Below are 56,200 nucleotides of genomic sequence, written 5' to 3'. Positions count from 1 at the left end.
GTGCACCGACAGGGGCGTGGAGGCGCGCGGGCCCACGACCGACCTACGATCGCGCCATGGAGAGCAGCGGTGACCTCGACGCCGACCGTCCCCGCGCCCTCAGGGCGACGGTGACCGTCCGGGGCCGGGTGCAGGGGGTGGGGTTCCGGTGGTGGGCCCGGGCCCGCGCGCTCGAGCTGGGTCTCGTCGGCCACGCCCGCAACACGAGCGACGGGCGCGTCGAGGTGGTCGTCCAGGGCCCGCGGGACGCGGTCGACCGGATGGTCGCCCTGCTCCGCGAGGAGCCGAGCACGACGGAGCGTCCCGGCCGGGTCACCGCGGTGTCGACCCCGATCGAGAGCGCCCCGCGCGCGGACGTCACCTCCTTCGTCGAGAGGTGACGGCACGGCGCGCGCGCACGGCGCACGGCGCGAGGCGGGCGGCGGGCGCACGGCATACCGGGTCGTGGGACGCGTCGCCCGAGGCCGGATGGCGTTCCTACGATGGGACGATGAGCGACGTCCCCCCCGAGCTGGCCCGGCTGCGGTCGAGCATCGACAACATCGACGCGGCCCTCGTGCACCTGCTCGCCGAACGGTTCAAGTGCACCCAGCAGGTCGGCGAGCTCAAGGCCGTCGAGGGCATGCCCCCGGCCGACCCGGCCCGCGAGGAGCGGCAGATCGGCCGGCTGCGGGCGCTGGCCGACGAGAGCGGCCTCGACCCCGAGTTCGCCGAGAAGTTCATCAACTTCGTCATCGCCGAGGTCATCCACCACCACGAGTCGATCGCCAAGGGCTGAGCCGCCCGCGCGCCGGCACGACAGTCACTCCGGCCCCACCCGGCCCACCCGTCACAGGCAACGCAGGGCCTCCCGCAGGTCCGGGGCCCGGCTGCGACCCGCCGGTACAGTGAGCGCTCAGCCCGCCGCCCCCGAGGAACCGAGAGCCACCGCGTGTACGTCAAGAGCCTGACCCTCAAGGGGTTCAAGTCCTTCGCCTCGGCGACGACGCTGCGCCTCGAGCCGGGCATCACGTGCATCGTCGGTCCCAACGGGTCGGGCAAGTCCAACGTCGTCGACGCCCTCGCCTGGGTCATGGGCGAGCAGGGGGCCAAGAGCCTGCGCGGCGGCAAGATGGAGGACGTCATCTTCGCCGGCACCGCCGGGCGCCCCCCGCTGGGTCGCGCCGAGGTCAGCCTGACGATCGACAACACCGACGGCGCCCTGCCGATCGACTACACCGAGGTGACGATCACCCGGACGATGTTCCGCAACGGCGGCTCCGAGTACGCCATCAATGGGACCGCCTCCCGATTACTTGATATCCAGGAGCTCCTGTCCGACAGCGGGATCGGCCGCGAGATGCACGTCATCGTCGGCCAGGGCCAGCTCGACGCCGTGCTCCGCGCGACCCCGGAGGAGCGCCGCGGCTTCATCGAGGAGGCGGCCGGCGTCCTCAAGCACCGCAAGCGCAAGGAGCGCGCGCTGCGCAAGCTCGACGCGATGGAGCTCAACCTCACGCGCGTCCACGACCTCACCGGTGAGATCCGCCGCCAGCTCGGTCCGCTGGGTCGCCAGGCCGAGGCGGCGCGCAAGGCCGCCACGATCCAGGCCGACGTCCGCGACGCGCGGCTGCGCCTCGTCGCGGACGACCTCGTGCAGCTGACCTCGACTCTCGAGCAGGAGGTCGCCGACGAGACCGCGCTCATCGCGCGTCGCACCGCGGTCGAGAACGCCCTCGAGGGCGTGCGCTCGCGGCTCACCGAGGTGGAGCGCCAGGCCGCCGACGCCGCGCCCGAGCTCGGCCGCGCCCAGGACCGCTTCGTCCGGCTGCAGTCCCTGCGCGACCGGCTCGAGTCGACCGCCTCCGTCGCGCGCGAGCGGGTCCGCCTCCTCGGCCAGGACGACGTCGACGAGACCACGTCGGGCCGTGACCCCGAGGAGCTGCGCGCGCAGGCCGTGCAGGCCCGCGAGGCCGAGCAGAAGCTGCTCGCCGAGGTCGCGACGGCCGCCGACGAGCTCGCCGCCGCCGTGGGCGCCCGCGAGGACGCGGAGAAGGCGTATGCCGTGGAGCAGGACCGGCTCGCGCGTCTCGCCCGTGCCGCGGCCGACCGCCGCGAGGGGCTCGCCAAGCTCGCCGGCCAGGTCGGCGCCCGGCGCAGTCGCATCGAGGCCGGCGAGGCCGAGATCGGCCGCCTCCGCGGGATCATCGAGGCCTCCCTGGCGCGCGCCACCGACGCCGAGCGCGACTTCTCCCGCCTCGAGGGCACCGTCGCCAACGACGAGGAGGGCGAGCAGGGTCTCGACAGCGCCTACGAGACCGCAGCCGAGGAGCTCGCCGATGTCGAGGCCCGGATCGCCGCGCTGGAGGCCACCGAGCGCGAGGCCGAGCGGGCCCGCTCCGCCGCAGCCGCCCGGGTCGAGGCGCTCGGGCTCAGCCTGCGGCGCAAGGACGGCGCGGCCGCCCTGCTCGCCGCCTCCGACGACCGCCACGGCATCGTCGGCACCGTCGCCTCCCTGCTCCAGGTCAGCGGCGGCCACGAGGCCGCCGTCGCGGCCGCCCTCGGCTGGGCGTCCGAGGCCCTCGCCGTCGGCACCGCCGACCAGGCTGCCCGCGCCGTCGACGCGCTGCGCGACGACGACCACGGCCGCGCCACGCTCCTCGTCGGCGACACCGCCGCGCCATCCGACCGCGCCTCGTGGCCGAGCATCGACGGGCCTGCCGTCTGGGCGCGCGACGTCGTGTCGGCGCCTGCCGCCGTCCTTCCGGCCGTCGAGCAGCTCCTCGACCGGGTCGCCCTCGTCCCCAACGCCGAGCACGCGCTCGCCCTCGTCGCCCGCGGGGAGGGCATCACTGCGGTCACCGAGCACGGCGACGTCTACGCGCCCGGGTGGGTGCGCGGGGGGTCGAGCAGCGGAGAGTCGCTCCTCGAGATCCAGTCCGCCCTCGACGAGGCGCAGGCCGAGGCCGCCGCGGCGACGACGTCGGGGGAGCGGACCCGCTTCGCCCTCGCCGCCCAGCGCGAGCAGCACGCCGCGGTGTCGGAGCGCGTCGAGGCCGCCCTCGACGCCCTGCACGACAGCGACGCCCGCATGGCGGCGGTCGCCGAGCAGCTCGGCGGCCTGCAGTCGACGATCCGCTCGAGCCGCGCCGAGGTCGAGCGCACCGAGCGCACCATCACCGTCGCCGAGGCCGCCCTCGAGTCGGACCGCGTGGAAGAGGCAGCGCTCACAGCACGCCTGGAAGAGGCCGGCGCCGAGCCGACCGAGTCCGAGGACCCCTCGACCGACGAGCGCGACGGGCTCGAGCTCGCCGCCAGCCGGGCTCGCACCGCCGAGACCGAGCTGCGGCTCACCCTGCGCACCCGTGAGGAGCGGGCGCGCTCGCTCAAGGGCCGGGCCGACTCCCTCGAGGGCGCGGCCCGCAACGAGATCCAGGCCCGTGAGCGCCTCCGCCAACGGCAGGAACGCCGCCGCCGCGAGGCGACGGTCGCCGACGCGGTGAGCCGTGCCGCGGCATACGCCACGGACCGGATGGCGACCGCGCTGGCACGCGCCGCCCGGCTGCGCGAGGACGGCGAACGCCAGCGCGCCGAGCGCGACGCGGCGGCGCAGGCGCTGCGCGCCGAGATGGCCACGCACCAGGACGAGCTGCGCGAGCTCACCGACTCCGCGCACCGCGACGAGGTCGCGCGCGCCCGGCAGGTCGCCCGCATCGAGCAGCTGCAGGCCCGGGCCGTCGAGGAGCTCGGCATCGACCCCGACGTCCTCATGGAGGACTACGGACCGCACCAGCCGATCCCGTTCGTCGCCGGGCCCGACCACGAGGGCGAGCTGCCGGCGCCCGCACCGTTCGTGCGCGACGAGCAGGAGAAGCGACTGCGCAAGGCCGAGCGCGGACTGTCCGCCCTGGGCCGGGTCAACCCGCTCGCGCTCGAGGAGTTCGCGGCCCTCGAGGAGCGGCACGCGTTCCTCACCGAGCAGCTCGAGGACCTCAAGAAGTCCAAGCGCGACCTCCTCGACATCGTCCGGTCCGTCGACGAGCGCGTCGAGCAGGTCTTCACCGAGGCCTTCCACGACACCGCCGAGCAGTTCGAGCACGTCTTCCAGCGGCTCTTCCCCGGTGGCGCGGGCCAGCTCGTGCTCACCGACCCGAGCAACATGCTCACCACCGGCATCGAGGTCGAGGCCCGTCCGCCCGGCAAGAAGGTCAAGCGGCTCTCGTTGCTCTCCGGCGGGGAGCGCTCGCTCGTCGCCGTGGCCATCCTCGTCGCGATCTTCAAGGCGCGGCCGAGCCCGTTCTACATCATGGACGAGGTCGAGGCAGCCCTCGACGACACCAACCTCGGCCGCCTCATCACGCTCTTCGACGAGCTCCGCAGCTCGAGCCAGCTCATCGTCATCACCCACCAGAAGAAGACGATGGAGATCGCCGACGCCCTCTACGGCGTGAGCATGCGGGGCGACGGCATCACGACCGTCGTGTCGCAGCGCATCCGCGACGTCGCCGCGACCGCCTGACGCCGGTCAGTCGGAGGGGATGCGCCCGAACGTCCCGAGCGGCCAGATCCGCAGCACGACCGGGCCGACGACGCGGTTCACGGGCACGAACCGGGCGCAGCCCGAGGCGTCGACGCCGCCGCGGCAGTTGACGACCGAGTCGGCCGACTGCGAGCGGTGGTCCCCGAGGACGAGGAGCCGGTCGGTGGGCACCCGGATCTCCGGGAAGCAGCGGGACGACCGGGGCGTCGAGGAGCAGGTCAGCTCCGGGGCGCGGAAGGTGTGGTCCTCGAAGACGTAGGGCTCGTCGAGCGGGTCGCCCTCGACGACGACCCGGCCCTGCTCGTCGCAGCACTCGACGCGGTCGCCGGGCATGCCGATGACGCGCTTGACGGTGTATGCCGTGTTGGACGGCCCGATGCCCGTGACGTCACCGACCCGCTTCGCGGCGGCGAGCAGCGAGTTCCCCGAGCGGGGAAGCGTGGAGTCCTGCCAGGTCGCGCCGTGGGAGAAGACGACGATGTCGCCGCGCTCCACGGTCGTGTCGGTCCGGTTGACGAGGATCCGGTCGCCGATCCGCAGCGTCTGCTCCATCGACTGCGACGGCACCCCGAACGGCTTGACGAGGAAGGCCTGCACGAGGGCGACGGCGACGACGGCGAGGACGATCTCGAAGCCCACCGGGAGCCTGCGACGCTGCCGCTGGCCCTCCCGGGGTGGGGTCGTCGCACTCACGCGGTGGAGCCTACGCGGACCGACGCGTTCGCAGCGCGCCATGGGGCGGCGGGGTGTCGCTTTGTGTGCGCGGCCGCCGATAGGACACCCTTGGGGCATGGTCGCCCTCATCATCGGCATGCTCATCTGCGTCGGACTCGCCCTGGTCGTGGTCGCGCTCGTCGCCGTCCCGGCGCGTCGCGACGGCCGAGGCATCCTCACGCCCAAGGGTGAGGAGGTCGTCAGCGCGCTCAAGGAGCGCCAGCAGTCGGCCCGCGACCGGCTCGGCCGCGGCACGGGCGACGCCGACGCCGCCGCCACCGACGCCGCCGATGCCGCCGCGCCCATCGCCGGCCCGCCGCTGACGGCCGAGCCCGCCGACACGTCCGCCCGCGCCTGATGCGCTCGGGGATCGACCACTCCGCCGGCGACCCCTCGGTCCGGCCGCAGGACGACCTCTTCGGCCACGTCAACGGCGGCTGGGTCGCGCGCACCGAGATCCCGTCGGACCGCGGCCGCTACGGCAGCTTCGACATCCTGCGCGAGAACGCCGAGGCGCAGGTGCGCGACATCATCACCTCCGTCGCCGAGGGCGAGCCGGCCGACGGCACCGTGGCGCGCAAGGTCGGCGACCTCTACAGCTCCTTCATGGGCGAGGCCCGCATCGAGCAGCGCGGGGTCGAGCCGCTCGCGCCGTTCCTCGACGCCATTGCCGGCGCCTCGTCACCGCAGGACGTCGTGTCGCTGCTCGGCCGCTTCCTGCGCGCGGGGGTCGACGGGCTCGTCCACCCCATCGTCAACACCGACGACCGCGACTCCACCCGCTACGTCGTCTACCTCGAGCAGGCCGGCATCGGCCTGCCCGACGAGGCGTACTACCGCGAGGCGCGGCACGAGGCGATCCGGACGGCATACCCGCCGCACGTCGCGCGGATGCTCACCCTCGCCGGCCTGTATGCCGGTGACGAGGCGACCGCTGCCGCCGACCGGATCATGGGGCTCGAGACGCGCATCGCGGCCTCGCACTGGGACCAGGTCGCTAACCGCGACGCCGTGAAGACCTACACGCTGCTCGAGCGGGCCGGGCTGGTCGAGCTCACGCCGGGAGTCGACTGGGACGCCTACCTCGCGGGGGCACAGGCACCGGGGACGGCGTTCGACCAGGTCGTCGCGCGCCAGCCCGACCACCTCCGCGCGATCAGCGAGGCGCTGTCGGACGTCGACCTCGCCACGTGGCAGGACTGGCTGCGCTGGCGCGTCGTGCACGCCCTCGCGCCGTACCTGACCGAGGCGATCGTCGCCGAGAACTTCGACTTCTTCGGTCGCACCCTGTCGGGGGTGCCGGAGAACCGCGAGCGGTGGAAGCGCGGCGTCGGCCTCGTCGAGGAGGCGCTCGGCGAGGCGGTCGGCCAGCTCTACGTCGAGCGGCACTTCCCGCCGCGGGCCAAGGAGCGGATGGTCGAGCTCGTCGACAACCTCGTGGAGGCCTTCCGGCGCGACTTCGACGGCCTCGAGTGGATGGGTGAGCAGACCCGTCGCGAGGCGCTGGCCAAGCTCGAGGCGTTCACCCCCAAGATCGGCTACCCCGAGCGGTGGCGCGACTACTCCTCCCTCGCGGTGGACCCGGCCGACCTGCTCGGCAACGTCGCCCGGGCCTCGGCCTTCGAGGTCGACCGCAACCTCGCCAAGCTCGGTGGCCCCGTGGACCGCGACGAGTGGTTCATGACGCCGCAGACCGTCAACGCGTACTACAACCCCGGGCTCAACGAGATCGTCTTCCCGGCCGCGATCCTGCAGCCGCCGTTCTTCGACGTCGAGGCCGACGACGCGGTCAACTACGGCGGGATCGGCGCCGTCATCGGGCACGAGGTCGGCCACGGGTTCGACGACCAGGGCTCGCAGTACGACGGCGACGGCAACCTGCGCAACTGGTGGACCGAGAGCGACCGCGCCAACTTCGACGGTCGCGCGAAACGGCTCATCTCGCAGTTCGACGACCTCGAGTCGCGCGACGCCCCCGGCCACAGGGTCAACGGGGCGCTCACCGTCGGCGAGAACATCGGAGACCTCGGCGGGCTCACCATCGGGCACGCGGCATACCGGATCTCCACCGAGGGCGGGGAAGCCCCGGTCATCGACGACCTCACCGGTGACCAGCGCTTCTTCATCGGTTGGGCCCGCGTGTGGTGCGGCACGGCACGTGAGGCGGAGGCGGTCCGGCTGCTCGCCATCGACCCGCACGCCCCCATGGACCTGCGCGCCAACGCGGTGCGCAACCTCACCGAGTTCCACGAGGCCTTCGACGTCGCCGACGGCGACGGCATGTGGGTCCCGGAGGGCGAGCGGGTCCGCATCTTCTGAGGCGCTGGTGCGAGGATGAGTCGGTGAGTGCCATCGACACCTTCTGGGAATTCTTCGCCGTCGCCGTGGGCCTGCTCGTGGTCCTCGGCGGGCTCGCCGCCACGCTGCTCCGAGGGCGGGGTGGCGCGACCAAGGAGCTGCCCCGCGAGCAGCCCAGCCGTCCGGCGCCGAGGGCGCCGGACGGCGGTGGCGACACCGACGCCGACCGCGGGGACCAAGACGACCGGGGCTCGTCGGTCGACACCCTGCCCGCGCCGACCGACGACACGACCGTCGAGGAGACCCTCCCGCCGGTCACCGTCCCCGAGGTCGAGCGCCCCGAGGCGCCGCAGACCCGGCTGCAGCGGCTGCGGGCCCGCCTCGCCCGCTCCAACACGGCCCTCGGCCAGGGGCTGCTCGCCCTGCTCTCCCGCGGCGACCTCGACGAGCAGGCGTGGGAGGACGTCGAGGACACCCTCCTCACGGCCGACCTCGGGGTCGAGGCCACCACCCAGCTCGTCGACTCCCTGCGCACGCGGGTCCGGGTCCACGGCAACGCCGACGAGGCGACGGTGCGGGGCTGGCTGCGCGAGGAGCTCGTCGCCCTCGTCGACCCCGCCATGGATCGCACCATCGTCTCGTCTCGCGTCGACGGCCGGCCCGCGGTGATCCTCGTCGTCGGCGTCAACGGCACGGGCAAGACCACGACCGTCGGCAAGCTCGCCCGCGTGCTCGTCGCCGAGGACAAGGACGTCGTGCTCGGCGCCGCCGACACCTTCCGCGCCGCCGCGGCCGACCAGCTGCAGACGTGGGGCGCGCGGGTCGGCGTGCCCACGGTCCGCTCCGACCGTGAGGGCGCGGACCCCGCCGCCGTCGCGTTCGACGCGGTCAAGGCCGCGGCCGAGATGGAGGCCGACGTCGTCATCATCGACACCGCCGGTCGCCTCCACAACAAGGTCGGCCTCATGGACGAGCTCGGCAAGGTCAAGCGCGTCATCGAGAAGCAGAGCCCCATCGACGAGGTCCTCCTCGTCCTCGACGCCACGACCGGGCAGAACGGCCTGCGCCAGGCCGAGGTGTTCAGTGAGGTCGTCGGCATCACCGGCATCGTCCTCACCAAGCTCGACGGCACCGCCAAGGGCGGCATCGTCGTCGCGGTCCAGCGCAAGCTCGGTGTCCCGGTCAAGCTCATCGGGCTGGGGGAAGGGCCGGACGACCTCGCCCCGTTCGACCCCGAGGGCTTCGTCGACGCCATCATCGACTGATGGGTGCCGGGGACGCGCCGCGCCGGGCGGAGCTCGCCGCCGCATTGGAGTCCTGCACCGCCGCCGTCCTCGACCTCGCCGAGCGCGCCGAGGTGCGGGAGGCGTGGGTGCGCGAGAGCGCGTGCGTGGGGATGACCGTCGGCGGCCTCACCCACCACCTGCTCGCCCAGGCCGCGCACGTGGCCGCCGGTCTGCGGGCCCCGGCCCCGGCGGACGCGCCGGTCATCGGCCTGCTCGACCACTACGCCCGGGCGCCGTGGGTCGCGGCCTCCCGCAGCGGTGAGACGGACCCCAGTCAGGACGCCAGGGACAACGCGGCGGCGGGCGTCGGCCACGCGGCCGTGGTGGGGCGGGCCCGGCAGGTGCTCGCCGACCTGCCCGCGCTGGTCGCTGAGCCCCGCGACCCGGACGTCATCCACATCCCCTGGCAGGGCTGGTCGCTCCCGACGCCGGACTTCGTCACGACCCGGCTCATGGAGATGGTCGTCCACGGCGACGACCTCGCCGTGAGCGTCGGGCTGGCGCCACCCGAGCACGAGCCGGCGGTGGTGTCCCCGGTGCTGGCGCTGCTCACAGAGGTGTCGCTGAGGCGGCACGGCCAGGTGGCGCTCGTGCGGGCGCTGAGCCGTCCGCAACGCTCGACCGGCGACGTCTCCGCGTTCTGAGCCGATACCCTCCTGCCATGGGTCAGGGGGATCGGCGTCCGGGAGATCCCGTCGCGCAGCCGCTGCGGATGGGCACCGCGGCCAGGGCGTGGCGCGCAGCGCTGGTCGTGGCGCTGACCCTGCTGTTCTGCGCCGGGTCGGTCGTCGGTGACGACCACTGGTGGCCGTTCAGCCCGTGGCGGATGTTCTCGACCTCGCAGGCGGCCACCGGCTCCGTCTGGTCGACCGGCATCGAGGTCCGCACCGCCGACGCACCGGACGCGTGGGTCCACGCGTCCCTGACGCCCGAGAACGTCGGCGTCAACCGGGCCGAGGTCGAGGGCCACATCCCCCAGATCGAGGCCGACCCCGCGCGGCTCGGGACTCTCGCCCGCAGCCACGCCCGGCTCCGACCCGACGCCCCCGCCTGGGTGGGGCTGCGCGTCGTGAGGCACAAGATCGTCGTCGTCGACCGGGTGCCCACCGGCGAGGTCGAGACCGACGTGCTCGCCGAGTGGGCGCAGCCATGACCGCGGTCTCCCGCCTCGCCGGCTGGCTCTTCGAGCCGATGCCACTGGCGCGGGTCGCGGTGCTGCGCGTCCTCGTCTTCGCGTTCGTCATCGTCGACGTCCTGCTCCTCCACACCTCCGGCTGGTACCACGGCCACGCCGACCCGGTCTGGTACGAACCCCTCGTCATGGGGGAGGTGCTCCACCTCCCGCCCGCCTCGGTGCTCCTCGTCGAGGTCCTCAAGTGGGGCTGCGTCGTCGCCGCGGCCCTCGCCCTGAGCGGCCGCGCACCCCGGCTGCTGGGCTGGACGGTGGCGGTGTGCTGGGTCTGGTACCAGTACGTCGCCTTCAGCTACGGCAAGGTCGACCACGACCGGGCCGACTTCGTCGTCGCCCTCGCCCTCCTGCCGACGGTCGGCCTCGCCCACCTGTCCGACCGCCGCCGCTCGGAGGCAGCCGGGTTCGCGCTGCGGGCGGTGCAGCTCGCGGCGATCGCGACCTACTTCCTGTCTGCGTGGGCCAAGATCCGCTTCGGCGGGTTCGAGTGGGTCAACTCGGCGACGATGGTGCGCGCCGTCGTCCGGCGCGGCACGCCGTGGGCCGAGTGGCTCCTCGAGGTCCCGTGGACGCTGCACTCGTTCCAGTGGGTGCTCATGACGGCCGAGCTCACCGCACCGGTGATCTTCCTGCTGTCGGAGAGGTGGCGCCGTCGCGCCGTCGGCGCCTGGTTCGTCTTCCACGCGATGACGTATGCCGCGATCACGATCGCGTTCTGGCCGCACCTCGTGATGATGCTGGCGTTCCTGCCGCTCGAGGAGTACGCCGACCGGCTGCGCGCCCGCACCCGGTCGTTCGTGCAGCGACGGGTCAGGTCGGGCGCTGCGCCGCCGGGAGCGAGCACGCCGGCGTCCCGCCCGGGAGCCGGTGTCGGTTGAGCGCCACCCACCGGTAGACGACACCGGCGAGGGCGTTGACCCCCGGGGCGAGGATGAGGGCGCCGACCGGCCTGAACGGCAGCCTGCCCGCGAGCAGCACCCGGGCCACGGCGTCCTGGGCGGAGCTGACCCGTCCCGCCGCCGACACCCACTGGAGGGCCTCGTCGCACGCCTGAGCGGTCAGCCCGAGCGCCTCGAGGTCGTCGACGTCCTGGTAGGCGGTCACGACGAAGTCGTCCCGACGCGCCCTCACCGTCGTCGTCACCGTGCGCGACAGGCGGGTGCAGATGCCGCAGTCACCGTCGTAGAGGAGCGTGGCAGCAGGCATGGCCCCAGTCTCGCACCCGGCGCGAGGGCCGCGGACGGGGGCGCGGGTCCCACGCTCTGCGTGGGCCGGCATACGCCGGGAGGGGGTGGGCGGCATACGCCGAAAGGGGGCGGAAGGCCTGCGTGAGGGACGGCGAAACACACTTCTTACCGGCAGCGGGAACGTGCAACGTGCCCGTAACACGACGTGCCGCGGCGTGAAACCGACGCCTCACAGACTTTCTCGCCATGAGCCCAACTCTTCTCCCTCTCGCGGCCGAGCCCGCAATCGACACGTCGGCGACCGCCTTCGTCATCATCTGCGCCTCCCTGGTGCTGCTGATGACGCCGGGCCTCGCCCTCTTCTACGGCGGCATGACGCGCGCCAAGTCCGTCCTCAACATGATGATGATGTCGTTCGGCGCGATGGGCGTCGTCGGTGTCGTCTACGTGCTGTGGGGATACTCGATGTCCTTCGGTGGCAGCAACATCGGCGGCATCATCGGCAACCCGTTCGACAAGTTCGGCCTCAAGGGCGTCGTCGGTGAGGCCGCCGCGGGCTCGACCGTCGACGCCGACGGGGTCGCGATCGTCGACGTCTTCGGCGCCGACGTGTGGATCCCCGAGGTCCTCTTCGTCGGCTTCCAGCTCACCTTCGCCATCATCACCGTCGCGCTCATCAGCGGTGCCATCGCCGACCGCGCGAAGTTCTCGACCTGGCTGCTCTTCACCGGGCTGTGGGTCACGCTCGTCTACTTCCCGGTCGCCCACATGGTGTGGGGCGGCGGTCTCCTCAGCGGCTCCGAGGACGGCATCTCCGCGAAGATCTTCGGTGCGACCGACGGTGTGGCCAACGTGCTGCCGATCGACTTCGCCGGTGGCACGGTCGTCCACATCAACGCCGGCATCGCCGGGCTCGTCCTGGCGCTCATCGTCGGCAAGCGGCTCGGCTTCGGCACGACGGCCATGCGTCCGCACAACGTGCCGCTCGTCATGCTCGGCGCGGGCCTGCTGTGGTTCGGCTGGTTCGGCTTCAACGCCGGCTCCGAGCTCGCGGCCGACGGCCTGTCCAGCCTCGTCTGGGTCAACACCACCGTCGCCACCTGCGCCGCGATCCTCGGCTGGCTGCTCGTGGAGAAGCTGCGTGACGGGCACGCGACCTCGGTCGGCGCCGCCTCCGGTGTCGTCGCCGGTCTCGTCGCCATCACCCCGGCCTGTGGCGCCCTGTCGCCCGTGGGCTCGATCGTCCTCGGCGCCGTCGCCGGTGCCCTCGCCGCCCTCGCGGTCGGCCTGAAGTTCCGCTTCGGCTACGACGACTCGCTCGACGTCGTCGGCGTCCACCTCGTCGCCGGCCTCTGGGGCACCCTCGGCGCCGGCCTCCTCGCCACCGAGGGCGGGCTGTTCTACGGTGACGGCATCGACCAGCTCGTCATCCAGGTCGTCATCGCCCTGGCCTCGCTCGTCTTCTCGGCGGTCGTCACCGCGATCATCGGTCTGGGCCTGCGGGCCACCATCGGATGGCGCGTCACCGACGACGACGAGACGGCCGGCATCGACCAGGCCGAGCACGCCGAGTCCGGCTACGACCTCGTGGCCCGCGGCGGACGCATCGGCGTCAGCTCCACCGGTCCACAGACTGACGCCCGTCACCACGACGAGCTCACCTCCGAAGGAGTCAAGGCATGAAGCTCATCACCGCCATCATCAAGCCCCACCAGCTGGACGCGGTGAAGGAGGCCCTCGAGGCCTACGGCATCTCCGGCATGACCATCAGCGAGGCCTCCGGCTACGGGCGCCAGCGCGGGCACAGCGAGGTCTACCGCGGCGCCGAGTACACCGTGGACTTCGTCCCGAAGCTCCGGCTCGAGGTGCTCGTCGACGACATGGACGCGAGCAGCGTCGCCGACGTCATCCTCAAGTCGGCCCAGACCGGGCGCATCGGCGACGGGAAGATCTGGACCCAGCAGGTCGAGGACGTCATCCGGGTCCGCACGGGTGAGCGCGGCTCCGAAGCCATCTGAGGCTTCCTCCACCCAGCCGTGTGTGTCCCAGCGCGAGTCCTGGCTCGCGCTGGGACACACACGGCACGCCCATGGCACCACCGAGGGGACTGATTCCATTGACCGACGTCGTCGACGTCGCCGCCCGCCGGCTCGACCTGGCCGGCACCCGGGCCTTCGGGACGGCCGGGTCCGGACGGGATCGCCGAGTCCGCCTGGCCGACTTCAACCGCAAATGGTTGCAGGGCCTCTGGGAGGAGGCCACGCGGGGCCAGCGCCTCGAGGGGGTCGCCCTCGCCGCGGTCGGCAGCGTCGGGCGGGGCGACGCCGGCCCCCTCTCGGACTACGACCTCGTCCTCCTGCACTACGGCCGGACCCTGGACACCGGCGAGATCACGCGGCTCGCCGACCGCATGTGGTACCCGATCTGGGACGCCGGGGTGCGCCTCGACCACAGCGTGCGCACGGTCAACCAGTGCCGCACCGTGGCGGCCGACGACCTCACCGCGGCCGTGGGACTGCTCGACATCTCCCCGGTCGCCGGCGACGCCGAGGTCGTGGCCGCAGCCCGGGCCACGGTCAGCCACGACTGGCGGGCCAACGCCCGCAAGCGACTGCCCCAGCTCACCGAGGCGATGGCGCAGCGGCACCACCGCCACGGCGACCTCGCGCAGTCGATCGAGCCCGAGCTCAAGGAGGCCCACGGCGGACTCCGGGACATGACCGTCCTCAGCGCGCTCGCCGAGGCCTGGCTCGCGGACCGCCCGCGCGGTGAGGTCGACGCGGCATACGCCGTGCTCCTCGACGTCCGCGACGCGGTGCACGTCGTCACGGGGCGCGGTCGTGACCGCCTCTCGCGCGACGACCACGACGCCGTCGCGGCCCTGCTCGGTCACGACGACGCCGACGACCTCCTCGCCGAGGTGTCGAACGCCGGCCGGGCGATCGCCTACGCCCTCGACGGCACCGTGCGGCGCGCCGGCCAGTCCCAGCGCGCCCGGGTCCTGCGGGTAGGCCCCCGCCGTCCGCAGATGTCGCCGCTTGGCTACGGCCTGTTCGAGAGCGACGGCGAGGTCGTGCTCGGCGCGGGACGCCTCGTCGACAGCGACCCGCACCTGCCGCTGCGCGCGGCCGTCCTCGCCGCCAGGGCGAACCTGCCGATCGCGCCGACGACGCTCGAGAACCTCGCGACCCGGTGCGCCGACCTGCCGACGCCGTGGTCGCCGCTCGCCCGCGGGCTGTTCAGCGACCTGCTCGCCGCCGGTCCCGGCCTCGTGACCGTGTGGGAGGGCCTCGACCAGCAGGGCATCATCGAGCGCTGGCTGCCCGAGTGGGCGGCCGTCCGGTCCCGCCCGCAGCGCAACGCCGTGCACCGCCACACCGTGGACCGCCACCTCATCGAGACCGTCGTCCACGCCACCGGACTCCTGCGCGGCGTCGGTCGCGCCGACTTGCTCCTCCTCGCCGCGCTGCTGCACGACATCGGCAAGATCCCCGGGGCCCGGGACCACTCCGTCACCGGGGCCCCGATCGCCGAGGCCGTGATGAGGCGCCTCGGCCACCACGACGCGGACGTCCGGGTCGTCACGTCGCTGGTGCGCGAGCACCTCACCCTCATCGAGCTGGCGACCCGACGCGACCACGCCGACCCCCGGACCGTCGACGCGGCCAGCGCCGCCGTCGGTGGGGACCGGGAGCAGTTCGAGCTGCTCCTCGCGCTCACCGAGGCCGACGCCGTCGCCGCCGGACCCAAGGCCTGGACCGACTGGCGGGCCGCGCTCCTCACCCAGCTCGCCACCGCGGTACGCGCCCGGCTCGACCCCGCGGCGCCCGCGGCCGGGGAGGCCGAGCCCGCGGTCGTGCCGCACGAGCTCGTCCTCGAGCTCGCCAGCGGTGAGCCGCACGTCGTCGTCGTCTCGAGCGGCGGGTCGTACCGCATCGACATCGCCGACCGCGACCGTCTCGGGCTCTTCGCCGACACGGCGGGCCTGCTCGCCGCCGAGGGTCTCGTCGTCCGGACCGCCGTGCTGCGCACCGTCGACGGCGTCGCGGTCAACGAGTGGCACGTCGAGTCGCCGAGCGGCGCCGAACCGGAGCAGGAACGCCTCGCCCGCGGGCTGACCCGGCTCGCCTCCGGGGACCGGGGGCCGCTGGGGCTGCTGGAGCGTCGGCGACAGTTCGCGGCGCGCCCGAGCGGGACCTCGACCATCGGGACGCCGGGCCAGCCGCGGGCGCTCGTCGTGCCCGGGGCCAGCACCGAGGCCACCGTGCTCGAGGTCCGCGCCCAGGACCGCCCGGGGCTGCTCCACGAGCTCGGCATGACCTTCGCCAAGGCGGGGGTGTCGGTGCGCTCCGCGCACATCGCGACGTATGCCGGCCAGACCCTCGACACGTTCTACGTCACCGACTTCTCGGGTCGCCTCCTCGACCCGTCGAAGGTGGCGCAGGTCGTGGCGGCGATCATCGACACCTGCGACGGGGCACCCCCGCGCCCCTGACCGCCTCCCGTCACTGCTTGCGTCCGCAACCCTGGTCGCGATCCCGGCCACTGTTGCGGACGCACGCCCCGGCCCGCCTCCGGCGTCCGCAACCCTGGTCGCGATCCCGACCACTGTTGCGGACGCAAGGGGCGTGGGGGTGGGCACGGGTCCACGGCAGGGGACGGCGGCGGTTAGCCTTGTGCGGTGTTCACGAGCCTCTCCGACCGCCTGACAGCGACCTTCAAGAACCTCCGCACGAAGGGGCGCCTGTCCGAGTCCGACGTCAACAAGACCGTCCGCGACATCCGGATGGCGCTCCTCGACGCCGACGTCGCCCTGCCGGTCGTCAAGGAGTTCACGCACGCCGTCCGTGAGCGCGCGCTCGGCGCCGAGGTCTCCCAGGCGCTCAACCCGGCCCAGCAGGTCGTCAAGATCGTCAACGAGGAGCTCGTCGCGATCCTCGGCGGCTCGACGCGCACGATCCGCTTCGCCAAGTCCGGCCCCACCGTCATCATGCTCGCGGGCCTCCAGGGTGCGGGCAAGACGACCCTCGCCGGCAAGCTCGCCAAGTGGCTCAAGGACCAGGGTCACACCCCGATCCTCGTCGCCGCCGACCTCCAGCGCCCCAACGCCGTGACCCAGCTCCAGGTCGTCGGCGAGCGCGCCGGCGTCCCGGTCTACGCGCCCGAGCAGGGCAACGTGGGCGGCCACGACGCCGTCGGGCCGACGGGTGAGGGCACCAAGAGCTTCGGCGACCCGGTCACCGTGTCCCGGGACGGCATCCGCGAGGCCGTGAACCGCCAGCACGACGTCGTCATCGTCGACACCGCCGGCCGTCTCGCCGTCGACGAGAACCTCATGAAGCAGGCCGGGGACATCCGCGCGGCGATCAACCCGCACGAGGTCCTCTTCGTCATCGACGCGATGATCGGCCAAGCCGCGGTCGAGACCGCCGAGGCCTTCCTCGAGGGCGTCGACTTCACCGGTGTCGTCCTGTCCAAGCTCGACGGCGACGCCCGCGGTGGCGCCGCCCTGTCGGTCGCCGGTGTCACGGGCCGCCCGATCATGTTCGCCAGCACCGGCGAGGGCGTCAAGGACTTCGAGGTCTTCCACCCCGACCGCATGGCCTCGCGCATCCTCGACATGGGTGACGTCCTCACCCTCATCGAGCAGGCCGAGAAGGCGTTCGACCGCGCCGACGCCGCCGAGATGGAGCGCAAGTTCCTCGCGGCCGAGGACTTCACGTTCGACGACTTCCTCCAGCAGATGGCCGCGATCAAGAAGATGGGCTCGCTCAAGTCGATGCTCAAGATGATGCCGGGCATGGGGCAGATGTCGGCCCAGCTCGACAACCTCGACGAGCGCGAGTTCGACCGGGTCGAGGCGATGGTCCGCTCGATGACGCCGTTCGAGCGCAACCACCCCAAACAGATCAACGGCTCGCGCCGAGCCCGCATCGCCGGCGGCTCGGGTGTCACCGTCTCCGAGGTCAACCAGCTGCTCGAGCGCTTCGGCGAGGCCCAGAAGATGATGAAGCAGCTCGCCCGCGGCGGCGGCATCCCGGGGATGCCCGGAATGCCCGGCATGGGTGGCGGCGGCCGCAAGAAGCAGCAGCAGGTCCCGCAGCGCAGGAAGTCCAGGTCGGGCAACCCGGCCAAGCGGGCCGCCGACGCCCGGGCCGAGGCGCAGCGGCCGACCGCCACGCCGGCCGGTGGGGCCTTCGGTGGCGGCGCGGACGCTCCCGCCCTCGACCCGGCGACCCTCGACCCCACCCAGCTGCCCAAGGGCTTCGAGAAGTTCCTGGGCAGGTGAGCCCCGCGGGCCCGCTCAACACGCTGTCGGTCGGCACGGCGGGTCCGCGCGTCGCGTTCCTCCACGGCCTCTTCGGTCAGGGCCGCAACTGGTCGACGATCGCCAAGGGCCTCGCCGGTCCCGACGGCGACCGGGCGCGCTGCACGCTGGTGGACCTGCCCGACCACGGCCGCTCCCCGTGGAGCGAGGAGTTCTCCTACGAGGCGTATGCCGGCTCCGTCGCCTCCACGCTGCGGGCCATCGACCCGGGGCCGTGGGTCGTCGTCGGGCACTCGCTCGGCGGGAAGACCGCCATGGTCCTGGCGCTGCGCGAGCCCGACCTCGTGCCCCGCCTCGTCGTCGTCGACATCGCCCCCAGGTCGTACGGTTCGCTCGAACGGTTCGGGGGCTACATCCGCGAGATGCAGGCGCTCCCGCTCGCGGAGCTCACCGATCGGACCGACGCCGAGGCCCGGTTCGCCGAGCCCGACCCGGGCATCAAGTCCTTCCTCCTGCAGAACCTCCGCCGCGAGGGTGCCGGGTGGCGGTGGCAGGCCAACGTCGAGCTGTTCGCGGCCGACGCCGCGCGGGGGACGGACTCGGTCATCGCCGCCTTCCCGGTCGCACCCGGTGACGTCGAGCCGTATGCCGGTCCCGTCCTCTGGGTCGCCGGCGGCGAGTCGGGCTACATCCGGCCGGAGGACGCCGAGGGCATGCGCGCCCTCTTCCCCCGGGTCCGCCTGGTCACCGTCAAGGGCGCCTCGCACTGGGTGCACACCGACTCGCCCGAGATCGTCGTCGAGGCGCTGCGCCGCGTCATCACCGCCGCTCCGCCCGCCTGACCGGGCCCCTCACGCGGACCCCACCGTTGCGTCAGCGCAAGTGGTGGTTCTAGCAACCACTGGCGCTGACGCAGCGCATAGGGTCGGGCAGCATGACGCCACCGGTGCTGCATTTGTCGGGAGAGGTCCTCGTCGGCCACGAGGAGGTGCGGCCCGAGGCCTGGGTGGTCGGGGGCCGGATCACCTTCGAGCGACCGACCGGACCCGGCCACGACGTCGAGACCCTGCGCGGCTGGTTCGTCCCCGGCATGGTCGACGCCCACTGCCACGTGGGGCTGGACCGGCACGGCGCCGTCGACGACGCCACGACCGAGGCGCAGGCGGTCACCGACCGCGACCACGGCACCCTGCTCGTCCGTGACGCCGGCTCGCCCGCCGACACCCGCTGGATCGACGAGCGCGACGACCTCCCCAAGGTCATCCGCGCGGGTCGCCACATCGCGAGGACCAGGCGCTACATCCGCAACTACGCCCACGAGGTCGAGCCCGAGCAGCTCGTCGAGCGGGTCCGCATCGAGGCCCGAGCCGGGGACGGCTGGGTCAAGCTCGTCGGCGACTGGATCGACCGCGACACGGGGGACCTCGAGCCGTGCTGGCCCGCCGACGTCCTGGCGGAGGCGGTCGCCGCCGCGCACGAGGAGGGGGCGCGCACCACCGCCCACTGCTTCGGTCCCGAATCGCTGCGCGACTTCGCCGCGGCCGGCACCGACTGCATCGAGCACGCCACCGGTCTGGAGCCGGACACGATCGACTCCTTTGCGGCACAAGGGATTGCGATCGTCCCGACGCTCGTCAACATCGCGACCTTCCCGCAGATCGCCGAGTCCGCGAAGGACAAGTTCCCCGACTACCACCGCCGGATGCTCGACCTGCACGCACGCCGCTACGAGACGTTCGGCGCGGCGCGCGAGGCCGGCATACCGATCTATCTCGGGACCGACGCGGGAGGCTCCATCGAGCACGGGCTGGCAGCGCAGGAGGCCGTCGAGCTGACCCGGGTGGGCATGTCGCACCACGAGGCCCTCGGCGCCGCCACGTGGGGAGCCCGAGCCTGGCTGCGGCGCCCCGGGCTCGAGGAGGGCGCCGACGCCGACCTGCTCGCGCTCGACCGCGACCCGCGCGAGGACGTCACCGCACTGGGGGAGCCGACGGCGATCGTGCTGCGGGGCGTCACCTTCTGACGCGCATCCACGATGCGAGACATAATCTAATGTTGTTTGACGGATAACTTCGGCTTATCCAAACTTCGAGGTGTCCGACAGGAACTGCGGCCGCGTGGCCAGCTCTGTCGGACCGTGATCGAAGGAGTTCCCCCATGAGCCGTCATCCCCGCCTCGCCCTGGCCGCCGCCGCGACCGCTGGTGCGATGGTGATGACGGCCTGTGCCGGTGGCGGAGCGAGCGACACCGCCGGGGCGGCGGCCGCCGCGGATGCCGCGCCCGCGTCGACGAGCACCCTCAACCTCTTCGCGTACGCCGTCCCCAAGGTCGGCTTCGACAAGGTCGTCCCGGCGTTCAACGCCACCGACGAGGGCAGGGGCGTGACCTTCCAGCAGTCCTACGGCGCCTCCGGGGACCAGTCGCGCAAGGTCGCGGCTGGTGCCGCTGCTGATTTCGTCAACTTCTCGGTCGAGCCGGACATCACCCGGCTCGTCGAGGCCGGCCTCGTCGCGGCGGACTGGAACGCCGGTGAGCACCGGGGCATCCCGTTCGGCTCGGTCGTGACGATCGTGACCCGCAAGGGCAACCCCGAGGCCATCAACGACTGGGACGACCTGCTCAAGCCGGGCGTCGAGGTCGTCACGCCCAACCCGTTCAGCTCCGGCTCGGCGAAGTGGAACCTCCTCGCGCCGTACGCCGCCAAGAGCGAGGGCGGGAAGAACCCGGCGGCCGGGCTCGCCTTCATCGAGCAGCTCGTCACGGGCCACGTCAAGGTCCAGCCGAAGTCGGGACGCGAGGCCACCGAGACCTTCCTCCAGGGGACGGGCGACGTGCTCCTCAGCTACGAGAACGAGGCGCTGTTCGCCGAGCGCAAGGGCGACCCGGTCGAGCACGTCACGCCACCGACGACGTTCAAGATCGAGAACCCCGTCGCCGTCCTCAGCAAGGGCGAGAACGTCGAGAAGGCCACCGCCTTCCGCGACTACCTCTTCACCCCCGAGGCCCAGAAGCTGTGGGCGCAGGCCGGTTTCCGTCCGGTGGACGAGGCCGTCGCGAAGGACTTCGCCAAGGACTTCCCGGAGCCCGCGAAGCTCTGGACGATCGACGACCTCGGTGGCTGGAAGACCGTCGACGGCACGCTGTTCAAGAAGGACACCGGCTCCATCGCCGTCATCTATGACAAGGCGACGTCCTGACATGACGACGACCGTGACCGGCGGCAGGGGCGGCACGGACGTGTCGGCCCTGCCGCCGTCCGCGCAGCCACCGGACGCGAGCCCGGCGGCCACGCCCGAGGGCGAGCCGCCACGCCCGGCCGGCCGGTCCGGGCTCGGCCGGGTCGGGCGCCCGCTCGGCGTCGGCGTCGTCGGGCTCTGGCTGAGCGTCATGGTGCTGCTGCCCCTGGCGGCCCTCACCGAGACGTCCTTCGAGGACGGGTGGGGCGGCTTCTGGGAGGCGGTCACCGCGCCGGTCGCGCTCGCCTCGCTGCGCGTGACGATCGTCGCCGCCGTCGTCGTGGCCCTGGTCAACGCGGTCATGGGCACCCTCATCGCCTGGGTGCTGGTGCGCGACGACTTCCCGGGCAAGCGCATCGTCAACGCGCTCATCGACCTGCCGTTCGCGCTGCCGACGATCGTCGCGAGCATCGTCCTGCTCTCGCTCTACGGCCCCAACAGCCCCGTCGGCATCCACCTCAACGCGACGCAGCCCGGCCTCGTCGTCGCCCTCGCGTTCGTCACCCTGCCGTTCGTCGTCCGCTCGGTGCAGCCGGTGCTCATCGAGGCCGACCGCGAGGTCGAGGAGGCGTCGGCCTCGCTGGGTGCGTCGAGCTGGACGACCTTCCGCCGGGTCGTGCTCCCCACGCTCACCCCCGCGATCATCAGCGGCACCGGACTGGCCTTCGCCCGGGCCATCGGCGAGTACGGCTCCGTCGTCCTCATCGGCGGCAACATCCCGCGCGAGACGCAGGTCGCGTCCCAGTACATCCAGCAGCAGATCGAGATCGACCGCCCGGTCAACGCCGCCGCGGTCTCGGTCGCGCTGCTCGCGATCGCCTTCGCGACCCTCGCCGTCCTGCGCTGGTATGCCGGCCGCGGCCTGCGCCGTGAGGAGGACTCCGCATGACGACCACCACCCCCGCGCGGCTGGGTCTGCGGACCGTCGCCCTGGGCTACCTCGTGCTCCTCGTCGCGGTGCCGATCGCCCTCATCCTGTGGCGGACCTTCGAGCCGGGCGTCGGCGCGTTCGTCGAGTCGGTCCGCACGCCGGCGGCGCTCGCCGCGCTCAACCTCTCGCTGCTCATCGTCGCGATCCTCGTCCCGCTCAACGTCGTCTTCGGCGTCGGGACGGCGCTCGCCCTCGTCCGCGGCCGCTTCCCCGGCAAGGGCCTGCTCCAGGCCGTCGTCGACCTGCCGTTCGCGGTCTCGCCGATCGTCGTCGGCGTCGCGCTCATCCTCCTGTGGGGGTCCGGCGGCTGGTTCGGCGGCGTCGAGGGCCTCGGCTTCCAGGTGATCTTCGGACTGCCCGGCATGGTCGTCGCCACGCTCTTCGTCACGCTCCCGTTCGTCGTGCGCGAGGTCGAGCCGGTGCTGCACGAGATCGGCACCGAGCAGGAGCAGGCCGCGTCGACGCTCGGCGCGAGCTCGTGGCAGACCTTCTGGCGGATCACCCTCCCGGCGATCCGCTGGGGACTCACCTACGGCGTGGTGCTGACGATCGCCCGCGCGCTCGGCGAGTTCGGCGCCGTCATCATGGTGAGCTCCGGCTTCCCCGGCGTCTCCCAGACCCTCACCCTTCTCGTCCACTCCCGCTACATCGACGACCACAACACCTACGGCGCCTATGCCGCCGCGACCCTCCTCATGGGTCTCGCGGTCGCGACGTTGCTGGGGATGACCCTGCTCGACCGCAAGAGGAGCACCCGATGATCACCGTGACCGGCGCCAGGAAGAGCTACGGCGACTTCACCGCACTCGACGACGTGTCGCTCGAGATCCCGGCGGGCACGCTCACCGCACTGCTGGGTCCGAGCGGCTCGGGCAAGTCGACCCTGCTGCGCGCCATCGCCGGGCTCGAGGGCCTCGACGGGGGACAGGTCGTCATCGGCGGCCGCGACGTCACCGGGGTGCCGCCCCAGAAGCGGGGGATCGGCTTCGTCTTCCAGCACTACGCGGCCTTCAAGCACATGACGGTGCGCGACAACGTCGCGTTCGGGCTGACGATCCGCAAGCGCCCGAAGGCCGAGATCGCGCGCAAGGTCGACGACCTGCTCCAGATCGTCGGGCTCGACGGGTTCCAGCACCGCTACCCGGCCCAGCTCTCCGGTGGTCAGCGCCAGCGGATGGCCCTGGCCCGGGCGCTCGCCGTCGACCCCGAGGTGCTGCTCCTCGACGAGCCGTTCGGCGCCCTCGACGCCAAGGTGCGCGCGGACCTGCGCCAGTGGCTGCGTCGCCTCCACGACGAGGTGCACGTGACGACGGTCCTCGTCACGCACGACCAGGAGGAGGCGCTTGACGTCGCCGACCGGATCGCCGTCCTCAACAAGGGCCGCATCGAGCAGGTCGGGGACCCGGTGGCGCTCTACGACCGCCCCGCCAACGACTTCGTCATGTCGTTCCTCGGCTCGGTCGCGCGGCTGGGCGGCCAGCTCGTGCGGCCCCACGACATCGCGCTCCACCGCACCCGGGAGCGCGCCCTGCAGCTCGACGCCCGGGTGGGTGGCTCGCCCGGCGTCATCGAGGCGGTCGTCGAACGCGTGGTCCGGCTCGGGTTCGAGGTCCGGGTCGACCTGCGTGCCGACACGGGGGAGCGGTTCGCCGCCCAGCTCACGCGCGCCGAGGCCGACGCGCTCGCGCTGCAGCCCGGCGACACGGTCTTCGCGCACACGGTGCAGGTCGTCAACCCGGCCGAGGTCGAACCCGCCCTCGCCATCTGACGCGCTCCCGCGGATTCGGAGAGGACCCGCGGGGTGGGACACAATGCGGCTGTGGACCCTGTGCAGACCGCGACGAGCGAGGGAGCCGGCCCCGAGGTCGGGCCCGGCGTCGACCCCGATGACCTCGCCACCCTGCTCCGCGTCCTCGACCAGCTGCCCGCGCTCGACGCCGACCACCCCGACATCCAGACGGTGAAGCGCGCCACCGGCCGGATGTACAAGCAGGTCCGCAAGGCCCGCCGGCGCGAGGCCAAGCAGCCGCAGATCGACCACGACGAGGCGATCCTCGCCCGAACCGCCACGGGCTCGCCGATGCGCATCGACGACGAGACCAAGGGCATCCTGCTCGACGTGCCGCCGCCCGGCGCGACGGTCGGGGAGCTCATCAACCCGCGCGGCTGCTACATCTGCAAGGCCGACTACACGCTCATCGACGCGTTCTACCACTGGCTCTGCCCGACCTGCGCCGCCAAGAGCCACGCGAAGCGGGAGCAGCGAGCCGACCTCACCGGCAAGCGCGCCCTGCTCACCGGGGGCCGCGCCAAGATCGGCATGTACATCGCGCTCATGCTCCTGCGCGACGGCGCCCACCTGACGATCACCACCCGCTTCCCCCACGACGCGGCGAGGAGGTTTGCGGCACAGCCGGACTCGCACGAGTGGATCGACCGGCTCAAGGTCGTCGGCATCGACCTGCGCGACCCCACCCAGGTCGTCGCGCTCGCGGACGAGGTCGCCGCCGCCGGTCCGCTCGACATCCTCATCAACAATGCGGCGCAGACCGTGCGCCGCTCCCCGGGCTCCTACTCGCCCCTCGTCGACGGGGAGCAGGTGCCGCTCGAGAGCACCGTGCGCTACCCCGAGCTCGTGACCTTCGACCGGATCAGCGACGCCCACCCCGCCAACCTCCTCGGCACCCTGACCGCCAACAAGGTCGCCCACCACGAGGGAGAGAGCGAGGAGGAGGCGGCCCGCTCGCTGGCCCAGCGCACCGCGGCCTCGATGACCGAGATGGCGCTCACCGCCGGGCACGCGAGCCTCGAGGCGCACCTCGAGGGGACCGCCGTCGACGCCGGCGGCCTCCTGCCCGACACCCAGCGCAACAACAGCTGGACCCAGGTCGTCGACGAGGTCGACCCGCTCGAGCTGCTCGAGGTCCAGCTCTGCAACTCGACGGCCCCCTTCATCCTCATCTCCCGGCTGCGCCCGTCGCTGCGCGCTGCGGTCGCCGCGGGCGCCCGACGCGCGTACGTCGTCAACGTCTCGGCGATGGAGGGCCAGTTCTCCCGCCGCTACAAGGGCCCCGGCCACCCGCACACCAACATGGCCAAGGCCGCCCTCAACATGCTCACCCGGACGAGCTCGGGTGAGATGTTCGAGACCGACCGCATCCTCATGACCGCCGTCGACACCGGCTGGATCACCGACGAGCGCCCCCACCACGAGAAGCTGCGCATCGCCGCCGAGGGCTGGCACGCCCCGCTCGACCTCGTCGACGGCGCCGCCCGCGTCTACGACCCGATCGTGCGCGGCGAGGCCGGCGAGGACCTCTACGGCTCCTTCGTCAAGGACTTCGAGCCCAGTCCCTGGTGACGGGCCGAGAGCGTGTGCCGTGACCTCCCTGGGCGAATGGGCGCGCGACGCCTTCGGGCTGGGTGAGGGAGCCGTCACCCTCACCGTGGCCGCCCGCGGCGCGCAGGGCCGGATCTCGCTGCTCGACGTGGGCGGGCGGCGGTACGCGCTGAAGCAGCCGTTCGGGACCGTCGACGAGGACGACCTCCGTCGTGAGGCCGCCCACCTCGACCACTTCGTCCGGGCGGGCATCGAGGTGCCGGCCCACGTCAGCGACCCGACCGGTCGGTATGCCGTCCCGGTCCCGGAGGCGTTCGGTGGGGGACAGGCACGCGTCACGCGGTGGGTCGAGGGGCGAGCCGTCGGGACGGCCACGGACGGCCTCGCCACCCGGCTCGGCATCCTGCTCGGCTCGCTGCACGGCGCGGCCCCGGGCAGTGACGAGGCTCCCGGCGGGTGGTACCGCACGATGCCCTCCGCGGACGTCTGGCACGACCTCCTCACTCGCAGCGCGGGACGGCCGTGGGCCGGCGCCCTGGCCCGGCGCCTGCCCGACCTCGAGGACCACGTCCGTCGCGTCGAGCGGGCCGGTCCACCTCGAGGGCGTCTCGTCGTCGGGCACCGCGACCTCCACCCCGACAACGTCCTCATCGCCTTGGACGGCTCGCTGCGGGCCATCGACTGGGAGGACGCCGGCCCGACCGACACCCATCGCGAGCTCGCCAAGGTCCTCGTCCAGTGGCACGTCGACGGCGACGACGTCGACGAGGGTGCGGTCACCGCGACCGTCGAGGCCTACCGCAGGGCAGGAGGGCCGGGGCGGGTCGAGTCGCTCGACGACTTCACCATGGTGCTGTGCAGCGACGCGAACTTCCTCGCCGGGCAGATCCGCTCCGCGCTGGACCCGGGTCTCGCGCAGGAGCACCGGGCGGCGGTGCTCGCCGAGATCGAGCAGGGCCTCGCGACCTACGTCCCCACCCCGGACGCCTTGACCCGGGTGCTCGCCGCGACCCATGCGGCGACCGCGAGCACGGCCACGACGGCGGCGGCGCCCAGCCACGGGGCGGCGACCGCGGCGTCGAAGGAGCCCGGCACCACGGCCTGACCGTCGGACGAGCACGTCACCACGCCGTCGGCGGAGGCGGAGCAGGACCCCGAGGACGGGTCGGCCCGGCCGAGGACGACGCCGAGCCAGCCGATGCCCGCGGCGAGCGCGAGACCCAGCCCCGCCACCGACGGCCACCGGTCCGGCCGACGCGCCGTGAGCACCACCGACACCGCAAGCAGCGCGAGCGCCAGGGGCGCGACGAAGATCCCGATCGTGAGCATCCCGAGGACGCTGACGACCCCAGCCAGCCCGGTGAGCGCCCAGAGCGCGAACATCAGCCCCGGTCGCGGGGTGCGGGTCACCCCACCACGGTAGGACCGCAGCCGACCCCGGGACAGGGGCGGACGGCATACGGCGGGGTGTGGATGCGCTGCCGGTGGTCCGGACCACCCGGGGCGGTCTGGCAGAATGGTCGGCTGTACACCTTCTGTCCGGCACCGATGTCGGCTGGATGCCTACCCCGGGCATCGGTACCCCGCGTGTGTTCCGCCGCGGTCTGACCGTGCCCACAACTGGAAACGGAGACCACCAACGTGGCCGTCAAGATTCGTCTCAAGCGCATGGGCAAGATCCGTGCACCGTTCTACCGCGTCGTCGTCATGGACTCGCGCACCAAGCGCGATGGCCGGGCCATCGAGGAGATCGGCAAGTACCACCCCACCGAGGAGCCGTCGGTCATCGACATCGACGGTGAGCGCGCCCAGTACTGGCTCAGCCAGGGTGCGCAGCCGACCGAGGCCGTCGCCGCACTGCTCAAGGTGACCGGTGACTGGCAGAAGTACAAGGGCGAGCCCGGCGCCGAGGGCACGCTCAAGCTCAAGGAGCCCAAGCCGAAGAAGAAGGACCTCTACGAGGCCGCGCTCGCCGCCGCCGGCAAGTCCGAGAGCGACGACTCCTCGCGCGCGACCACCGCCAAGAAGAAGGCCGCCAAGAAGGACGAGGCCCCCCAGGCCGAGGAGAAGGCCGTTGAGGCCCCCAAGGTTCAGGAGGCCCCGAAGGCCGACGACGTCGCCCCCGCGGCCGACACCGACTCCAGCGGCGCCTCGAGCGAGAGCGCCGACGCTCCCGCCGAGGGCGCTGACACCCCGGCCAAGGCTGACGAGGCAGGGGCCTGACCGTGCTCGAAGAGGCGCTGGAGCACCTCGTCACCGGGATCGTCGACCACAAGGACGAGGTCAAGGTCGTGCGCAAGGAGCTCCGTCGTGGCGAGATCATCGAGGTCCGGGTCCACCCCGAGGACCTCGGTCGGGTCATCGGCCGCTCCGGCCGCACCGCGAGCGCGCTGCGCACGGTGATGACCGCCCTCGCCGGTGGCCGTCCGGTCCGGATCGACATCGTCGACACCGACCGGGTGCGCTGACCGCCCCGAGCACCACACGGCACACACGAACGCGTCGCACCTGCGGGTGCGGCGCGTTTGTCGTGCCCGCCCCCTGAGAGGATCTGCCCATGCCCCGCAGCACCGACTCCCTGCTCATCGCCCGCATCGGCAAGCCTCACGGGCTGAACGGCGAGGTGACCGTGCAGACGCACACCGACGACCCGGAGCGCCGGTTCGTCGCCGGCCGCGTCTTCGACACCGAGGCCGAGCCCGGCACCGGAGTCCCGCGCGTCCTCACCCTGTCGAGCGCCCGCAGGCACCAGCAGACCTGGCTGCTCGGCTTCGCGGAGATCCCGGACCGCACCGGGGCGGAGTCGCTGCGGGGGACGCGCCTGTTCGTCGAGCCGGCCGAGCTGGACGCGGTCGCGGACGACGGCGAGGAGGGCTGGTACGAGCACGACCTCGTCGGGCTCGTCGTCGTCGACCCCGCGGGTGCCCCGCTCGGCAAGGTCACCGGCCTCGTGGTCGGCGCTGCGCAGGACCTCCTCGAGGTCCGGCTGGCGAGTGGGCGGGACGCGCTCGTGCCCTTCGTCGAGGCGATCGTCACCGACGTCGACACCGAGGCGGGGCGAGTCGTCGTCGACGCGCCCGCCGGGCTCTTCGACCTCGACGAGTCCTGAGGTCCGCCCGCCATGCGCCACCTGCGACTGGATGTCATCTCGATCTTCCCGGAGTACCTCGCACCGCTCGACCTGTCGCTCATCGGCAAGGCCAGGCGGGACGGGCTGCTCGACCTGCACGTCCACGACCTGCGCGACTTCGCCCACGACCGGCACCGCACGGTGGACGACTCGCCGTACGGCGGCGGCGCGGGCATGGTCATGAAGGCCGGTCCGTGGAGCGAGGCCCTCGACCACGTCGTGGCACAGGGTGCCTCGGCCCTGGGCGAGTCCGCCGCCGTGCCGACCCTCGTCGTGCCCGGCCCGGGCGGGGAGCCGTTCACGCAGCAGATCGCCCGGGAGCTCGCGGACGAGCCCTGGCTGGCGTTCGCGTGCGGCCGCTACGAGGGCATCGACGAGCGGGTCTACGAGTGGGCCGGCGAGCGCATGCCGGTCCGCGTGCTGTCGCTGGGTGACTACGTCCTCAACGGCGGCGAGGTCGCGGTGCTCGCGATGGTGGAGGCGGTCGCCCGCCTCCTGCCCGGCGTCATCGGCAACGCCGAGTCGCTCGTCGAGGAGTCGCACGAGGACGGGCTCCTCGAGTACCCCGTCTACACCAAGCCCGCCGAGTGGGACGGTCGGGCCGTGCCCGAGGTGCTGCTCGGCGGCAACCACCGGGCCATCGCGGCCTGGCGGCAGGAGCAGCGGGTGCAGCGCACCGCCGCGCGGCGTCCCGACCTGCTGCCGCCGGCGGCCGCCGCTGCCGGGCTGCGCGAGCTCGAGGAGCGGGTCGCGACCCCCGCCGACGCCCCCGACCTCCAGGTGCTCACCCGGGCGTGCTGGCTGCCGGAGATCGCCCGCTACGGGATGTTCGGCGTGGGGGAGGAGTCGCTCGAGGAGGTCCGCGACGGCATCCGCGACTGGGACACGCGGGTCTGGCGCAAGGACGGGCAGCTCGTCGCCTCGCTGCGCGTGCGCCGCGACCCGGACCTCGCCGGGACCTGGCAGATCGGGCGGCTCATGGTCGCGCCGTACCTCCAGGGCCGCGGCCTGGGACGAGAGCTGCTCGAGTATGCCGAGTCGCTCGCTCCCGAGGACACCGACACCCTGTGGCTCAACACCGGGGCCAAGAGCACCGAGAACCTCCGGATGTACCGCAGGGCCGGCTACCGGGTGCGACCCGGCGAGGGGGCCTTTCCGGGGACGGTCGACCTCACCAAGCACCGGGCATCGGGCACAGTGTCCGCATGAGCACCCCGACGCACCCCCAGGCCGTGCCGCCGACCCTGCCCGACCTGCGCCAGGCCCATGACGCGGTGGTCCGCCAGTTCCGGCTCGGTCGGCGCGTCGCGATCGCGGCGATGGTCGTCGTCGCCCTGCTCCTCGGCTTCTCCGTCACCGCGGTCCGGCCGGGCCCGGTGGGCCTCGGGATCGGACTGCTCGTCCTCGTCGGGTTCCTGGCCCTCTTCGCCGGGCTCGTCGCGCTCTCGGCGAGCAAGGAGCGGCGCCACGACGGTCCGGCCGCCCCGGGGCCGTCGAGCTTCGGGCAGGTCGTCACCAGAGCCCCCGGTCACGAGGTGTGGGCGGCCGTCGCCGCCGCCCTCGCCGCACAGCAGTTCGGCCCGCCCCGCACCACCGACCCGCACACCGTCGTCACGACGCGGTCGCTCTCGATGGCGAGCTGGGGCGAGACGGTGACCGTGCGGGTCGAGCCCACCCACGACGGCACGGGACTCGTCACGGCGTGGTCGCGGCCGGCATACCCGCTGCAGTGGCTCGACTACGGACGCAACCGCCGCTACGCCAACGCCGTCCTCACCGCCGTCCCGGGCCGGCAGGACCCGGCTCGCGAGCGGGACCTGCCCTCGCGAGCCTGATCGATCCGGCTCGGGAGACACGACGCGGCTCGCGAGCCGCGTGGCCCCACGGACGGCAGCAGCGCCCGCACCGACTCGACCACCCGGGCCGAGACGTGCCAGATTGTCCACATGAGCGAGACGACCGGCGGCCCGACCCTGGCCCAGCACCGCCTCCTCGCCACGGCGATCCCCGGGCCGAGGTCCGTCGAGCTGCACACCCGAAGGCGGGCCGCCGTCGCCGCCGGGGTGGGCTCGACCCTCCCGGTCTACGTCGTCGCGGCCGGCGGTGGCGTCGTCGTCGACGTCGACGGGAACTCGCTCATCGACTTCGGCTCGGGCATCGCCGTCACCACGGTCGGCAACAGCGCGCCCCGGGTCGCCGCCGCCGTGGCCGAGCAGGTCGAGGCCTTCACCCACACCTGCTTCATGATCACGCCCTACGAGGGCTACGTCCGGGTCGCCGAGGCGCTCAACCGCCTCACCCCGGGCGACCACGAGAAGCGGACGGCGCTGTTCAACTCCGGTGCGGAGGCCGTCGAGAACGCGGTCAAGGTCGCCCGCCAGCACACGAAGCGCCAGGGAGTCGTCGTCTTCGACCACGCCTACCACGGTCGGACCAACCTGACCATGGCGATGACCGCGAAGAACATGCCCTACAAGTCGGGGTTCGGGCCCTTTGCGGGTGAGGTCCACCGCGCGCCGCTGTCCTACCCGTACCGCGACGGCCTCGACGGTCCCGCCGCCGCCGCCCGGGCCATCGACGTGATCGAGAAGCAGGTCGGTGCCGAGAACCTCGCGGCGCTCGTCATCGAGCCGATCCAGGGCGAGGGCGGGTTCATCGTTCCCGCGCCGGGTTTCATCGCGGGCCTGGTGCAGTGGTGCCGTGACACCGGCGTGGTCTTCGTCGCCGACGAGGTGCAGACCGGCTTCGCCCGCACGGGAGCCCTGTTCGCGATGGAGCACGAGGGCGTGGTGCCGGACCTCATCGTCACGGCCAAGGGGATCGCCGGCGGTCTGCCGCTGGCCGCCGTCACCGGGCGCGCCGAGATGATGGACGCCCCGCACGTCGGCGGACTCGGCGGCACCTACGGAGGCAACCCGCTCGCCTGTGCCGCCGCGCTCGCCGTCATCGAGACCATCGAGGCGGACGACCTCCTGGGCCGCGCCCAGGCGATGGAGGCGACCATGAGGGAGCGGCTCACCGCGCTCGCCGACCGCGACCCGCGGGTCGGTGACGTCCGCGGGCGAGGCGCGATGATGGCGATCGAGCTCGTCGACCCCGCCACCGGTGCCCCCGACCCCGGCCACACCAGGGCGGTCGCTGCGGCCGCACACCAGCGCGGGCTCATCGTGCTCACCTGCGGCACCGATGGCAACGTCCTGCGCTTCCTGCCGCCGCTGGCCATGCCGGACCACCTGCTCGCCGAGGGCCTCGACGTCCTCGACGAGGCCTTCGCCGAGGTCTGAGAGGCCGCGTCCGGCCGTCAGTGGCAGCTCGGGTGCTCAGAGCCTTCGCCGGGTCGGGCAGCCTTCTCCGTCGGTGCGACGTCGATGGACGGGTTCCGGTCGAAGAAGCCAAAAGGCTTGAGCCAGAACGCGACCGTGTCCGCCGGCATGATCGGCCAGTCCTCGACCCGGGTGATGTGGTGGATCCCCATGACGTACCAGAGCACGACGTCGGTGTTCTCCAGCGACTCGTCGTCGGCGACCCAGCGGCTCATGCCGGTGTCCTCGCGTGACTGGGTCGGGTAGTCCCCGGCGGGCCACCGCTCGCGCTCGTGGTTCCGGGTCACCCAGAGCGTGTGCCCGAGCACCGGCGCCCGTCGGAACTGCGGGGTGTCGGGATCCATGAGTGCGGGGATCGAGGCGCTCGGAACCAGCTTGTATGCCGGGTGCGTCCCGTGCGCGTTGGTCCGGTTGGGGTTGACGACCTTCCAGGCCCGCTGCCGCTGCCAGTCGAAGTCCCGGCCCGCCTCGGCCTCCGAACGCACCGGCGTCGACCGGGTCCGGAGCGCCAGCCCGTGCGGGTTGTCGGGGGAGACCGGCACGACCTCGGCGTCCACCTCGTGCACCGTGTTGGCCTCCCCGTCGATGTCGAGGTCGAGCCGGGCCACGATGAAGTGCTGGTGGAAGGGCGCATAGGTCTGCGTGTCGACGACGGTCCCGGTCTCCGGCGCGACGGAACCCTCGGCGAACGGCGTCGTGACCATCAGTCCCGTCGCGCGGACCTCGCACTCGATGTTGCCGTCCTGGTGGAAGCGCCAGTAGACGATGTACTCGTAGTTGGCCACCGTCGCGTGGAACGAGACGACGAGACGCCGCATGCGGCGCACCTCGGCGCCGGTGTGGTCGTCGACGTGCTTCCACAGCACGGCGTTGTCCTCCTCGTGGATGCAGATGGCGTTGGGGATCTCGTACGGCTCGCCGCGGCTGTCGTGCAGGGTCGCGTCGAGGTAGCGGATCTCGCCGAGGCAGTCGCAGCCCAGCTCGAGCGAGGTCGTCATGAACCCCAGACCCCACTCGCCGATGTCGTACGCCGTGCGTCGGTAGTGCTCGAAGCTCGGGTCGCGGTAGGGCACGATCATCTCCGCGAACGACATCCGGTGCGCGATCGATCGACCGTCGTAGCCGACCTGGTGCAGGACGAGGCCCTCCCGATGGGTGAAGCCGACCCGCAGCCTCCAGCTCTGCCAGGACAGCTCGTTGCCGTCGAGCGAGAACGAGACCCCCTCCGGCTGGGTGATGTGCAGCGGCGCGAGGTCCGAGCGCAGCTCGCCCCCGCGGACCGCGGGCGCGTACTCACCGTCGACCCGGGGCATCCCGGGATCGGGTCCCTCGTCGATCTCGAGGAGCTCGCCGGAGTTCATGTCGACGATGAGCTTGAGCCCCGGCACCGGGTGGGCGTACGGGTTGCCATCAGGGGTCTCTCGCAACCACAGGTCGCACCAGCCGAGGCGCCGGTCGCGGTACCTCTCGGGCATCAGCTCGTAGCCGTAGGTCCAGGCATCGACGAGCAGCAGGCTGAGATCGGTGATGCCCCGGCGCTCCAGCGCGGCGATGACGTCGGGGTGGGCCCGCATGAGCTCGTCGATCTCGTGCCACTCGTCGACGGTGAAGTTCGGAGTCGCGCCCGGGACATGGGTCCACGACACGACCCGGTCGCCGGTGAGGTCGACGACCGCCTCGTGGGCCTGGTTGTCGTCCCGGTTCCAGACGACCGCGAATGCCGTCCGACCGAGGTCGCTGCCCGGGGTCCAGCCCCGCAGGACCTCCTTGGCCGGCTCGGCGAGCTCGATCCCGGCGAACCGCCACCGCTCGTCGACCCCACGGTCGCGCCGAAGGATCGCGGCAGTGGCGGCGAACTCCTGCGCCGACATCGGGTCCAGTGGGTGAAGGGCCATTTCTGCTCCATTGCCTCGTCGCCGGTGCCGGTTCGGCCTAGCCTGATCACCGTAGGGCCGTGGCGCAGTCAGGGTGGCGATACCGGGAGTGAGCAATGTCCGAGAAGAAGGTTCTGCACAACATCATCAATGGCGAGCGCCGGCCCTCGGCCTCCGGAGCGATGATGGACGTCGTCAACCCCTCCACGGGGGAGGTGTACGCGACCGCGCCGCACTCGGACGAGCACGACGTCGACCTCGCCTGCACCGCAGCCGGCAAGGCCTTCGAGACGTGGCGCTGGAGCACCCCGAACGAGCGCCAGCAGGCGCTGCTCAAGCTCGCCGACGTCGTCGAGACGCACGCCGAGGAGCTCGTCGCGATCGAGTCGGAGAACACCGGCAAGCCGTTCTCGGTGACGATGTCCGAGGAGCTGCCGCCGATGGTGGACCAGATCAGGTTCTTCGCCGGTGCGGCACGGATCCTCGAGGGCCGGTCCTCGGGTGAGTACATGCGCGGCTACACGTCCTCGGTGCGACGTGAGCCGACCGGACCGGTCGCCCAGGTCACGCCGTGGAACTACCCGATGATGATGGCGGTCTGGAAGTTCGCGCCCGCCCTGGCCGCCGGGTGCACGGTCGTGCTCAAGCCGTCCGACACGACGCCCGCGTCGTCCGTGTGGCTGGTCGAGAAGATGCAGGAGATCTTCCCGCCCGGCGTGTGCAACCTCGTGACCGGCGACCGCGACACCGGGGCGGCGCTGACTCGTCACAAGGTGCCGCAGCTCGTGTCCATCACCGGCTCGACGCGTGCCGGGATGGCGGTCGCGACCGCCGCCGCGGCGGACCTCAAGAAGGCCCACCTCGAGCTCGGCGGCAAGGCCCCGGTCGTGGTGTTCGACGACGTCGACATCGAGGCGGCCGTCGAGGGCATCTCCGTCGCGGGCCTGTTCAACGGTGGCCAGGACTGCACCGCGGCGACCCGGGTCATCGTGCAGGACGGCATCTACGACGAGTTCACCGCGGCCCTCGCTGCGGCCGCAGCGGCGACCAAGACCGGCTACGACGCCGATGACGAGGACATCCTCTACGGGCCCATCAACAACGAGAACCAGCTCGGCCACATCTCGGGCCTCGTCGACCGCACCCCCTCGCACGCGCGCGTCGCCACCGGGGGTCAGCGGCTCGACCGCCCCGGCTACTTCTACGCCCCGACCGTCATCGCCGACCTGCGCCAGGACGACGAGCTCGTGCAGACCGAGGTGTTCGGTCCCGTCATGACGGTGCAGCGGTTCCGCACCGAGGACGAGGCCGTGCAGATGGCCAACGACACCGTCTACGGGCTGTCGTCATCGGTGTGGACCAAGGACGCGAGCACCGCCGCCCGGATGGCCGCGCGACTGGACTTCGGCTGCGTGTGGATCAACACCCACATCCCCCTGCTGGCCGAGATGCCGCACGGTGGCTTCAAGCACTCCGGTTACGGCAAGGACCTCTCGGTCTACGGGTTCGAGGACTACACCCGGGTCAAGCACGTGATGCAGTACCACGGCTTCGAGGGCTGACCCGCACGGCAGTCGCGCCGCTCCCACGAGGGGGCGACGCCACGGCATACGCGCAGGTGTGGGTCGGCTCAGTCCGGAGCCTTGACCGGCGTGTCCACGTGCAGCGTCTCGCCACGGAAGAACGGCTTCTGCTCCTCGCGCCGGGACAGGACCCACATGATCGGCAGGCCGAGCAGGATCGTGCCCATCCCGAGGAGGAAGACGCTGCCGATCTCCCAGCCCAGCCCGGGCACGGTCCACGCGCCGAGGTAGCCGTAGTCGGCCGAGAGCATGTCGATCGCGCTCTTGAAGAAGGCGAAGGTGAGGATCAGGGCACCGAGCAGCGGCATGATCCCCTTGACCCACAGGTCCTTCCCGCCGCGCGCGATGTCCTTGCGGAAGTACCAGACGCAGGCATAGGCCGTGATGCCGTAGTAGAAGGCGATCATCAGGCCGATGGCCAGGAGCACGTCGCCGTAGACGTTGTCCCCCAGCAGGCTCAGCGCCACGTAGATCGCCGTCGCGAGACCGCCGATGAACAGGGTCGAGTAGGTCGGGGTGAGGTAGCGCGGGTGGGTGTCGGCGAACCTCGTGAGGATCGCCCGGTAGACGCCCATCGCCAGCGTCCCGCGTGCGGCCGGCAGGATCGTCGTCTGCGTCGAGGCCACCGCCGAGACGAGCACCGCGAGCAGCACGATCCAGTCCCAGCCGCCGAGCACCTGTTCGCCGATGACGCTGAAGACGTCGTCGGCGTTCTCCTCGTTGCTCAGGCCGATCCCGGTGTCCCCGACACCGGCGTAGGACACGGACGCGACGGTCGCCAGCAGGTAGGTCGCCAGCAGGATCAGGGTGGCGGCGACGGCCGCCCGACCAGGAGTGTGCTCCTTGTCCTTGGTCTCCTCGTTGAGCGACAGGATCGTGTCCCAGCCCCAGTAGATGAAGACCATGAGGATCATGCCCTCGGTGAGCGAGCCCCAGCCGCCACCGCCCTCCTGGAAGAACGCCAACGGGTTGAACCACGACGCCGAGATGTCGATGGCGGTGTCGGGGCGGTCCGGGCCGAGCACCGCCCAGAACACCGCGCCGACGAGCACCGCGAGCGCGACGTACTGGATCGCGACCAGCACGTTCTGCAGCCAGTGGGCGATCTCGATGCCGCGGTAGGAGACCCAGGTCATCGTCGCGATGAAGGCCACGCCGAGCACCGTCACCGCAACCCTGTTCTCGGCCAGGTCATCGGCACCGAAGAGGTAGAACGAGTACTGCGCCGCCACCTGCGCGAGGTTCGCCAGGACGATGATCCCCGCCATCGCCAGCACCCAGCCGCTGAACCAGCCGGTGCGCGGGCCGAAGGCCTTGGTGACCCAGGTGAAGGTCGTGCCGCAGTCCGGCACCACCGTGTTGAGCTCGCGGTAGGCGAAGGCCGTGAGCAGCATCGGGATGAAGCCGAGGATGACCGCGACCGGCGCGAGCACCCCGGTCTCGATGACGACGTAGCCGAGGGTGGCGGCCAGGCTGTACGCCGGTGCCACCGACGCCAGCCCGATCGCCAGCGTCCCCGTGAAGGACAGCGACCCCTCGTCGAGTCCCTTGTGCGCCCGGATGTCCCCGCTGGCGGGTGTTTCCCTCATTGATGTGGACACGTCGACCTGCCCTCCACTCTGGGCGGGCGCACGTCCGCCAGTGAGCGCACTGTATGCCCGGCCCGCACCCGCCGTGGGCGCTTCGTGCAATCGGGGTTTCCCCCGCCCGCGCCCGTCGTGGGCTGCGACGATGTGGCGATGGTGACCGATGACCTCGCCTCACTGGCTCATGCCGAGCCGAAGGTCTTCTGGTTGGCCGACCCGGCGGCACCATCCCCGGCACCCGCGCTGATCGGTGAGACCACGGCGGACCTCGTCGTGGTCGGTGGCGGCTACACCGGCCTGTGGGCGGCGCTGCAGGCCAAGGAGGACGACCCGTCCCGCGACGTCGTCCTCCTCGAGGGCCACACCGTCGGGTGGGCCGCCTCGGGCCGCAACGGGGGTTTCTGTGCGGCCAGCCTCACCCACGGTGAGGCCAACGGACTGGACCGGTTCGGCGCCGAGTTCGACACCCTCCAGGCGATGGGCCGGGCCAACCTCGACGGGATCGAGGACACGCTCGTCCGGCACGGGATCGACGCCGAGTTCGAGCGCACCGGCGAGCTGGACTTCGCCGTCGAGCCGTGGCAGGTCGACGCCCTGCACGAGCTCGTCGAGACGGTCAACCGCCACGGCGGCTCGATGGCCTTCCTCGACCGGGACGAGGCCCGGGCTCACGTGGACTCACCGACCTACCTCGCGGCGATGCACGACCCCGACGGTGTCGCGATGCTGCACCCCGCCAAGCTGGCGTGGGGACTGCGACGGGCGTGCCTCGACCTCGGCGTGCGCCTGCACGAGCACAGCCCCGTCATCGGCCTCGACAGGGACGGCGCGGGCGTGCGGGTGCGCACCGACCACGGCAGCGTCCGCTCGGCCAGGGCGGTGCTCGGCACCAACGCCTTTCCCGGCCCGCTCCGGAGGCTGGGCCACTACGTCATTCCCGTCTACGACTACACCCTGGTCACCGAACCGCTGAGCCCCGAGCAGCTGTCCTCGCTCGGCTGGGAGGGCCGCCACGGTCTGGCCGACAGCGCCAACCAGTTCCACTACTACCGGCTGACCGCCGACAACCGGATCCTCTGGGGCGGATATGACGCCGTCTACCACTTCGGGTCCAGGGTGCGCGCCGAGTACGACCACCGTCCACCGACGTATGCCCTGCTCGCGCAGCAGTTCTTCCACACCTTCCCGCAGCTGCGCGGGCTCGGCTTCACCCACCGGTGGGGCGGTGCGATCGACACGTGCAGCCGGTTCACCGCCTTCTGGGGTCGAGCCCACGGGGGCCGGGTCGCCTACGTCGCGGGCTACACCGGGCTCGGTGTCGGCGCGAGTCGGTTCGGAGCCCGGGTGATGCTCGACCTGGTCGACCGGGTGGACAACGAACGCACCCGACTCCAGATGGTCCGGACCAAGCCCCTGCCCTTCCCGCCGGAACCCGCGCGGTGGGCCGCCATCCAGGCCACGACGTGGTCGATCCGACGCGCCGACCGCGACCAGGGCCGGCGAAACCTGTGGCTGCGAACCCTCGACCGGGTCGGGCTCGGGTTCGAGTCGTGACCCTCGTGCCTCCACTCCTACCCTCCAGCTCGGCTGCGCCGACACACACCGAAGGGGCGTCACATGCACGCGGTACCGGTTCCGTACGAAGCAGAGGTGATCATCGTCGGGGCGGGGCTGTCCGGCCTCGTCGCCGCGCGAGAGGTACGGCGCGCCGGGCGCGAGCCCCTCGTCCTCGAGGCCAGTGACCGGGTCGGCGGGCGGATCCTCACCGAGGAGCCCCTTCCCGGGGTCTACCTCGAGCTCGGGGCCCAGTGGATCGGCGACACCCACCACCGGATGGAGGCGCTGGCCGCGGAGCTCGGCGTCGGCCTCTATCCGCAGTTCGAGGAGGGAGAGACGTCCTACGAGCTCGGCGGACGGGTGCTTCGCGGCGAGGCCTTCCGGCAGGCTCACGCGCGCGACCTCGACGACGTGGAGCGCGTCCTCCGCCGGCTCGACGCCATGGCCGAGACCGTGTCCGTCACCGCGCCCTGGCTGGCGCCGGACGCGGACACGTGGGACCGGATCACCGTGGGTCAGTGGTACGACTCCCAGGGGCTGTCGTCGACCGGGCGCTCACTGCTCGAGATCTGCACCGTCGGCATCCTCGCCGTGCCGACCGTCGAGGTGTCGCTGCTCGGGCTGCTCGTCAACATCGTGACCTGCGGCGTCACCGCCGACCTGCTCTCCGAGTCCGAGGGTGGCGCACAGACCCAGCGCTTCGTCGGGGGCACCGGGCAGATTCCGCACCGTCTGGCGGCCGAGCTGGGGGAGTGCGTGGTGCTCAACAGCCCGGTCCTCACCGTCGACCACGGTCCGGACTCGGTGACGGTGACCTGTCGTGGTGGCGTGGTCGCCCGAGGTCGGCAGGTGGTCGTCGCGGTGGCACCCACGCTGGCCGGCCGCATCATGTACGACCCGCCGCTCCCCGGGAGGCGCGACCAGCTCACCCAGCGGATGCCCCAGGCGTCGGCGCACAAGATGTTCGCGATCTACGACGAGCCGTTCTGGCGCGCCGACGGGCTCAACGCCCAGCTCATCTCCGAGCCCGGTCCGGCCCGGATGTCCAACGACTCGTGCATGCCGGAGGGCACCGGCGGGCCCGGCATCGTCCTCGCCTTCCTCGAGGGCGAGAACGCCCGCGTCGAGGGTCGCTGGCCGGCGCAGCGGCGCCAGGAGGCACTGCGTGCCGAGCTGGGCCGACACCTCGGACCCCGGGCCGCCGCTCCCGAGCTCATCGTCGAGGGAGGCTGGGCGGACCGGGAGTGGACCCGGGGGTGCTACAACGCCAACCCCGGCCCGTGCGGCTGGATCCACTTCGGTGAGGCCCTCGCGGCGCCGATCGGGTCGGTCAAGTGGGCAGCCACCGAGACCGCGACCCGGTGGAGCGGCTACATGGAGGGCGCTGTCGACGCCGGACTCCGGGCGGCAGCGGAGGCGCTCGCCGACCTGCCCTGACCGAGGACGCTCGAGCCGCGTCGACTCACGGCCGCAGCCGCTCCCGCAGGTCGTCCGGCAGCAGCCGGGCCCCGCTGATGAGCCGCCCGGCGACGACCGCCGTCGTCGTCTGCGCCGCCATGATCCCCACCAGCACGAGCACCTGCGCCGCCGCCGCCTGGGCCGGGGACCCGCCGCCGAGCAGCACCCCGATGAACGCCCCCGGCAGGGTCACCACCCCGGCGGTGCGCACCTGATCCAGCCCGGGGATGAGCGCCTCGGGCAGGCGCCGGTGGACGATCTCGTCGATCGCCCGCGCCCGGGTCAGGCCCAGCGACAGCGCCGCGTCGTACTGTCCGGTCTCCTCGCGCAGCGCCGCGAACGCGCGCCGCCCCACGAGGGTGTGGCCGTTCATCGTGTTGCCGAGGACGATGCCGACGACGGGGATGAGCGCGATGCCCTCGAGCGGTACGGTCCCGGTGAGCAGCACGACCGCCACCACCGGCAGCAGTCCCGCGGCCATCGCCAGCGTCGTCCACGGCCACGCCCGCACCGCCTCCACGCGACGGGCCGTCGTCACCACCGCCACGGCGAACATCCCGCACAGCAGCAGCACCGACAGCGCGAGGTTGCGGGCGACCGCGGTGATGACGAGCGCGGCGACACTGAGCTGCACGACGGCCCGCCCGGAGGCGACGAGGGTGGAGCCGACGTTCGGGAGCCGCCCCACGGCATACATCGCCACGGTCAGCGCGAGGAGCGCGACGCACGCCAGGGCGACCGGCCAGCCGGGATCGATGCTCACCGGCGACACGCTATGCGGCCGCGGACCCCGGCATCCGGTCGGCACGCGGTGCCACACTGGCCACCGGGAGGAACCATGGACTGGTGGAGCGCAGTGCTGGCGTTCGCGGGAGCCGCGCTGGGCTCCGGGCTGTCGTGGGTGGCCGCGCGCCGCGACGTCGCCCAGCGCGAGCGGGCCGCCCGCGCCGACGTGGGCCAGCGTGAGCAGCAGGCCAACCTCGAGGAGTGGGGGCGACGCTTCACCGCCGCACTCGCCGGCGTGAGCAGCGAGAGCCCGCGCCAGCGCGCCCTGTCGAGGGTGCTGCTCGTCGAGCTGGGGCAGAGCGACCTCGCCACCGAGCAGGAGAAGGCGCTCGTCCTCGCCGTGCTCGACGCCGGGGCCCGGATCGACGGCGACGGCGAGGACGTCACCCGTTTCCGCGCGGGGATGCTGGTGGACGAGATCGTCTACGTCGAGGACACTGGAGACGACGCCGACGCGCAGGAGGTCTCACCGTGAAGGACAAGCACTACGTCAAGGTCACCCGTGACCAGGTCCAGTCGGCGCGCGCCCTCATCACCTTCTCCGGCGGCGAGGACAAGGTCGACCCGGTCATCGTCAAGATCGCGCACGCCCGACGGGCCGCGCACCCGCAGCAGGCCGCCTCCTGACGCGGATTTCTCCGTATGCCGGTGCTCTGGCAGACTTGCTCCTTGCGTCCGTCGACACCAAGCCCCCGCCACAGGGGGAGTGCAGAGCCCGAGCCACCGCCCGAGCCGCGCATGAGGCCCGGCGCCGCACCTCCATTCAGACAGCGCAACACACCGCGTGGGTGACCTGTGGCACCGCACGAGAGAGCGAAGCAGTCATGCAGCTTTTCCACGAGGTCGACAAGGCTTCCCTCCGGACCGACATCCCCGCGTTCCGCGCCGGCGACACGGTCAACGTCCACGTCAAGGTCGTCGAGGGCACGCGCTCTCGTGTCCAGATCTTCAAGGGCATCGTCATTCGTCGCCACGGCGGCGGCATCGGTGAGACCTTCACGGTCCGCAAGGTCTCCTTCGGCGTCGGCGTGGAGCGCACCTTCCCGCTCCACACGCCCGTGATCGACCACATCGAGCTCGTCACCCGTGGCGACGTCCGCCGCGCGAAGCTCTACTACCTGCGCGACCTGCGCGGCAAGGCCGCCAAGATCAAGGAGAAGCGCGAGACCTCCCCGGCCAGCTGAGCCGCGGAGCGACGCGCAGAGGTCCGGCGACTAGCATCGGCACGATGACGTCCCCGGCCACCCATGACACCGACCCGGTCCTCGCCTCCACGGCGACGGCCGGGTCGCGTCGTGCGCACCGGGTGCCGGTGCTGCTCGCGGCGGGGATCCTCGCGGTGGTGCTCGTGCGGACCTTCGTCGTGCAGCCGTATGCCGTGTCGAGCGCGTCGATGCGGCCCTTCCTCGAGGAGGGCGAGCGGGTGCTCGTCTCGAAGGTCGGGTCGGTCGAGGTCGGTGACGTGGTCGTCGCCGACGTCACCGACGCCTGGCCCGGGCCGAACCGCTCCACCCACGTCGACGACGGCCTCATCGGACGCACCCTCGCATCGGTGTCGGGGGCACTCGGGATCGACCTCGGCGAGAAGTCCGTCCTTGGCCGTGTCGTCGCGACCGGGGGCGACGAGGTCGTCTGCTGCACGGACGGCCGGGTCGGCGTGGACGGGAAGGCCGTGGGGCCGCGGCTCGACGACGGCGCTGACCCCTTCCGCCTCACCGTGCCGCAGGGCCGGGTCTTCCTCCTCAGCGACAACGCGACCGACGCGATGGACTCGCGCACCCACGTCGGCGCCGCCTCCACCACCACCGACGGGACGGTCGCCGCCGATGCCGTGCTCGGCACCGTCGTCACGCGCATCTGGCCGCTCGACCGGCTCGGCACCCCCTCCTCCTCTTCCTCCACCCCCCAGTCCTGAGAGCGCAGACACCTGTGATGACGAGCCACGAGGCCCGGTTCGAGCCGGGCCAGTTCGACCCTGACGCGCCTCGGGACGCCACCGACGACGCGCGGTCGGACGAGGGCCCCGACGGGACAGAGGGTGCCGAGGGGGCCGATCGGCCGGACCGCTCGGACGGGCGCAGCCGGGGTCGGGCCGCCGTCGGTGCGGCCGGCGCCGCGATCCGCGAGTTCGTCGTCGTCGTGGCGATGGCCCTGGCGCTGTCGTTCGTCGTCAAGACCTGGCTGATGCAGGCCTTCTACATCCCCTCGGGGTCGATGGAGGACACGCTGATCCTCAACGACCGGGTGGTCGTCAACAAGCTCGTCCCCGGCGTCGTCGACCTCCAGCGCGGCGACATCGTCGTCTTCGAGGACCCGGGCGACTGGCTGTCGTCGATGCCCGAGGTGAGCCACGGTCCGGTGCGCGACGGCGTGGAGCGGGTGCTCTCCTTCGTCGGCCTGCTGCCCAACACCTCCGACAACCACCTCATCAAGCGGGTCATCGGGCTGCCCGGCGACACGATCGTCTGCTGCGACTCCGAGGGTCGCCTCACCGTCAACGGCGTCCCGGTCACCGAGCCCTACATCAAGGCCGGTGACGTCGCCAGCTCGATCACCTTCGACATCACCGTGCCCGAGGGCAAGGTCTGGGTCATGGGTGACCACCGCAGCGACTCCGAGGACTCGCGCTTCCACGACCCCGACGGCACGGGGGCGCAGGGCTCGGTCCCGGTCGCCAACATCACCGGACGCGCCGTCGCCATCGTCTGGCCGTTCGACCGCGGCGGCTGGCTGTCCCGACCGGAGTCGACCTTCACGACGGTGCCTGCTCCGGGCGCGGTCCCGACGCGGTCCGCGACACCCTCGCCGTCCGCGACACCGTGACCCGATCCGTCGCATCCTTGTCCTGACACCCGCCCCACCCCCAGAGAGCCCGCAGCACCTGCCATGCCTGTCGCACCGCGTTCCCGGAAGCCGAACCTGCGGGTCGAGCGTGCCCTGCAGCGGGACGGCTACCGGCTGCTCGCCGGGATGGACGAGGTCGGGCGCGGCGCCCTCGCCGGACCGGTGAGCGTGGGCGTCGTCGTCATCGACGACACCTGCCGGTCGGCGCCGCAGGGGGTGCGCGACTCCAAGCTGCTCCAGCCCCACGTGCGCGAGTCGATGGTCCCGAGGATCCGCCGCTGGGCGTTGGCGTACGCGGTCGGCCACGCCTCGCCGGCCGAGATCGACGAGATCGGGATCATCGCGGCCCTGCGCCTCGCCGGGCGCCGCGCGCTCGCCGCACTCGACGTCGTGCCCGACCTCGTCATCCTCGACGGCAACCACGACTGGCTCACGTCCCCCGACGAGGTCGGCCTGCTGGCGTTCACGGACGACGAGGTGCACACCCCGCCGGTGACGACGATGATCAAGGCCGACCTGACCTGCTCGTCGGTGGCCTCCGCGAGCGTGCTCGCCAAGGTCGAGCGCGACCGGATCATGGTGGGGCTGGCTGCCGACCACGCGGCATACGCGTGGGAGCTCAACAAGGGCTACGCGGCACCGGAACACCTCGACGCGTTGCGGGAGCTCGGTCCCTGCGAGCTGCACCGGCGCTCCTGGCGGCTCCCGGGGACGGCGACCGACGACGGTCCCTGGGTCGAGCCGGGCGCCGTCATCCTCGACGGACCTGACATGGTGGCCCTGACGGCCGCCCCACCTACGACGGAGTTGGACACCCATGAGCGCTGAGGACCTCGAGAAGTACGAGAGCGAGATGGAGCTCGCGCTCTACCGCGAGTACCGCGACGTCGTCGGGCTGTTCTCGCACGTCGTCGAGACCGAGCGGCGCTTCTACCTGTGCAACTCCGTGGACGTCAAGGTGCGCAGCGACGGCGGCGAGGTCTTCTTCGACGTGACGATGCAGGACTGCTGGGTCTGGGACATCTACCGGCCGGCGCGGTTCGCCAAGCAGGTGCGGGTCGTGACGTTCAAGGACGTCAACGTCGAAGAGCTGGCCAAGTCCGAGCTGCAGCTGCCCAAGGGCGACTTCTGACCGGCTGAGCACGCCGCGTCGTCCACAGCGGCGGCCGGGCGCTCCCGTGGTCCACAGCCGGGCCCGGAGGTGCTGGGCACCCCGTCCTCGTGCGTCGAGGCTCGGGGCATGGACGGACACAGGGCCCTGGGGCGGTACGGCGAGGACCTCGCCGCGCGGTACCTCCGCGAGCACGGGATGACCATCGTCGAGCGCAACTGGCGGTGCGCCGAGGGCGAGATCGACCTCGTCGCCCTCGACGGCGACTGCCTCGTGGTCTGCGAGGTCAAGACGCGGCGGGGCACGGGCTCGGGCGACCCGCTCGAGGCGGTGACGTGGGAGAAGGCCCGTCGTCTGCGACGCCTGGCCGCGGCCTACCTGCGCACCCGGCCGGGCAGCGTCCCCGCCGTGCGCATCGACGTCATCGGCGTGCTCGCCCGTCCCGGGCACCGCCCGGTCGTGCGCCACGTCGTGGCGGTGGGGGCGTGAGCGCGTGAGCGCCAAGCTCGGGCGCACCCTCTGCGTCGCCCTCAGCGGGCTCGACGGTCGCATCGTCGACGTCGAGGCGCACATCTCCGCCCAGCTCCCGCACTTCAGCGTCACCGGGCTGCCCGACAAGGCGTGCGGGCAGGCGCCCGACCGGGTCCGCTCGGCCGCCGCGACGAGCGGGTTCCCGCTCCCACCGCAGCGGATCACGGTCAACCTCTCCCCGGCGTCGATCCCCAAGCAGGGCACCGGGTTCGACGTCGCCATCGCCCTCGCCGTCCTCGGCGCCGCGGGCGTGGTCGACTCCAGGCGCATCTCGCGCGTGGTCCACCTCGGCGAGCTCGGGCTCGACGGCACCGTGCGCGGGGTGCGCGGGATCCTGCCCGCCGTGCTCGCGGCGGCGCGGTCCGGCATGCGGCACGTGGTCGTCCCGCCGGTGAACCTCGCCGAGGCGCAGCTCGTCGACGGGGTCACCGTGCACAGCGCGCCGGACCTCGCGACGCTCGTCGGCTGGTATGCCGTCCGCCGCGGTGTGGACCCGCTGCCCGTGGCACTGCCGGTCCGGGGCGAGTCGGACGGGACCCGGCGCCACGTCGACCTCGGGGACGTCGTCGGGCAGCCGGAGGCCCGGCTCGCGGTCGAGCTGGCCGCGACGGGGGAGCACCACCTGCTCATGAACGGACCGCCCGGTGTCGGCAAGACGATGCTCGCGGAGCGGCTCGTGACGATCCTCCCGCCGCTCTCGCGCGAGCAGGCACTGCAGACCCACGCCATCCGGTCCCTCACCGGCGACGAGATCCGGGCGAGCGAGCTCGACCTCACACCGCCCTTCGTCGCCCCGCACCACAGCGCGTCGATCGCGTCCATCACCGGTGGCGGGTCCGGGGTGGTGCTGCCCGGGGCGATCTCCCGGGCGCACTGCGGCGTGCTCTTCCTCGACGAGGCGGGGGAGTTCAAGACGTCGGTCCTGCAGCAGCTGCGGCAGCCGCTCGAGTCGGGCGAGGTCACCATCGCCCGGGCCCGGCAGCTCGTCAGCCTCCCGGCGCGCTTCCAGCTCGTGCTGGCGACCAACCCGTGCCCGTGCGGACGCGCCTGGGGCAAGGGCGTCGACTGCTCGTGCAGCGCGCTCGAGCTGCGCAGCTACCAGGCCAAACTCTCCGGACCCCTCGTCGACCGGGTCGACATCCAGGTCGTCGTGCCTCCGGTGGCAAGCGCGGCGTTCGCGGAGGACCGGGGCGAGACGAGCGCGGCGGTGCTCGACCGGGTGCTCGCCGCCCGGGGCGCGCAGCGGGAGCGGTGGAGCGAGCACGGCTGGCCGACCAACGCCCGGGTGCCCGGACACGTCCTGCGACGCCGCCCCTGGCGGCTCCCGGCGTCGGTCACCGGGGCCGTCGACCGGGCGCTCGACCTCGGTCAGCTCACCCTGCGGGGCTACGACCGCACGCTGCGGCTAGCGTGGTCCTCCGCCGACCTGTTCGGCCGGAGCGTTCCGACGTCGGAGGACGTCGGCCTCGCCTACGCGATGCGCAGCCAGGGCAGGGCCGCCGCATGAGCGTCAGGTCGTTCCTCGACGTTCCCGGTGGGGCCGCCCTCACGGAGGACCGGTGGGCTCGCATGGCGTGGAGCCAGCTCGCGGAGCCCGAGACGGTGTCGGTGCGCACATGGGTCGGCCGCCACGGCGCCTCGGAGGCCTTGTCGCGGCTGCTCACCGGGGAGCTGGCCCCGGACGGCCGCTACGACCAGCGGATCGCCGGCCTCGACGTGAGCGCGTCGCGCAGGGCCCTCGAGCGCCTGCGGGTGCGGGTGGTCGTCCCGGGTGACGAGGAGTGGCCGCTGGGCCTCGACCAGCTCGACACCCCGCCGCTGTGCCTCTACGTCCGGGGCGCCGTGGACCTCGGTGCCGTCGAGGGGAGCGTGGCCGTCGTCGGCTCGCGCGCGGCCACGCCCTACGGCCTCCACGTCGCCGCCGAGCTTGGCGAGGGTCTCGTCGGCCGCGGGGTCACGGTGGTGTCCGGCGCGGCGTTCGGGATCGACGCCGCGGCCCATCGTGGTGCGCTCGCCGGGGGCGGGCCGACCGTGGCGGTGCTGGCCCGGGGCCTGGACCGGGCCTACCCCCAGGCGCACGAGGGCCTGCTGCGCGCCGTGGCGAAGGACGGTGCCGTCGTCAGTGAGCTGCCGCTGGGCTGGGCGCCGTACCGGCAGCGGTTCATCGCCCGCAACCGGATCATCGCCGCCCTGAGTGTGGGCACCGTCGTCGTCGAGGCCGGGCTGCGCTCCGGGTCGCTCAACACGGCCCGGACGGCACGCGACCTCCATCGTCAGGTCGCCGCGGTGCCCGGGCCGGTGACGTCGGTGCAGTCCGCCGGGTGCCACCAGCTCGTCCGTGAGACCGGGGCCACCCTCGTCACCGACACGGCGGAGGTCCTCGACCTCATGGGTCGGCTCAGCCTCGACGCCGTGGGACCCGCGCGGGCTCCCGAGACCGCGGAGTCGCAGCTGGACCCGGTGGCCCGGAGCGTGTGGTCCGCGGTGCCGGTCCGGGAGGGCGCCGGCCTGGCCCGGATGCAGCTGCTCACGGCGATGGACTCAACCACCCTGCTGGCCGTGCTCGGCCAGCTGAGCGTGCTCGGGCTCGTCGTGCGCGACGGCGACCGGTGGCGCAAGGCGCCCGTGTCGGGACGGACCCGCCGACCGGGTGGTTGATCCCGTGACCACCGGATGAGACGGTGCGGGTGTGAGTGCCACCCGGCAGGCCGTGATCGACGCGTTCGAGCGTCACCTGCGTGCCGAGCGCGGGCGCTCACCGCACACGGTCCGGGCCTACCTCGGCGACCTGCGGGACTTCTTCGCCCACCTCGACGGTGCCGACACCGACGGTCGTGGCGACGGTGCAGGCGACGGGACCCGCGGCAACGCCGATGGGGGAGACGGTCGGGCGACCCCCGCGACGGCGCCCACCACACCGCTCGACGCGGTCCGGCTCTCCGACCTGCGCGGCTGGCTCGGCGTCCTCGCCGCGGGCGGCGCCGCCCGGTCGACGATCGCGCGGCGGTCGGCCTCGTTGCGCACCTTCTTCGGGTGGGCCACTCGCCAGGGCCACGTGGACCCCGACCCGTCCCTGCGGCTCGTCGCCCCGAAGCGGCACCGCACGCTGCCGCCGGTGCTCGCCCAGAACGACGCGGCGGACCTCCTCGACATCGCCGCGGTCGCCGCCGACGACGACGACCCGGTCCACCTCCGGGACCGGGCGATTCTCGAGCTCCTCTACGCGACCGGGGTCCGGGTCGGTGAGCTGACCGGGCTCGACGTCGACGACGTCGACCTCGACACCGGGGTCGTGCGCGTCATCGGCAAGGGCGACAAGGAGCGGCGCGTGCCGTTCGGCCGGCCCGCCGCCGTGGCCCTGGTCGACTGGCAGGAGCGGGGCCGGCCCCGCCTCGTCGTCGACGGCAGCGGCCCAGCGCTCTTCCTCGGTCGGAGGGGTCGGCGGGTCGACCCGCGTCAGGTGCGCACCCTCGTCCACGAGATGCTGACCCACCTGCCCGACGCGCCGGACCTCGGTCCGCACGGGCTGCGTCACAGCGCCGCGACCCACCTGCTCGAGGGTGGCGCCGACCTGCGCATGGTGCAGGAGCTGCTCGGCCACTCGTCGCTGGCCACGACCCAGATCTACACGCACGTCTCCATCGAGCGGCTCGCCGCCTCCTACGCCCAGGCCCACCCCCGTGCCTGACGAGCCTCGACTGCCCGACTGGGTCAGCTCGCCCGCGTCCCGCCGGCCGGTCGAGATGGTGGACCCGGACCGCACCACCGGGCCCGCCTCGGGTGCCGTCAGGGGGCGCCGGCGTCGCCGGTCCGTGGCTGTCGGCAGCTCCGCGACGACGTTCGCCCGCCGCCGCCTGGTGGCCGCGGTGGCGGTGACGACCGTCCTCGCGCTGCTCTTGTGGGCGCTCTGGCCGAGTGCCGAGTCGAGCGCGCCGGCACGCGCCACCGCCGACGTCGCTCCCGCCGTACTCAAGCGCGTCGGCTCAGCACCCACCCCCGCTGCCGAGGAGCTCTACGAGACCGCGACGGCGGCCCCGACCCCGGACGCTGCGGTCGTCCCCGAGTCCGGCAGCGGACGGGTCGACGGCGTGGCCCTAAGGGCCGTCGCGGCGCCGACGGTCCACCCCCGGCGCACCGTCCGGGTGGGGCTGCAGGTCGAGCGTGGGGCCGGTGTCGACGCGGCGGAGGCAGCCGGGATCGTGTCGGCGACCCTCGGTGACCCCCGTGGCTGGCAGACCCACGACGCGGTGCGGTTCCGGGTCGTCCCACCGGAGGCGGTGGCGGCCGGGGACGTCGACATCACGATCGTCCTCGCGAGCCCGAGCCTCACGGACGAGCTGTGCGCGCCGCTGCGGACCCGCGGCAAGGTGTCGTGCTTCAACGCCGGCAATGTGGTGCTCAACGTGCGGCGGTGGATGCAGGGGGTGCCGGGCTACGGCACGGACCTCGCGGCCTACCGGCAGTACATGGTCAACCACGAGGTCGGCCACGGGCTCTACCACGGGCACGTCGAGTGCCCGCGGGTCGGCGCGGTGGCCCCGGTCATGCTCCAGCAGTCCAAGGGGCTGGACGGGTGCCGCCCCAACCCCTGGCCGACCAGCGGCTGAGCCGGGGCTGCCCTCACCGTCCGCGACCCAGCGGCAGCAGGATCACCGGGCCCGCGGCGAGCAGGGGGCGGGGGTCGACGTAGGCCGGCCCGACGAGGGCCCCGAGGTGCAGGCAGGCGCCTCCGCAGTGCGTCCGCCCAGCCACCCGTCCCAGCACGTCCCCCTGCGCCACCAACGTCCCGGCGCCCACACCGGCCCGGATCGGCTCGTAGGTGCTCCGCAGGCCCGAGGAGTGCGTGACGCTCACCGTGCCCCGGCCGGCGATGACGCCGACGTGGCTCACCACCCCCGCGTCGACCGCGAGCACGTCCTGCCCCTGCGCCGCGGCCAGGTCCAGGCCCCGGTGGCCGGCGCCGTACGTGGAGCGCGGAGGCACGAAGGCAGACGTCACCGCCGGTCGCGGGTCCAGGGGCCAGTCCCAGACCCGACCCCGGTCGGACGGTCCCGGCGCCGCGGCCCCGGGCCACGGCACGAGGCTGCCCACGGCCGTGAGGGCGAGCAGGACCCGGCGGAGAGCGGTGTGCCTCGACATGCACCGAGCCTCGAGGGGCGAGGGGAGTCCACGCCAGTCCTGTCCGGCCGTCTGGGGACGACCGTGCGGGAGGTGCCCGCCTGTGGAAGGGGTCGGCGATGCCATGATCGCCGCCATGGCCTACCTCGTGAAGCAGCGCCACCGGGCGCCGGCGGTCACCTCACCGGTCCCCGTCGACCCCTCGCTGCCACGCACGTGCGTCATCGGCGCCGGCTCGTCGGGCATCGCTGCCGCCAAGGCCCTCGCGGCCGCCGGCGTGCCGTTCGACTGGTTCGAGCAGGGCAGCGTCGTCGGCGGCAACTGGGTCTACGACAACCCCAACGGCCGGTCCGCCTGCTACGAGACGCTCGAGATCAACACGTCCGGCCCGCGGATGGCCTACTCGGACTTCCCCATGCCGGCCGACTACCCGGCCTACGCACGCCACGACCAGGTCGCGGCCTACTTCGAGGACTACGTCGACCACTTCGCGCTGCGTGACCGGATCACCTTCGACACCACGGTGGCCGACGTGTCCCGGACCGCCGACGGCACCTGGTCGGTGCGCATCGAGGGCCCTGCGGGCGAGGAGACCCGCACCTACGACGCGGTCCTCGTCGCGAACGGCCACCACTGGGACCCGCGCTGGCCCGAGCCCGCCTACCCGGGCACGTTCGACGGCGAGCAGATCCATGCCCACGACTACCGGTCGGCCGAGCAGCTGGCAGGCCGTGACGTCGTCGTCGTGGGGTCGGGCAACTCGGCGCTCGACATCGCCGTCGAAGCCGGCCGGGTCGCCCGGTCGACGGTCCTGTCGCAGCGACGCGGACAGTGGGTGCTGCGCAAGTTCCTCCTCGGCAGGCCGTCCGACCAGGCCGCGCTGCCCGGCTGGCTGCCCTGGTGGGCCACCGCCCTCAAGCTGCGCATCGGCGCGGTGACCTCCGGCAACGTCGCCCGGCTGGGGCTGCCGCAGCCCGAGCACGCGCCGGGGCAGTCGCACCCGGTGCAGTCCGAGGGCATCCGTGGAGCCCTGCGCTCCGGCGCTGTCACGCCCAAGCCGGGGATCGACCGTCTGGAGGGTGACCGCGTCGTCTTCGTCGACGGGTCGAGCGCCCCGGCGGACCTCGTGGTCTGGGCGACCGGCTACACGGTCTCCTTCCCCTTCCTCGACCCGTCGCTGGTCGCCGCCCGCGACAACGACCTGCCCCTCTGGAAGCGCACGATCCACCCCGACCTGCCGGGCCTGTACTTCATCGGGCTGCTCCAGCCGGTCGGTGCCGTCATGCCCCTCGCCGAGGCCCAGGGCGCGTGGGTGGCGGAGACGCTGACGGGTCGCTACGTCGCTCCGCCCACCGACGAGGTGCGCCGCCGGATGGCCGCCGACCACGAGCGCAACCGTCGCCAGTTCTACGCCTCCCCGCGGCACACGATGGAGGTCGACTTCGACCACTACCTCTGGGACCTCGACCGGGAGCGCCGGCGTGGAGCCGCTCGCGCGGCCACCTCCCGTATGCCGTCGGGCTCCGTCCCCGGGACGCCGGACTGACCAGGATCAGGAGCGCAGGGCCGACAGCCGGACGGCTGCCTCGCGCAGCACGTCGTCCTGCTTGCAGAACGCGAAGCGCACCAGCGTGCGCGCCGCGTCGACGTCGTCGTGGAAGACCGACACCGGCACGCCCGCGACGCCCACCCGACGCGGCAGCGCGCGGCAGAACTCGAGGGCATCGGTCGCGCCCAGCGCCGCGACGTCGGCGACGACGAAGTACGTCCCGCCCGGCACGGCCACCGGCAGGCCGATGTCGCGCAACGCCGTGACCAGCACGTCGCGCTTGCCCTGCATCGACTCGGTGAGGCCGGCATACACGTCGTCGCCCAGTCCCAGCCCGAGCGCGACCGCCGGCTGGAACGGCCCGGACCCGACGTAGGTGAGGAACTGCTTGACCGTCCGGACCGCCGCGACCGCCTCGGCCGGGCCGCTCACCCACCCGACCTTCCACCCCGTCACCGAGAAGGTCTTGCCCGCCGACGAGATCGTCAGCGTCCGCTCCGCCATGCCCGGAAGCGTCGAGATCGGCACGTGCGCCAGCCCGTCGAAGACGAGGTGCTCGTAGACCTCGTCGGTCACCACCCACGCGTCGTGCTCCTGCGCGAGCCGGCAGATGAGGTCGAGCTCGTCGCGCGTGAACACCTTGCCTGTCGGGTTGTGCGGGGTGTTGAGCAGCACGAGCCGCGTGCGGTCCGAGAAGGCGGCCCGCAGCGACTCCTCGTCGACCGCGAAGTCGGGGAAGCGCAGCACCGACGTCCGGCGGACCGCGCCGGCGAGGGCGATCGACGCGGCATACGAGTCGTAGTACGGCTCGAAGGTCACCACCTCGTCACCGGCCTCGCACAGCGCGAGGATCGTCGCCGCGATCGCCTCCGTCGCGCCCACGGTGACGAGGACCTCCCGGCGCGGGTCGAGCTCGATCCCGTAGAACCGCTGCTGGTGGGCGGCGACGGCGTCGAGCAGCTCGGGCACCCCTGCGCCGGGCGGGTACTGGTTGCGCCCGCCGTCGATCGCCGCCCTCGCCGCGTCGAGGATCTCCCGCGGTCCGTCGGTGTCGGGGAAGCCCTGTCCGAGGTTGAGGGCCCGGTGCTCGAGGGCCAGCCCCGTCATCTCCGCGAAGATCGTCGACCCGAAGCCCTGCATCCGCTGCACCAGAGGGGAACCCATGTTCGCAGGCTACGCGGGACGCGCCGGGCCTAGTCTCGATGGCATGGGCGACAACTCCGCGGACCTCGTCGAGTCGCTGCGGGCCGCCCTGCGCTCGGGTGCGGACCCGGTGCGGGCGGTCGGCCAGCAGCGCTACATGAAGAGCGAGATGCCCTTTCTCGGTCTCACGTCGCCGGCGCGTCGCGCGCTCGTGCGCCCGATCCTGGCCGACCCCGCCCTGCGCCTCGAGTCCCGCGAAGAGTGGGAGGGCGTGGTCCGTCGGCTCTGGGACGAGGCCGAGTTCCGCGAGGAGAGGTATGCCGCACTCGACCTGCTCCGCCACCGCGCCTACCGCACGTGGCACGACCCGGACGTCATGCCGCTCGTCGAGCACCTCGTCGTCACCGGCGCCTGGTGGGACCTCGTCGACGAGCTGTCCACCATCGTCGGGGAGGTCCTCCGCACTGACCCAGAGGGGGAGGGGCTTCGGATGCGCGAGTGGGCCGCGAGCGACGACGTCTGGCGGAGGCGGTCGGCAATCATCAGCCAGCTGCGCCACGAGGAGCGCACCGACGAGGACCTGCTCGAGGACGTCATCGAGCCCAACCTCGACGACCGCGAGTTCTTCGTCCGCAAGGCGATCGGCTGGGCGCTGCGCCAGTACGCCCGCACCGACCCGGGCTGGGTCCGGGAGTTCGTCGACCGGCACACGCACCGCATCTCCGGCCTGAGCCGTCGCGAGGCGCTCAAGCACCTCTGACGCGCCTCCGCGCCCGTGACTGAGTGCCGAAATGTGGCAAGGTCGTGTGCATTGTTCACATCGCCGTGAACCCGTGCCCCGCCACGGACGCCCGAGGAGAGACTCATGACCCACCAGCGACTGACCCGTCGGACCGCCCTGGCAGGTGCGGTGGCCGCGCCCTTCGCCATCGGATCCGCCACAGCGAGTGCCACGGCCGCACACCCAGCGCAGGGGCGGGACCGCGGACGCTCAGGGCTCCGAGGCCGCTCCGCCGGGGTGACACCGTCGCGGTCGTCGCTCCCTCCGGTCACGTGACGCCCGCGAGCCAGCGGGCGCGAGTGCTGACGGGGATCGAGAGGGTGAGGGCCTGGGGCCTCGACGTCGTCGAGGGCGAGCACCTCTGGGACTCCGACCCCACCGTCGGCCTCGCCGGCACGGACGAGGACCGCGCCGCGGACCTGCTCACGGCCTGGAACGACCCCGCCGTCGACGCGATCATCACCGCCCGCGGAGGCTACGGCGCGCAGCGCACGCTCGAGGTCCTGGACCCGAAGGCCTTTCGCGCGGGCCCGGGCAAGTGGCTCGCCGGCTACTCCGACACGACCGTCCTGCTCAGCCGCATCAACGTCGAGACCGGCCTCCAGTCCCTGCACGGCCCCGGGGTCACGGGCATCGCGACCGCCGACCCGGCGACCGAGGAGTCGATGCGCCGGCTCCTCTTCGGTGAGGTCGAGCCGGGGGAGGCGCTGCTGAGCACCCTCGCCCCGTGGCGCGACGGCAGCGTGGAGGGTCGGCTCGTCGGCGGCAACGTCACGATGCTCGCGACCTCGGTGTCCACCGGCGACCTCATGCCCACCAAGGGCGCCGTCGTCGTGCTCGAGGACGTCGGTGACGCCGGCTACGTGCTCGACCGCAGCCTCACCGAGCTCCGCCGCTCGGGCTGGTTCGACGACGCCGTCGGCTTCGTCCTCGGTGACTTCTCGATGGCGTCGTCGGCCGCGGACACCGAGAAGATCCTGCGCGACCGCATCCTCTCGCTCGGCAAGCCGACGTGGGTGGGGGGTTCGTTCGGCCACATCACCGCGAACCGGTCGCTGCCGATGGGCGCCCGGGTCGCCGTCGAGCGGGGAACGCTGACGCTGGCCTGACGCGCCCCCGGGGAGGGTGACGGGTCGGGGGTCGCGTGACGAGTCGGGGGTCCAGGAGGCCCCGACCCGTCACGCTGGTCCCGACCCGTCGGGGTCGTCGTCCCCGGCGTGGGCGATCGAGTCGAGCTGGCGCCACACGAGCGCGAGCATGACCGCGGTGCCGACGAAGGCGAACCAGAACGGCGCCGTGAGGCCCCACCGCTGCGCGATCGGGCCGCCGATCGCCTGTCCGATGACGAGGCCGAGGAACAGCCCGGTCATGTACACGCTCCCGACCCGCCCCTGGTATGCCGTGGGCACCGCGCGCTGGCGGACCGTGTTGCTCACCGTCCCCCAGGTGAACGCGTAGGCCCCGAACGCCAGCATGATGAGGATCGCGACCCAGCCGGTCGTCGCCAGCGCGAGGCCGAGGTGAGTGAGGACCTCGGCGGCCAGGCAGGCCTTCATGAGGGTCGCCAGCGAGAAGCGCCGCGTGAGCCGGTCGAAGCCCAGAGTGGCGACCACCCCGCCCACGGCGCTCGCGGTCGTGAGCAGCCCGAACCCGACCTCGCCCATGTCGAGGTGGTCCAGGGCGTAGAGCACGAGGACCGACCACGCGGCGCCCCACGTGATGTTGAAGGTGAGGATGACGAGCGCGAGCGTGCGCATCGCCGGGTGGTGGCGCACCCACCGCAGGCCGTCGCGGATGTCGGCGCGGACGTGCGTGTCGACGCTCCCCCGGACGCCGCCGCGGGGGAGCTCCATCCGGCTCACGAGGCCGAGCGCGAGCAGGAGCAGGAGGACCTGGGTGACGAACGGCCAGACCATGCCCGCGGCGAAGAGGAAGGCGCCCACCGGTGGCCCGACGAGCTGGTTGGCCGTGAGGAACCCCGCCTGCAGCCGGACCTGGCCCGTGCGCAGGTCCTCGCGCCGCACGAGCATCGGCAGGAGGGTGTTCGCCGTCGAGTCCGCAAAGACCTCGCACGCCCCGTAGACGAACGTCGTCGCGAGCACGACGCCGACGGAGACGTGGTCGGTGCCGATGAACGAGCACAGGACGGCGACGACGAGCACCCGCAGCGTGTTCGCGACGAGCACGATGCGCTTGCGGTCGAGCCGGTCGGCGATCGCCCCCGCCCAGAGGCCGAGCAGCAGCCAGGGCAGTCGCTGGAGCAGCGCCGCCATCGCGACGAGGGTGGGGTTGCGGGTCTGGGAGGCCACGAGCAGGGGACCGGCGGCGAGCGCGATCCCGTCGCCGATGTTGCTCGTCCACGCGGCGGACATGAGCCAGCGGAAGGGCCGCCCGAGGCGAGCCGGCGCGATCATCTCCCCGAGGCGTGGCACGAGCAGCGAGGCTACGCGGCCCCCACCGCGCGATTTCTCGGGGGAGCACATCACGCGTAGGATTGCCTGCGGTCTTCGTGTGCTCGCCCACGCGTGTGCTCGAGGGCCGAATTCGCGCGTCTCTCACCGCTGACTGGACCACCACGAAGCGGGGCGCACCGCGGCAGTCCTGTGCCGGCTCCACCGGAGCACACGGCATACGGCGTGGTGGGTCCAGACGCCAGGCAGGCAGCGCACGTCCTGTGCACCGCCGACGCAACTGAAACCACGCACAAGGAGAACACCGGCATGGCCGTTGTCACCATGCGCCAGCTCCTCGAGAGCGGCGTCCACTTCGGGCACCAGACCCGTCGCTGGAACCCGAAGATGAAGCGCTTCATCATGACCGAGCGCAACGGGATCTACATCATCGACCTGCAGCAGTC

At 72.7% G+C, this 56,200-nt stretch carries 54 protein-coding genes (1 of these 54 only partly in view); 46 read left to right on the top strand and 8 right to left on the bottom strand.

The window, feature by feature from the left end; translation table 11 throughout:
- The first annotated feature begins 56 nt into the window (after window positions 1-56).
- The 3 genes from AC3EU2_RS01590 to smc all read left to right on the top strand — a co-directional run bounded on the left by AC3EU2_RS01590 (window position 57) and on the right by smc (window position 4,498).
- On the top strand, window positions 57-380 hold the full coding sequence (locus tag AC3EU2_RS01590) for an acylphosphatase (protein ID WP_488177998.1): 324 nt from the start codon (window positions 57-59) through the stop codon (window positions 378-380).
- Between the two features lie 110 nt (window positions 381-490).
- Window positions 491-778: a chorismate mutase gene (locus AC3EU2_RS01585; RefSeq protein WP_488177997.1), complete on the top strand. Its 288-nt coding sequence runs from the start codon at window positions 491-493 to the stop codon at window positions 776-778.
- Window positions 779-931: 153 nt separating this feature from the next.
- On the top strand, window positions 932-4,498 hold the full coding sequence (gene smc, locus AC3EU2_RS01580; RefSeq protein ID WP_488177996.1) for a chromosome segregation protein SMC: 3,567 nt from the start codon (window positions 932-934) through the stop codon (window positions 4,496-4,498).
- Window positions 4,499-4,504: 6 nt separating this feature from the next.
- Here the strand turns inward: smc and lepB (AC3EU2_RS01575) are convergent, their stop codons facing one another.
- Window positions 4,505-5,212, bottom strand: coding sequence for a signal peptidase I (lepB, locus tag AC3EU2_RS01575; protein ID WP_488177995.1), 708 nt, complete (start codon window positions 5,210-5,212; stop codon window positions 4,505-4,507).
- 97 nt (window positions 5,213-5,309) lie between these two features.
- On the opposite strand from lepB (AC3EU2_RS01575), the gene AC3EU2_RS01570 reads away from it, so the two are divergent.
- Genes AC3EU2_RS01570 through AC3EU2_RS01545 form a run of 6 tightly spaced genes read left to right on the top strand, consistent with a single transcriptional unit; the run spans window position 5,310 to window position 10,884 of the window.
- Complete coding sequence (locus AC3EU2_RS01570) at window positions 5,310-5,591, top strand: hypothetical protein (protein ID WP_488177994.1); 282 nt, start codon at window positions 5,310-5,312, stop codon at window positions 5,589-5,591.
- Window positions 5,591-7,552, top strand: coding sequence for a M13 family metallopeptidase (locus tag AC3EU2_RS01565; protein ID WP_488177993.1), 1,962 nt, complete (start codon window positions 5,591-5,593; stop codon window positions 7,550-7,552). The genes AC3EU2_RS01570 and AC3EU2_RS01565 overlap by 1 nt, the downstream gene beginning before the upstream one ends.
- A 23-nt stretch (window positions 7,553-7,575) precedes the next feature.
- Window positions 7,576-8,796: a signal recognition particle-docking protein FtsY gene (gene ftsY / locus AC3EU2_RS01560; RefSeq protein WP_488177992.1), complete on the top strand. Its 1,221-nt coding sequence runs from the start codon at window positions 7,576-7,578 to the stop codon at window positions 8,794-8,796.
- Window positions 8,796-9,461, top strand: coding sequence for a maleylpyruvate isomerase N-terminal domain-containing protein (locus tag AC3EU2_RS01555; protein ID WP_488177991.1), 666 nt, complete (start codon window positions 8,796-8,798; stop codon window positions 9,459-9,461). The genes ftsY and AC3EU2_RS01555 overlap by 1 nt, the downstream gene beginning before the upstream one ends.
- A gap of 17 nt (window positions 9,462-9,478) precedes the next feature.
- Window positions 9,479-9,970, top strand: a complete 492-nt coding sequence (locus AC3EU2_RS01550) for a hypothetical protein (RefSeq protein ID WP_488177990.1) — start codon at window positions 9,479-9,481, stop codon at window positions 9,968-9,970.
- Window positions 9,967-10,884 carry an HTTM domain-containing protein gene (locus tag AC3EU2_RS01545; RefSeq protein ID WP_488177989.1) on the top strand — a complete coding sequence of 306 codons (918 nt, stop codon included), beginning with the start codon at window positions 9,967-9,969 and terminating at the stop codon, window positions 10,882-10,884. The genes AC3EU2_RS01550 and AC3EU2_RS01545 overlap by 4 nt, the downstream gene beginning before the upstream one ends.
- Here the strand turns inward: AC3EU2_RS01545 and AC3EU2_RS01540 are convergent.
- Window positions 10,817-11,212: a thiol-disulfide oxidoreductase DCC family protein gene (locus AC3EU2_RS01540; RefSeq protein ID WP_488177988.1), complete on the bottom strand. Its 396-nt coding sequence runs from the start codon at window positions 11,210-11,212 to the stop codon at window positions 10,817-10,819. The two genes, AC3EU2_RS01545 and AC3EU2_RS01540, sit on opposite strands and share 68 nt — an antisense overlap.
- Window positions 11,213-11,439: 227 nt before the next feature.
- On the opposite strand from AC3EU2_RS01540, the gene AC3EU2_RS01535 reads away from it, so the two are divergent.
- The 18 genes from AC3EU2_RS01535 (at window position 11,440) to gabT (ending at window position 31,383) form a co-directional block, all read left to right on the top strand.
- A complete protein-coding gene (locus tag AC3EU2_RS01535) occupies window positions 11,440-12,876 on the top strand; it encodes an ammonium transporter (protein ID WP_488177987.1) in 1,437 nt (478 codons plus the stop codon).
- A complete protein-coding gene (locus AC3EU2_RS01530; protein WP_035938692.1) occupies window positions 12,873-13,211 on the top strand; it encodes a P-II family nitrogen regulator in 339 nt (112 codons plus the stop codon). Before AC3EU2_RS01535 ends, AC3EU2_RS01530 begins: the two co-directional genes overlap by 4 nt.
- Window positions 13,212-13,309: 98 nt before the next feature.
- Window positions 13,310-15,688 (top strand): [protein-PII] uridylyltransferase, encoded by a 2,379-nt coding sequence (locus AC3EU2_RS01525; RefSeq protein WP_488177986.1) that lies wholly within the window; start codon window positions 13,310-13,312, stop codon window positions 15,686-15,688.
- Window positions 15,689-15,874: 186 nt separating this feature from the next.
- On the top strand, window positions 15,875-17,482 hold the full coding sequence (ffh, locus tag AC3EU2_RS01520; protein WP_488177985.1) for a signal recognition particle protein: 1,608 nt from the start codon (window positions 15,875-15,877) through the stop codon (window positions 17,480-17,482).
- Window positions 17,479-18,303: an alpha/beta fold hydrolase gene (locus AC3EU2_RS01515; RefSeq protein WP_488177984.1), complete on the top strand. Its 825-nt coding sequence runs from the start codon at window positions 17,479-17,481 to the stop codon at window positions 18,301-18,303. Before ffh ends, AC3EU2_RS01515 begins: the two co-directional genes overlap by 4 nt.
- Window positions 18,304-18,395: 92 nt before the next feature.
- A complete protein-coding gene (locus tag AC3EU2_RS01510) occupies window positions 18,396-19,484 on the top strand; it encodes an amidohydrolase family protein (RefSeq protein ID WP_488177983.1) in 1,089 nt (362 codons plus the stop codon).
- A gap of 134 nt (window positions 19,485-19,618) precedes the next feature.
- Window positions 19,619-20,659, top strand: a complete 1,041-nt coding sequence (locus AC3EU2_RS01505; RefSeq protein ID WP_488177982.1) for a sulfate ABC transporter substrate-binding protein — start codon at window positions 19,619-19,621, stop codon at window positions 20,657-20,659.
- A 1-nt stretch (window position 20,660) separates the two neighbouring features.
- Window positions 20,661-21,587, top strand: coding sequence for a sulfate ABC transporter permease subunit CysT (gene cysT, locus AC3EU2_RS01500; RefSeq protein WP_488177981.1), 927 nt, complete (start codon window positions 20,661-20,663; stop codon window positions 21,585-21,587).
- Window positions 21,584-22,390 (top strand): sulfate ABC transporter permease subunit CysW, encoded by an 807-nt coding sequence (gene cysW, locus AC3EU2_RS01495; protein ID WP_488177980.1) that lies wholly within the window; start codon window positions 21,584-21,586, stop codon window positions 22,388-22,390. Before cysT ends, cysW begins: the two co-directional genes overlap by 4 nt.
- Window positions 22,387-23,397 carry a sulfate/molybdate ABC transporter ATP-binding protein gene (locus AC3EU2_RS01490; protein WP_488177979.1) on the top strand — a complete coding sequence of 337 codons (1,011 nt, stop codon included), beginning with the start codon at window positions 22,387-22,389 and terminating at the stop codon, window positions 23,395-23,397. The genes cysW and AC3EU2_RS01490 overlap by 4 nt, the downstream gene beginning before the upstream one ends.
- Before the next feature lie 60 nt (window positions 23,398-23,457).
- The gene (locus tag AC3EU2_RS01485) at window positions 23,458-24,990 is read left to right on the top strand and encodes an SDR family NAD(P)-dependent oxidoreductase (protein ID WP_488179421.1); all 1,533 of its coding nucleotides are present in this window, start codon (window positions 23,458-23,460) and stop codon (window positions 24,988-24,990) included.
- 19 nt (window positions 24,991-25,009) lie between these two features.
- Complete coding sequence (locus AC3EU2_RS01480; RefSeq protein WP_488177978.1) at window positions 25,010-26,074, top strand: phosphotransferase; 1,065 nt, start codon at window positions 25,010-25,012, stop codon at window positions 26,072-26,074.
- A gap of 536 nt (window positions 26,075-26,610) precedes the next feature.
- On the top strand, window positions 26,611-27,192 hold the full coding sequence (gene rpsP / locus AC3EU2_RS01475; protein WP_488177977.1) for a 30S ribosomal protein S16: 582 nt from the start codon (window positions 26,611-26,613) through the stop codon (window positions 27,190-27,192).
- A 2-nt stretch (window positions 27,193-27,194) separates the two neighbouring features.
- On the top strand, window positions 27,195-27,437 hold the full coding sequence (locus AC3EU2_RS01470; protein WP_035938719.1) for an RNA-binding protein: 243 nt from the start codon (window positions 27,195-27,197) through the stop codon (window positions 27,435-27,437).
- Window positions 27,438-27,526: 89 nt separating this feature from the next.
- Complete coding sequence (rimM, locus tag AC3EU2_RS01465) at window positions 27,527-28,078, top strand: ribosome maturation factor RimM (RefSeq protein WP_488177976.1); 552 nt, start codon at window positions 27,527-27,529, stop codon at window positions 28,076-28,078.
- Window positions 28,079-28,090: 12 nt separating this feature from the next.
- Window positions 28,091-29,308, top strand: coding sequence for a tRNA (guanosine(37)-N1)-methyltransferase TrmD (trmD, locus tag AC3EU2_RS01460; RefSeq protein WP_488177975.1), 1,218 nt, complete (start codon window positions 28,091-28,093; stop codon window positions 29,306-29,308).
- Window positions 29,305-29,934 (top strand): hypothetical protein, encoded by a 630-nt coding sequence (locus tag AC3EU2_RS01455; protein ID WP_488177974.1) that lies wholly within the window; start codon window positions 29,305-29,307, stop codon window positions 29,932-29,934. Before trmD ends, AC3EU2_RS01455 begins: the two co-directional genes overlap by 4 nt.
- A gap of 111 nt (window positions 29,935-30,045) precedes the next feature.
- Window positions 30,046-31,383: a 4-aminobutyrate--2-oxoglutarate transaminase gene (gene gabT, locus AC3EU2_RS01450; protein ID WP_488177973.1), complete on the top strand. Its 1,338-nt coding sequence runs from the start codon at window positions 30,046-30,048 to the stop codon at window positions 31,381-31,383.
- Between the two features lie 17 nt (window positions 31,384-31,400).
- On the opposite strand, the gene AC3EU2_RS01445 is transcribed toward gabT, so the two are convergent.
- The gene (locus tag AC3EU2_RS01445) at window positions 31,401-33,317 is read right to left on the bottom strand and encodes a primary-amine oxidase (protein WP_488177972.1); all 1,917 of its coding nucleotides are present in this window, start codon (window positions 33,315-33,317) and stop codon (window positions 31,401-31,403) included.
- Between the two features lie 95 nt (window positions 33,318-33,412).
- Between AC3EU2_RS01445 and AC3EU2_RS01440 the strand changes: the two genes are divergently transcribed.
- Window positions 33,413-34,858: a gamma-aminobutyraldehyde dehydrogenase gene (locus tag AC3EU2_RS01440; protein ID WP_488177971.1), complete on the top strand. Its 1,446-nt coding sequence runs from the start codon at window positions 33,413-33,415 to the stop codon at window positions 34,856-34,858.
- A gap of 68 nt (window positions 34,859-34,926) precedes the next feature.
- On the opposite strand, the gene AC3EU2_RS01435 is transcribed toward AC3EU2_RS01440, so the two are convergent.
- Window positions 34,927-36,468 (bottom strand): APC family permease, encoded by a 1,542-nt coding sequence (locus AC3EU2_RS01435; RefSeq protein WP_488177970.1) that lies wholly within the window; start codon window positions 36,466-36,468, stop codon window positions 34,927-34,929.
- Between the two features lie 150 nt (window positions 36,469-36,618).
- Between AC3EU2_RS01435 and AC3EU2_RS01430 the strand changes: the two genes are divergently transcribed.
- Both AC3EU2_RS01430 and AC3EU2_RS01425 read left to right on the top strand, forming a co-directional pair.
- On the top strand, window positions 36,619-38,019 hold the full coding sequence (locus AC3EU2_RS01430) for an NAD(P)/FAD-dependent oxidoreductase (RefSeq protein WP_488177969.1): 1,401 nt from the start codon (window positions 36,619-36,621) through the stop codon (window positions 38,017-38,019).
- Between the two features lie 63 nt (window positions 38,020-38,082).
- Window positions 38,083-39,459, top strand: coding sequence for a flavin monoamine oxidase family protein (locus tag AC3EU2_RS01425; RefSeq protein WP_488177968.1), 1,377 nt, complete (start codon window positions 38,083-38,085; stop codon window positions 39,457-39,459).
- A gap of 25 nt (window positions 39,460-39,484) precedes the next feature.
- Here the strand turns inward: AC3EU2_RS01425 and AC3EU2_RS01420 are convergent, their stop codons facing one another.
- A complete protein-coding gene (locus AC3EU2_RS01420; protein ID WP_488177967.1) occupies window positions 39,485-40,243 on the bottom strand; it encodes an ABC transporter permease in 759 nt (252 codons plus the stop codon).
- A 75-nt stretch (window positions 40,244-40,318) separates the two neighbouring features.
- On the opposite strand from AC3EU2_RS01420, the gene AC3EU2_RS01415 reads away from it, so the two are divergent.
- The 12 genes from AC3EU2_RS01415 to AC3EU2_RS01360 all read left to right on the top strand — a co-directional run bounded on the left by AC3EU2_RS01415 (window position 40,319) and on the right by AC3EU2_RS01360 (window position 49,359).
- Window positions 40,319-40,741 (top strand): hypothetical protein, encoded by a 423-nt coding sequence (locus AC3EU2_RS01415; RefSeq protein WP_488177966.1) that lies wholly within the window; start codon window positions 40,319-40,321, stop codon window positions 40,739-40,741.
- On the top strand, window positions 40,738-40,893 hold the full coding sequence (locus AC3EU2_RS01410) for a hypothetical protein (protein WP_488177965.1): 156 nt from the start codon (window positions 40,738-40,740) through the stop codon (window positions 40,891-40,893). The genes AC3EU2_RS01415 and AC3EU2_RS01410 overlap by 4 nt, the downstream gene beginning before the upstream one ends.
- Window positions 40,894-41,090: 197 nt before the next feature.
- Window positions 41,091-41,450 (top strand): 50S ribosomal protein L19, encoded by a 360-nt coding sequence (gene rplS, locus AC3EU2_RS01405; RefSeq protein ID WP_035938732.1) that lies wholly within the window; start codon window positions 41,091-41,093, stop codon window positions 41,448-41,450.
- 44 nt (window positions 41,451-41,494) lie between these two features.
- Window positions 41,495-42,181 (top strand): signal peptidase I, encoded by a 687-nt coding sequence (gene lepB, locus AC3EU2_RS01400; RefSeq protein ID WP_488177964.1) that lies wholly within the window; start codon window positions 41,495-41,497, stop codon window positions 42,179-42,181.
- A 17-nt stretch (window positions 42,182-42,198) separates the two neighbouring features.
- On the top strand, window positions 42,199-43,089 hold the full coding sequence (gene lepB, locus AC3EU2_RS01395) for a signal peptidase I (RefSeq protein ID WP_488177963.1): 891 nt from the start codon (window positions 42,199-42,201) through the stop codon (window positions 43,087-43,089).
- 63 nt (window positions 43,090-43,152) lie between these two features.
- Window positions 43,153-43,938 (top strand): ribonuclease HII, encoded by a 786-nt coding sequence (gene rnhB, locus AC3EU2_RS01390; protein ID WP_488177962.1) that lies wholly within the window; start codon window positions 43,153-43,155, stop codon window positions 43,936-43,938.
- Window positions 43,928-44,242, top strand: a complete 315-nt coding sequence (locus AC3EU2_RS01385; RefSeq protein WP_035938735.1) for a DUF2469 domain-containing protein — start codon at window positions 43,928-43,930, stop codon at window positions 44,240-44,242. The genes rnhB and AC3EU2_RS01385 overlap by 11 nt, the downstream gene beginning before the upstream one ends.
- 108 nt (window positions 44,243-44,350) lie before the next feature.
- Window positions 44,351-44,710, top strand: coding sequence for a YraN family protein (locus AC3EU2_RS01380; protein WP_488177961.1), 360 nt, complete (start codon window positions 44,351-44,353; stop codon window positions 44,708-44,710).
- A gap of 4 nt (window positions 44,711-44,714) precedes the next feature.
- On the top strand, window positions 44,715-46,259 hold the full coding sequence (locus AC3EU2_RS01375; RefSeq protein WP_488177960.1) for a YifB family Mg chelatase-like AAA ATPase: 1,545 nt from the start codon (window positions 44,715-44,717) through the stop codon (window positions 46,257-46,259).
- Window positions 46,256-47,410, top strand: coding sequence for a DNA-processing protein DprA (dprA, locus tag AC3EU2_RS01370; RefSeq protein WP_488177959.1), 1,155 nt, complete (start codon window positions 46,256-46,258; stop codon window positions 47,408-47,410). Before AC3EU2_RS01375 ends, dprA begins: the two co-directional genes overlap by 4 nt.
- A gap of 31 nt (window positions 47,411-47,441) precedes the next feature.
- A complete protein-coding gene (locus AC3EU2_RS01365; RefSeq protein WP_488177958.1) occupies window positions 47,442-48,440 on the top strand; it encodes a tyrosine recombinase XerC in 999 nt (332 codons plus the stop codon).
- Window positions 48,433-49,359 (top strand): DUF3152 domain-containing protein, encoded by a 927-nt coding sequence (locus tag AC3EU2_RS01360; RefSeq protein WP_488177957.1) that lies wholly within the window; start codon window positions 48,433-48,435, stop codon window positions 49,357-49,359. Before AC3EU2_RS01365 ends, AC3EU2_RS01360 begins: the two co-directional genes overlap by 8 nt.
- Before the next feature lie 13 nt (window positions 49,360-49,372).
- Here the strand turns inward: AC3EU2_RS01360 and AC3EU2_RS01355 are convergent, their stop codons facing one another.
- Window positions 49,373-49,891 (bottom strand): M23 family metallopeptidase, encoded by a 519-nt coding sequence (locus AC3EU2_RS01355; protein WP_488177956.1) that lies wholly within the window; start codon window positions 49,889-49,891, stop codon window positions 49,373-49,375.
- A 115-nt stretch (window positions 49,892-50,006) separates the two neighbouring features.
- On the opposite strand from AC3EU2_RS01355, the gene AC3EU2_RS01350 reads away from it, so the two are divergent.
- Window positions 50,007-51,416, top strand: coding sequence for a flavin-containing monooxygenase (locus tag AC3EU2_RS01350; protein ID WP_488177955.1), 1,410 nt, complete (start codon window positions 50,007-50,009; stop codon window positions 51,414-51,416).
- 6 nt (window positions 51,417-51,422) lie between these two features.
- On the opposite strand, the gene AC3EU2_RS01345 is transcribed toward AC3EU2_RS01350, so the two are convergent.
- The gene (locus tag AC3EU2_RS01345; RefSeq protein ID WP_488177954.1) at window positions 51,423-52,583 is read right to left on the bottom strand and encodes a pyridoxal phosphate-dependent aminotransferase; all 1,161 of its coding nucleotides are present in this window, start codon (window positions 52,581-52,583) and stop codon (window positions 51,423-51,425) included.
- Between the two features lie 43 nt (window positions 52,584-52,626).
- Between AC3EU2_RS01345 and AC3EU2_RS01340 the strand changes: the two genes are divergently transcribed.
- Together AC3EU2_RS01340 and AC3EU2_RS01335 are read left to right on the top strand one after the other, a co-directional pair.
- Window positions 52,627-53,322, top strand: a complete 696-nt coding sequence (locus AC3EU2_RS01340; protein ID WP_488177953.1) for a DNA alkylation repair protein — start codon at window positions 52,627-52,629, stop codon at window positions 53,320-53,322.
- A gap of 23 nt (window positions 53,323-53,345) precedes the next feature.
- Window positions 53,346-54,452, top strand: coding sequence for a S66 peptidase family protein (locus AC3EU2_RS01335; RefSeq protein ID WP_488177952.1), 1,107 nt, complete (start codon window positions 53,346-53,348; stop codon window positions 54,450-54,452).
- Window positions 54,453-54,521: 69 nt separating this feature from the next.
- On the opposite strand, the gene AC3EU2_RS01330 is transcribed toward AC3EU2_RS01335, so the two are convergent.
- Entirely contained in the window at window positions 54,522-55,775 is a 1,254-nt protein-coding gene (locus tag AC3EU2_RS01330; RefSeq protein WP_488177951.1) for an MFS transporter, read from the bottom strand.
- Window positions 55,776-56,063: 288 nt separating this feature from the next.
- On the opposite strand from AC3EU2_RS01330, the gene rpsB reads away from it, so the two are divergent.
- Window positions 56,064-56,200, top strand: partial view of a 30S ribosomal protein S2 gene (gene rpsB, locus AC3EU2_RS01325; protein WP_488177950.1) — the 5' portion only. Its footprint extends 853 nt past the window's final position; 137 of the gene's 990 nt are visible here — the first part of the coding sequence; its start codon is at window positions 56,064-56,066; its stop codon lies off the right edge, out of view.

The sequence above is a fragment of the Knoellia sp. B-D-2 genome (assembly GCF_057714695.1).
Note: the sequence above shows the minus strand (reverse complement) of the source record. Positions and strands in the feature narration are given on the sequence as shown.

Bases quoted from the DNA above. Each gene is read 5' to 3' on its own strand.
- AC3EU2_RS01590 (WP_488177998.1), top strand. From the start codon at position 57: ATGGAGAGCAGCGGTGACCTCGACGCCGACCGTCCCCGCGCCCTCAGG.
- AC3EU2_RS01585 (WP_488177997.1), top strand. From the start codon at position 491: ATGAGCGACGTCCCCCCCGAGCTGGCCCGGCTGCGGTCGAGCATCGAC.
- AC3EU2_RS01570 (WP_488177994.1), top strand. From the start codon at position 5,310: ATGGTCGCCCTCATCATCGGCATGCTCATCTGCGTCGGACTCGCCCTG.
- AC3EU2_RS01565 (WP_488177993.1), top strand. From the start codon at position 5,591: ATGCGCTCGGGGATCGACCACTCCGCCGGCGACCCCTCGGTCCGGCCG.
- AC3EU2_RS01555 (WP_488177991.1), top strand. From the start codon at position 8,796: ATGGGTGCCGGGGACGCGCCGCGCCGGGCGGAGCTCGCCGCCGCATTG.
- AC3EU2_RS01550 (WP_488177990.1), top strand. From the start codon at position 9,479: ATGGGTCAGGGGGATCGGCGTCCGGGAGATCCCGTCGCGCAGCCGCTG.
- AC3EU2_RS01545 (WP_488177989.1), top strand. From the start codon at position 9,967: ATGACCGCGGTCTCCCGCCTCGCCGGCTGGCTCTTCGAGCCGATGCCA.
- AC3EU2_RS01540 (WP_488177988.1), bottom strand. From the start codon at position 11,212: ATGCCTGCTGCCACGCTCCTCTACGACGGTGACTGCGGCATCTGCACC.
- AC3EU2_RS01535 (WP_488177987.1), top strand. From the start codon at position 11,440: ATGAGCCCAACTCTTCTCCCTCTCGCGGCCGAGCCCGCAATCGACACG.
- AC3EU2_RS01530 (WP_035938692.1), top strand. From the start codon at position 12,873: ATGAAGCTCATCACCGCCATCATCAAGCCCCACCAGCTGGACGCGGTG.
- AC3EU2_RS01510 (WP_488177983.1), top strand. From the start codon at position 18,396: ATGACGCCACCGGTGCTGCATTTGTCGGGAGAGGTCCTCGTCGGCCAC.
- AC3EU2_RS01505 (WP_488177982.1), top strand. From the start codon at position 19,619: ATGAGCCGTCATCCCCGCCTCGCCCTGGCCGCCGCCGCGACCGCTGGT.
- cysT (WP_488177981.1), top strand. From the start codon at position 20,661: ATGACGACGACCGTGACCGGCGGCAGGGGCGGCACGGACGTGTCGGCC.
- cysW (WP_488177980.1), top strand. From the start codon at position 21,584: ATGACGACCACCACCCCCGCGCGGCTGGGTCTGCGGACCGTCGCCCTG.
- AC3EU2_RS01490 (WP_488177979.1), top strand. From the start codon at position 22,387: ATGATCACCGTGACCGGCGCCAGGAAGAGCTACGGCGACTTCACCGCA.
- rimM (WP_488177976.1), top strand. From the start codon at position 27,527: ATGCCCCGCAGCACCGACTCCCTGCTCATCGCCCGCATCGGCAAGCCT.
- trmD (WP_488177975.1), top strand. From the start codon at position 28,091: ATGCGCCACCTGCGACTGGATGTCATCTCGATCTTCCCGGAGTACCTC.
- AC3EU2_RS01455 (WP_488177974.1), top strand. From the start codon at position 29,305: ATGAGCACCCCGACGCACCCCCAGGCCGTGCCGCCGACCCTGCCCGAC.
- gabT (WP_488177973.1), top strand. From the start codon at position 30,046: ATGAGCGAGACGACCGGCGGCCCGACCCTGGCCCAGCACCGCCTCCTC.
- AC3EU2_RS01445 (WP_488177972.1), bottom strand. From the start codon at position 33,317: ATGGCCCTTCACCCACTGGACCCGATGTCGGCGCAGGAGTTCGCCGCC.
- AC3EU2_RS01440 (WP_488177971.1), top strand. From the start codon at position 33,413: ATGTCCGAGAAGAAGGTTCTGCACAACATCATCAATGGCGAGCGCCGG.
- AC3EU2_RS01435 (WP_488177970.1), bottom strand. From the start codon at position 36,468: ATGAGGGAAACACCCGCCAGCGGGGACATCCGGGCGCACAAGGGACTC.
- AC3EU2_RS01430 (WP_488177969.1), top strand. From the start codon at position 36,619: ATGGTGACCGATGACCTCGCCTCACTGGCTCATGCCGAGCCGAAGGTC.
- AC3EU2_RS01425 (WP_488177968.1), top strand. From the start codon at position 38,083: ATGCACGCGGTACCGGTTCCGTACGAAGCAGAGGTGATCATCGTCGGG.
- AC3EU2_RS01415 (WP_488177966.1), top strand. From the start codon at position 40,319: ATGGACTGGTGGAGCGCAGTGCTGGCGTTCGCGGGAGCCGCGCTGGGC.
- rplS (WP_035938732.1), top strand. From the start codon at position 41,091: ATGCAGCTTTTCCACGAGGTCGACAAGGCTTCCCTCCGGACCGACATC.
- lepB (WP_488177964.1), top strand. From the start codon at position 41,495: ATGACGTCCCCGGCCACCCATGACACCGACCCGGTCCTCGCCTCCACG.
- lepB (WP_488177963.1), top strand. From the start codon at position 42,199: ATGACGAGCCACGAGGCCCGGTTCGAGCCGGGCCAGTTCGACCCTGAC.
- rnhB (WP_488177962.1), top strand. From the start codon at position 43,153: ATGCCTGTCGCACCGCGTTCCCGGAAGCCGAACCTGCGGGTCGAGCGT.
- AC3EU2_RS01385 (WP_035938735.1), top strand. From the start codon at position 43,928: ATGAGCGCTGAGGACCTCGAGAAGTACGAGAGCGAGATGGAGCTCGCG.
- AC3EU2_RS01380 (WP_488177961.1), top strand. From the start codon at position 44,351: ATGGACGGACACAGGGCCCTGGGGCGGTACGGCGAGGACCTCGCCGCG.
- dprA (WP_488177959.1), top strand. From the start codon at position 46,256: ATGAGCGTCAGGTCGTTCCTCGACGTTCCCGGTGGGGCCGCCCTCACG.
- AC3EU2_RS01355 (WP_488177956.1), bottom strand. From the start codon at position 49,891: ATGTCGAGGCACACCGCTCTCCGCCGGGTCCTGCTCGCCCTCACGGCC.
- AC3EU2_RS01350 (WP_488177955.1), top strand. From the start codon at position 50,007: ATGGCCTACCTCGTGAAGCAGCGCCACCGGGCGCCGGCGGTCACCTCA.
- AC3EU2_RS01345 (WP_488177954.1), bottom strand. From the start codon at position 52,583: ATGGGTTCCCCTCTGGTGCAGCGGATGCAGGGCTTCGGGTCGACGATC.
- AC3EU2_RS01340 (WP_488177953.1), top strand. From the start codon at position 52,627: ATGGGCGACAACTCCGCGGACCTCGTCGAGTCGCTGCGGGCCGCCCTG.